The organism is Mycobacterium sp. NGS29 (genome assembly GCF_059812965.1).
Genome location: NZ_JCALDR010000025.1, coordinates 1 through 49,397 on the forward strand (window position 1 = coordinate 1; position 49,397 = coordinate 49,397).

Annotated in this window: 47 protein-coding genes and 1 pseudogene; 21 read left to right on the top strand and 27 right to left on the bottom strand. The window is 66.0% G+C overall.

Annotated features, from left to right (window positions below):
- Nucleotides 1-32 precede the first annotated feature (32 nt).
- The 5 genes from AC5Y5Z_RS23540 to prpD are packed head-to-tail and all read right to left on the bottom strand — an operon-like array spanning nt 33 to nt 7,873.
- Nucleotides 33-926 (bottom strand): mycobacterial-type methylenetetrahydrofolate reductase, encoded by an 894-nt coding sequence (locus AC5Y5Z_RS23540; protein WP_499927823.1) that lies wholly within the window; start codon nt 924-926, stop codon nt 33-35.
- 2 nt (nt 927-928) lie between these two features.
- Nucleotides 929-4,312, bottom strand: a complete 3,384-nt coding sequence (locus AC5Y5Z_RS23545; protein WP_499927825.1) for a pyruvate carboxylase — start codon at nt 4,310-4,312, stop codon at nt 929-931.
- Nucleotides 4,309-5,454 (bottom strand): bifunctional 2-methylcitrate synthase/citrate synthase, encoded by a 1,146-nt coding sequence (locus AC5Y5Z_RS23550; RefSeq protein WP_499927827.1) that lies wholly within the window; start codon nt 5,452-5,454, stop codon nt 4,309-4,311. Before AC5Y5Z_RS23550 ends, AC5Y5Z_RS23545 begins: the two co-directional genes overlap by 4 nt.
- Complete coding sequence (gene prpB, locus AC5Y5Z_RS23555) at nt 5,451-6,368, bottom strand: methylisocitrate lyase (protein ID WP_499927829.1); 918 nt, start codon at nt 6,366-6,368, stop codon at nt 5,451-5,453. The genes AC5Y5Z_RS23550 and prpB overlap by 4 nt, the downstream gene beginning before the upstream one ends.
- Nucleotides 6,368-7,873 (bottom strand): 2-methylcitrate dehydratase PrpD, encoded by a 1,506-nt coding sequence (gene prpD / locus AC5Y5Z_RS23560; RefSeq protein ID WP_499927831.1) that lies wholly within the window; start codon nt 7,871-7,873, stop codon nt 6,368-6,370. The genes prpB and prpD overlap by 1 nt, the downstream gene beginning before the upstream one ends.
- A 110-nt stretch (nt 7,874-7,983) precedes the next feature.
- On the opposite strand from prpD, the gene AC5Y5Z_RS23565 reads away from it, so the two are divergent.
- Nucleotides 7,984-9,429, top strand: coding sequence for a short-chain fatty acyl-CoA regulator family protein (locus AC5Y5Z_RS23565; protein ID WP_499927833.1), 1,446 nt, complete (start codon nt 7,984-7,986; stop codon nt 9,427-9,429).
- Nucleotides 9,430-9,495: 66 nt separating this feature from the next.
- Nucleotides 9,496-10,866: an HNH endonuclease signature motif containing protein gene (locus tag AC5Y5Z_RS23570; protein WP_499927835.1), complete on the top strand. Its 1,371-nt coding sequence runs from the start codon at nt 9,496-9,498 to the stop codon at nt 10,864-10,866.
- 12 nt (nt 10,867-10,878) lie between these two features.
- Here the strand turns inward: AC5Y5Z_RS23570 and AC5Y5Z_RS23575 are convergent, their stop codons facing one another.
- Nucleotides 10,879-11,391, bottom strand: coding sequence for a DoxX family protein (locus tag AC5Y5Z_RS23575; RefSeq protein WP_499927837.1), 513 nt, complete (start codon nt 11,389-11,391; stop codon nt 10,879-10,881).
- A gap of 122 nt (nt 11,392-11,513) precedes the next feature.
- On the opposite strand from AC5Y5Z_RS23575, the gene AC5Y5Z_RS23580 reads away from it, so the two are divergent.
- Both AC5Y5Z_RS23580 and AC5Y5Z_RS23585 read left to right on the top strand, forming a co-directional pair.
- Nucleotides 11,514-12,983, top strand: a complete 1,470-nt coding sequence (locus AC5Y5Z_RS23580; RefSeq protein WP_499927839.1) for a pyruvate, phosphate dikinase — start codon at nt 11,514-11,516, stop codon at nt 12,981-12,983.
- Nucleotides 12,980-13,585 carry a winged helix DNA-binding protein gene (locus tag AC5Y5Z_RS23585; RefSeq protein WP_499927841.1) on the top strand — a complete coding sequence of 202 codons (606 nt, stop codon included), beginning with the start codon at nt 12,980-12,982 and terminating at the stop codon, nt 13,583-13,585. The genes AC5Y5Z_RS23580 and AC5Y5Z_RS23585 overlap by 4 nt, the downstream gene beginning before the upstream one ends.
- A 3-nt stretch (nt 13,586-13,588) precedes the next feature.
- On the opposite strand, the gene AC5Y5Z_RS23590 is transcribed toward AC5Y5Z_RS23585, so the two are convergent.
- The 3 genes from AC5Y5Z_RS23590 to AC5Y5Z_RS23600 form a co-directional block, all read right to left on the bottom strand.
- Complete coding sequence (locus AC5Y5Z_RS23590; RefSeq protein WP_499927880.1) at nt 13,589-14,815, bottom strand: WS/DGAT domain-containing protein; 1,227 nt, start codon at nt 14,813-14,815, stop codon at nt 13,589-13,591.
- Between the two features lie 8 nt (nt 14,816-14,823).
- On the bottom strand, nt 14,824-15,726 hold the full coding sequence (locus AC5Y5Z_RS23595) for an alpha/beta fold hydrolase (RefSeq protein WP_499927843.1): 903 nt from the start codon (nt 15,724-15,726) through the stop codon (nt 14,824-14,826).
- 64 nt (nt 15,727-15,790) lie between these two features.
- The gene (locus tag AC5Y5Z_RS23600) at nt 15,791-16,264 is read right to left on the bottom strand and encodes a VOC family protein (protein ID WP_463828851.1); all 474 of its coding nucleotides are present in this window, start codon (nt 16,262-16,264) and stop codon (nt 15,791-15,793) included.
- Between the two features lie 128 nt (nt 16,265-16,392).
- On the opposite strand from AC5Y5Z_RS23600, the gene AC5Y5Z_RS23605 reads away from it, so the two are divergent.
- Nucleotides 16,393-17,463, top strand: coding sequence for an NAD(P)H-dependent amine dehydrogenase family protein (locus AC5Y5Z_RS23605; RefSeq protein WP_499927882.1), 1,071 nt, complete (start codon nt 16,393-16,395; stop codon nt 17,461-17,463).
- Between the two features lie 634 nt (nt 17,464-18,097).
- The gene (locus tag AC5Y5Z_RS23610; protein WP_463828862.1) at nt 18,098-18,949 is read left to right on the top strand and encodes an alpha/beta fold hydrolase; all 852 of its coding nucleotides are present in this window, start codon (nt 18,098-18,100) and stop codon (nt 18,947-18,949) included.
- On the opposite strand, the gene gnd is transcribed toward AC5Y5Z_RS23610, so the two are convergent.
- Nucleotides 18,946-19,968: a phosphogluconate dehydrogenase (NAD(+)-dependent, decarboxylating) gene (gene gnd / locus AC5Y5Z_RS23615; RefSeq protein WP_463828861.1), complete on the bottom strand. Its 1,023-nt coding sequence runs from the start codon at nt 19,966-19,968 to the stop codon at nt 18,946-18,948. The two genes, AC5Y5Z_RS23610 and gnd, sit on opposite strands and share 4 nt — an antisense overlap.
- Before the next feature lie 153 nt (nt 19,969-20,121).
- Here gnd and AC5Y5Z_RS23620 point away from each other — a divergent pair, with 153 nt between their 5' ends.
- Complete coding sequence (locus AC5Y5Z_RS23620) at nt 20,122-20,949, top strand: adenylate/guanylate cyclase domain-containing protein (protein ID WP_499927846.1); 828 nt, start codon at nt 20,122-20,124, stop codon at nt 20,947-20,949.
- On the opposite strand, the gene AC5Y5Z_RS23625 is transcribed toward AC5Y5Z_RS23620, so the two are convergent.
- Nucleotides 20,907-21,110 (bottom strand): hypothetical protein, encoded by a 204-nt coding sequence (locus tag AC5Y5Z_RS23625; protein ID WP_499927848.1) that lies wholly within the window; start codon nt 21,108-21,110, stop codon nt 20,907-20,909. The genes AC5Y5Z_RS23620 and AC5Y5Z_RS23625 overlap by 43 nt on opposite strands.
- A 42-nt stretch (nt 21,111-21,152) precedes the next feature.
- Between AC5Y5Z_RS23625 and AC5Y5Z_RS23630 the strand changes: the two genes are divergently transcribed.
- Nucleotides 21,153-21,842 carry a guanylate cyclase gene (locus AC5Y5Z_RS23630; protein ID WP_463828848.1) on the top strand — a complete coding sequence of 230 codons (690 nt, stop codon included), beginning with the start codon at nt 21,153-21,155 and terminating at the stop codon, nt 21,840-21,842.
- 202 nt (nt 21,843-22,044) lie between these two features.
- Here AC5Y5Z_RS23630 and AC5Y5Z_RS23635 read toward each other — a convergent pair whose 3' ends face one another.
- Both AC5Y5Z_RS23635 and AC5Y5Z_RS23640 read right to left on the bottom strand, forming a co-directional pair.
- Nucleotides 22,045-22,377, bottom strand: coding sequence for a hypothetical protein (locus tag AC5Y5Z_RS23635; protein WP_499927850.1), 333 nt, complete (start codon nt 22,375-22,377; stop codon nt 22,045-22,047).
- A gap of 578 nt (nt 22,378-22,955) precedes the next feature.
- A complete protein-coding gene (locus AC5Y5Z_RS23640; protein ID WP_463828846.1) occupies nt 22,956-23,246 on the bottom strand; it encodes a hypothetical protein in 291 nt (96 codons plus the stop codon).
- 269 nt (nt 23,247-23,515) lie between these two features.
- On the opposite strand from AC5Y5Z_RS23640, the gene AC5Y5Z_RS23645 reads away from it, so the two are divergent.
- On the top strand, nt 23,516-23,911 hold the full coding sequence (locus AC5Y5Z_RS23645; RefSeq protein ID WP_499927852.1) for a DUF732 domain-containing protein: 396 nt from the start codon (nt 23,516-23,518) through the stop codon (nt 23,909-23,911).
- A 283-nt stretch (nt 23,912-24,194) separates the two neighbouring features.
- Here AC5Y5Z_RS23645 and AC5Y5Z_RS23650 read toward each other — a convergent pair whose 3' ends face one another.
- Nucleotides 24,195-24,650: a DUF2834 domain-containing protein gene (locus AC5Y5Z_RS23650; RefSeq protein WP_499927854.1), complete on the bottom strand. Its 456-nt coding sequence runs from the start codon at nt 24,648-24,650 to the stop codon at nt 24,195-24,197.
- Between the two features lie 55 nt (nt 24,651-24,705).
- Complete coding sequence (ychF, locus tag AC5Y5Z_RS23655) at nt 24,706-25,776, bottom strand: redox-regulated ATPase YchF (protein WP_463828843.1); 1,071 nt, start codon at nt 25,774-25,776, stop codon at nt 24,706-24,708.
- Nucleotides 25,777-25,860: 84 nt separating this feature from the next.
- Here ychF and AC5Y5Z_RS23660 point away from each other — a divergent pair, with 84 nt between their 5' ends.
- Nucleotides 25,861-27,084, top strand: a complete 1,224-nt coding sequence (locus AC5Y5Z_RS23660; protein ID WP_499927856.1) for a DUF6542 domain-containing protein — start codon at nt 25,861-25,863, stop codon at nt 27,082-27,084.
- Here AC5Y5Z_RS23660 and AC5Y5Z_RS23665 read toward each other — a convergent pair.
- Nucleotides 27,081-28,088 (bottom strand): 4-hydroxy-3-methylbut-2-enyl diphosphate reductase, encoded by a 1,008-nt coding sequence (locus tag AC5Y5Z_RS23665; RefSeq protein ID WP_499927858.1) that lies wholly within the window; start codon nt 28,086-28,088, stop codon nt 27,081-27,083. The genes AC5Y5Z_RS23660 and AC5Y5Z_RS23665 overlap by 4 nt on opposite strands.
- A 99-nt stretch (nt 28,089-28,187) precedes the next feature.
- Here AC5Y5Z_RS23665 and AC5Y5Z_RS23670 point away from each other — a divergent pair, with 99 nt between their 5' ends.
- The 4 genes from AC5Y5Z_RS23670 to AC5Y5Z_RS23685 are packed head-to-tail and all read left to right on the top strand — an operon-like array spanning nt 28,188 to nt 31,441.
- A complete protein-coding gene (locus tag AC5Y5Z_RS23670) occupies nt 28,188-28,793 on the top strand; it encodes a lipid droplet-associated protein (protein WP_499927860.1) in 606 nt (201 codons plus the stop codon).
- On the top strand, nt 28,790-30,043 hold the full coding sequence (xseA, locus tag AC5Y5Z_RS23675) for an exodeoxyribonuclease VII large subunit (protein ID WP_463828839.1): 1,254 nt from the start codon (nt 28,790-28,792) through the stop codon (nt 30,041-30,043). Before AC5Y5Z_RS23670 ends, xseA begins: the two co-directional genes overlap by 4 nt.
- Nucleotides 30,033-30,266 (top strand): exodeoxyribonuclease VII small subunit, encoded by a 234-nt coding sequence (locus AC5Y5Z_RS23680; protein ID WP_463828838.1) that lies wholly within the window; start codon nt 30,033-30,035, stop codon nt 30,264-30,266. Before xseA ends, AC5Y5Z_RS23680 begins: the two co-directional genes overlap by 11 nt.
- Nucleotides 30,267-30,325: 59 nt before the next feature.
- Nucleotides 30,326-31,441, top strand: a complete 1,116-nt coding sequence (locus AC5Y5Z_RS23685; protein WP_463828837.1) for a 3-beta-hydroxysteroid dehydrogenase — start codon at nt 30,326-30,328, stop codon at nt 31,439-31,441.
- Here the strand turns inward: AC5Y5Z_RS23685 and AC5Y5Z_RS23690 are convergent.
- Complete coding sequence (locus AC5Y5Z_RS23690) at nt 31,428-32,969, bottom strand: carboxylesterase/lipase family protein (RefSeq protein ID WP_499927863.1); 1,542 nt, start codon at nt 32,967-32,969, stop codon at nt 31,428-31,430. The two genes, AC5Y5Z_RS23685 and AC5Y5Z_RS23690, sit on opposite strands and share 14 nt — an antisense overlap.
- Nucleotides 32,970-33,041: 72 nt before the next feature.
- On the opposite strand from AC5Y5Z_RS23690, the gene AC5Y5Z_RS23695 reads away from it, so the two are divergent.
- Both AC5Y5Z_RS23695 and AC5Y5Z_RS23700 read left to right on the top strand, forming a co-directional pair.
- Nucleotides 33,042-34,181: an AI-2E family transporter gene (locus AC5Y5Z_RS23695; RefSeq protein ID WP_499927865.1), complete on the top strand. Its 1,140-nt coding sequence runs from the start codon at nt 33,042-33,044 to the stop codon at nt 34,179-34,181.
- Nucleotides 34,181-34,618 carry an NUDIX hydrolase gene (locus AC5Y5Z_RS23700; RefSeq protein WP_499927867.1) on the top strand — a complete coding sequence of 146 codons (438 nt, stop codon included), beginning with the start codon at nt 34,181-34,183 and terminating at the stop codon, nt 34,616-34,618. Before AC5Y5Z_RS23695 ends, AC5Y5Z_RS23700 begins: the two co-directional genes overlap by 1 nt.
- Nucleotides 34,619-34,777: 159 nt before the next feature.
- On the opposite strand, the gene AC5Y5Z_RS23705 is transcribed toward AC5Y5Z_RS23700, so the two are convergent.
- Together AC5Y5Z_RS23705 and AC5Y5Z_RS23710 are read right to left on the bottom strand one after the other, a co-directional pair.
- Nucleotides 34,778-35,575, bottom strand: coding sequence for a dienelactone hydrolase family protein (locus AC5Y5Z_RS23705; protein WP_499927869.1), 798 nt, complete (start codon nt 35,573-35,575; stop codon nt 34,778-34,780).
- A 13-nt stretch (nt 35,576-35,588) separates the two neighbouring features.
- Complete coding sequence (locus AC5Y5Z_RS23710; RefSeq protein WP_499927871.1) at nt 35,589-36,230, bottom strand: DUF4245 domain-containing protein; 642 nt, start codon at nt 36,228-36,230, stop codon at nt 35,589-35,591.
- Between the two features lie 53 nt (nt 36,231-36,283).
- Here AC5Y5Z_RS23710 and glpX point away from each other — a divergent pair, with 53 nt between their 5' ends.
- The 3 genes from glpX to AC5Y5Z_RS23725 all read left to right on the top strand — a co-directional run bounded on the left by glpX (nt 36,284) and on the right by AC5Y5Z_RS23725 (nt 39,866).
- Nucleotides 36,284-37,366, top strand: coding sequence for a class II fructose-bisphosphatase (gene glpX / locus AC5Y5Z_RS23715; protein ID WP_463828831.1), 1,083 nt, complete (start codon nt 36,284-36,286; stop codon nt 37,364-37,366).
- 24 nt (nt 37,367-37,390) lie between these two features.
- A complete protein-coding gene (locus AC5Y5Z_RS23720; RefSeq protein WP_463828830.1) occupies nt 37,391-38,806 on the top strand; it encodes a class II fumarate hydratase in 1,416 nt (471 codons plus the stop codon).
- A 94-nt stretch (nt 38,807-38,900) separates the two neighbouring features.
- The gene (locus AC5Y5Z_RS23725) at nt 38,901-39,866 is read left to right on the top strand and encodes a hypothetical protein (protein ID WP_499927873.1); all 966 of its coding nucleotides are present in this window, start codon (nt 38,901-38,903) and stop codon (nt 39,864-39,866) included.
- Nucleotides 39,867-39,873: 7 nt separating this feature from the next.
- On the opposite strand, the gene AC5Y5Z_RS23730 is transcribed toward AC5Y5Z_RS23725, so the two are convergent.
- Genes AC5Y5Z_RS23730 through phoH2 form a run of 3 tightly spaced genes read right to left on the bottom strand, consistent with a single transcriptional unit; the run spans nt 39,874 to nt 43,585 of the window.
- On the bottom strand, nt 39,874-41,313 hold the full coding sequence (locus tag AC5Y5Z_RS23730) for an adenylate/guanylate cyclase domain-containing protein (RefSeq protein WP_463828860.1): 1,440 nt from the start codon (nt 41,311-41,313) through the stop codon (nt 39,874-39,876).
- 55 nt (nt 41,314-41,368) lie between these two features.
- Nucleotides 41,369-42,244, bottom strand: a complete 876-nt coding sequence (locus AC5Y5Z_RS23735) for a polysaccharide deacetylase family protein (RefSeq protein ID WP_463828828.1) — start codon at nt 42,242-42,244, stop codon at nt 41,369-41,371.
- A 39-nt stretch (nt 42,245-42,283) separates the two neighbouring features.
- Entirely contained in the window at nt 42,284-43,585 is a 1,302-nt protein-coding gene (phoH2, locus tag AC5Y5Z_RS23740; RefSeq protein ID WP_463828827.1) for an RNA 5'-3' helicase PhoH2, read from the bottom strand.
- A 107-nt stretch (nt 43,586-43,692) separates the two neighbouring features.
- Between phoH2 and AC5Y5Z_RS23745 the strand changes: the two genes are divergently transcribed.
- Entirely contained in the window at nt 43,693-43,848 is a 156-nt protein-coding gene (locus AC5Y5Z_RS23745; protein ID WP_463828826.1) for a hypothetical protein, read from the top strand.
- On the opposite strand, the gene AC5Y5Z_RS23750 is transcribed toward AC5Y5Z_RS23745, so the two are convergent.
- Nucleotides 43,838-44,665 carry an acyl-ACP desaturase gene (locus AC5Y5Z_RS23750; protein WP_499927876.1) on the bottom strand — a complete coding sequence of 276 codons (828 nt, stop codon included), beginning with the start codon at nt 44,663-44,665 and terminating at the stop codon, nt 43,838-43,840. The genes AC5Y5Z_RS23745 and AC5Y5Z_RS23750 overlap by 11 nt on opposite strands.
- A gap of 112 nt (nt 44,666-44,777) precedes the next feature.
- Complete coding sequence (gene glyA / locus AC5Y5Z_RS23755) at nt 44,778-46,067, bottom strand: serine hydroxymethyltransferase (RefSeq protein ID WP_499927884.1); 1,290 nt, start codon at nt 46,065-46,067, stop codon at nt 44,778-44,780.
- A 114-nt stretch (nt 46,068-46,181) separates the two neighbouring features.
- Between glyA and coaA the strand changes: the two genes are divergently transcribed.
- A complete protein-coding gene (gene coaA, locus AC5Y5Z_RS23760) occupies nt 46,182-47,120 on the top strand; it encodes a type I pantothenate kinase (protein ID WP_463828824.1) in 939 nt (312 codons plus the stop codon).
- Nucleotides 47,121-47,203: 83 nt separating this feature from the next.
- On the opposite strand, the gene AC5Y5Z_RS23765 is transcribed toward coaA, so the two are convergent.
- The 3 genes and pseudogenes from AC5Y5Z_RS23765 to AC5Y5Z_RS23775 all read right to left on the bottom strand — a co-directional run.
- Nucleotides 47,204-48,286 carry a methyltransferase gene (locus tag AC5Y5Z_RS23765; protein ID WP_499927878.1) on the bottom strand — a complete coding sequence of 361 codons (1,083 nt, stop codon included), beginning with the start codon at nt 48,284-48,286 and terminating at the stop codon, nt 47,204-47,206.
- Between the two features lie 53 nt (nt 48,287-48,339).
- Nucleotides 48,340-48,603, bottom strand: coding sequence for a hypothetical protein (locus AC5Y5Z_RS23770; protein ID WP_499927886.1), 264 nt, complete (start codon nt 48,601-48,603; stop codon nt 48,340-48,342).
- Between the two features lie 58 nt (nt 48,604-48,661).
- A pseudogene (locus AC5Y5Z_RS23775) lies at nt 48,662-49,397 on the bottom strand (hypothetical protein); the annotation flags it as partial.

A 49,397-nucleotide genomic window follows, 5' to 3' on the forward strand; every position in this document is an offset into this window, starting at 1 on the left:
CGCCGAAGCCGCGAAGTGGGGCGGCTAATCCGCTAAGCCTGGTCGGGCGACCAGTAGGCAAGCATCTCCGCGAACGTGTGGAACGCCGGGCCGGAGATACCGTAGGTGGCCTCCAAGTGGATGCTGAGCGGGAAGCCCAGGTCAACGACACCGTCGACCACCCGTTTGTACAGGTCGACGAGTAAACGGCGTTTGACCTCGGGCTCGCTGCCGGCCAACTTTCTGACAAACTCCTGTTCGTCAGCCACGGCGGCGTTGCCGTCGTCCTGAATCAGCCAATTGATCAAGCCCACATCGGATTCCATCTTCGGTACGAAGCCGAACGACAGGTGAATCTCGGGACGGTGATCAGTGCTTCGGGCGAAGTCGGTCAGGAATTTCACGATCGTGTCCGAGTACAGCAACTGGGTCATGCCGTAGGTCGCGCCCTGATTGCACTTGAAATTCAGCCGGCCCTGCTCCCCTTCGCGAGTGGGAATCACGATGACGCCACGGTTGGCGACCGCATCCCGATAAATGGACAGGGCATCGGTAGGCGCCACACCGGAGCCCTCGCCGTCGTTCATCGTGCGTGGCACGCCGACAAAGACGATGCCATCCATGCCGGCGGCAACCAGGTCGGATAGCCGCTCTCGCAGAGCCGACTCGCCGGTGAAGGCAGTGACCTGGGTACACAGCCCGTTGACCCCGGGCAACTGCGGCTTGATGATTGAAAAGAACTCCAGCACATCGAATTTGGGATGCATCGGAACGGGCCGATCATCGTCCTCCGCGATGAGGCCGGGAATCATGATGTGCCGGATGCGTCCCTGCAGCCCGTACTCGGTCGCATAGCGCAACACCTTGTGCGCCTCTTCCGCGGCCCGCTGCACGCCGTCGTTCAGGTTCGGCGGCACCAACTCCAAAGCGATGGTATTGAGTGTCATCGTCAGCTGATCACCGCCAGCAGGTCGCCGCCCTCGACCTGAGCGGTACCCGACACCGCTACCCGGTCCACCTTCCCTTCCCTGGGTGCCGTTACGGCAGCTTCCATCTTCATTGCCTCGATCGTCGCAATCGTCTGTCCCGCCGCTACGTCGTCGCCGTCGGTGACCGTGACGGTGACGACTCCGGCGAAAGGAGCCGGGATGTGGTCGGGGTTGGTGCGATCGGCTTTTTCGGCGGCGGGCATGTCTGCGGCGATGCTGCGGTCACGAACCAGGACAGGACGCAACTGTCCGTTGAGCAGGCACATGACCGTTCGCATGCCGCGTTCGTCGGCATCGGAGATGGCCTCCAGACCGATGAACAGTTCGACACCGCGCTCTAATTTCACTCGGTGTTCGTCGCCCTGCCGCAAGCCGTAAAAGAACTGATTGGCGCTGAGCTGAGAGGTGTCGCCGTACTTCTCGCGGTGCACCTCGAGTTCTTTTGTCGGGCCGGGGAACAGCAGCCGATTCAATGTCGCCTGCCGGACGGTCCCCGATTCGCCCAGCGCGCTTTCATCGGCTTCGGACAGTTCCGGTACGGGCCTTGCTGCACCACGACCACGTAATGCTCTGCTGCGCAACGGCTCTGGCCAGCCACCAGCTGGATCGCCGAGTTCACCACGGAAGAACCCGATGACGGAGTCCGGTATGTCGTAGCGCTGCGGGTCCGCGGCAAATTCTTGCGCAGTGATTCCAGCCCCAACCAGGGCCAGGGCCAAGTCTCCCACCACCTTGCTCGACGGCGTCACTTTCACCAGGCGCCCAAGAACGGCATCGCTTGCTGCGTAGGCATTTTCGATGTCTTCGAAGCGGTCGCCGAGTCCCAGCGCGACGGTCTGCTGCCGCAGATTCGACAACTGCCCGCCGGGGATCTCATGACGGTAGACCCGACCGGTCGGACTCGGAAGCCCAGATTCAAACGGCGCGTACACCTTACGCAGCGCTTCCCAGTAAGGCTCGAGTTCACACACCGAACGCAGTGACAATCCGGTGTCATACGGCGTGTGGGCGGCAGCGGCCACGATCGAGGGCAGCGCCGGCTGGCTCGTGGTGCCGGCCAACGGCGCCGCCGCCCCGTCGACGGCGTCCGCTCCAGCATGCCAGGCCGCCACATAGGTGGCCAGCTGCCCGCCCGGTGTGTCATGGGTGTGGACATGCACCGGCAAGTCGAACCTGGACTTGAGAGCCGAGACCAGCGTCGCGGCGGCGGGCGCCCGCAACAGGCCCGCCATGTCTTTGATCGCCAGCACATGCGCACCTGCCGCGGCGACCTCTTCGGCCAGCCTGAGGTAATAGTCCAGGGTGTAGAGGTTTTCGCGCGGATCGCTGAGATCTCCGGTGTAGGACATCGCCACCTCGGCGATCGCGGTACCCGTCGCCCGGACTGCGTCGATGGCCGGTCGCATCGAGTCGATGTTGTTGAGCGCGTCGAAGATTCGGAAGATATCGATTCCGGTGGCTGCAGCCTCGTCCACGAATGCCGCGGTGACGATCTCGGGATACGGCGTGTAGCCCACCGTGTTGCGTCCTCGTAGCAGCATTTGCAAGCAGATGTTCGGCATCGCCTCGCGCAGCCCGGCCAGCCGTTGCCAGGGGTCTTCTTTCAAAAAACGCAGCGCCACATCATAAGTGGCGCCGCCCCAGCACTCCACCGACAGCAGCTGCGGCATCATTCGCGCGACGTAGGGCGCCACCCGCAGCAACCCGGTACTACGGACCCGGGTGGCGAGCAAAGACTGATGCGCATCGCGGAAGGTGGTGTCGGTGACGAGTAGGGATTTCGATTCGCGCATCCACTCCGCGAAGCCTTCCGGTCCCAGCTCGGTCAGGCGCTGTCTGGAGCCCGGCTCCGGCGGCAACGACAAATCGAGTTCGGGCAGTTTGTCGTGAGGGTAAACCGCTGAGGGGCGTGGACCGTGGGGCTGGTTGACGGTGACATCGGCCAGGTAGTCGAGGATCTTGGTGCCTCGGTTTGCGCCGGAGTTCGCCGTCTGCAACTGGGGGCGTTCCTCGATGAACGACGTGGTCGCCCGGCCTGCGACGAAATCGGGGTCGTCCAGCACCGCTTGCAGAAACGCGGTGTTGGTCGTGACACCGCGAATGCGGAATTCAGCCACCGCCCGGCGCGCTCGACGCACTGCGGTACCGAAATCTCTTCCTCGACAAGTCAATTTGACCAACATCGAATCGAAATGTGCCGAGACTTCGGCGCCCAGGTGGGTGCCGTCATCCAACCGAATGCCCGCACCCCCCGGTGTCCGGTAAGCGGAAATGCGCCCTGTGTCGGGCCGGAAACCGTTGGATGGATCCTCGGTGGTGATCCGGCATTGCAGCGCAGCACCTTGTGGGGCGATCGCCTGCTGACTCAGACCCAGCTCGTCCAGGCTGCGCCCAGCCGCGATGCGTAGCTGACTGGACACCAGGTCGATGTCGGTGATCTCTTCGGTCACCGTGTGCTCCACCTGGATGCGCGGATTCATCTCGATGAACACGTAGTTGCCGCGTTCGTCGAGCAGGAACTCCACGGTGCCGGCGCAGGTGTAACCGATGTGCCGGGCGAACACCACCGCGTCGGCACACATCCGGTCACGGACTTGAGGATCCAGATTCGGTGCCGGGGCGATCTCGATGACCTTCTGATGCCGACGCTGGACGCTGCAATCCCGCTCGTAGAGGTGGATGACGTTGCCCTGGGTGTCGGCCAGGATCTGCACCTCGATGTGGCGTGGATTGATCACCGCCTGCTCGAGGAATACCGTGGGGTCGCCGAAGGCGGACTCCGCCTCCCGCGATGCCGCCTCTATCGCCTCTGTCAACTGGTCAGGATCGGCGACCCGGCGCATTCCTCTGCCACCACCGCCGGCCACTGCCTTGACGAACAGCGGAAAGGTCAGTGACTCCGCGGCTACCAGCAATTCCTCGGTGACCGACGATGGCGCCGAGGACTGCAGCACCGGCAGTCCTGCGGCACGCGCCTCGGCGACCGCACGCGACTTGTCGCCGGTCAGCTGCAGCACTTGCACCGACGGACCCACGAAGGTGATCCCCGCGCTGACGCATGCGGCCGCCAATTTCGGGTTCTCCGAAAGGAATCCGTAACCGGGGTAGATCGCATCAGCGCCGCAGGCCTGTGCTGTCGTGACAATCTCGTCGACGTTCAGGTATGAGCGGACCGGGTGCCCCTCGTCACCGATCTGGTACGACTCATCTGCCTTGGACCGATGTGCCGAGTTGCGGTCTTCCACCGGGTAGACCGCAACCGTGCCCAAGCCCAATTCGTAGGCGGCACGGAACGCCCGGATCGCGATCTCGCCCCGGTTCGCGACCAGAACCTTGGATATCACCGGATCGGATGAAGTGCACGTTGCGGCGGTCCGACGTACTCGCTGAGCGGACGGATCAGCGCATTCGACGACACCTGCTCCATGATGTGAGCAGTCCAGCCGGTGATTCTGCTCATCACGAAAAGTGGTGTGAAGAAACCGATGTCGAAGCCCATCATGTAGTACGCCGGGCCGGTCGGGAAGTCAAGGTTCGGCTTGATGCCGTTGGCCGCGGCCATTCCCTTCTCCAGCACGCCGTAGATATCGAGCCAGCGCTGTCCGTCACGAACTGCGGCCACCCGGGCAAGGGCCTTCTTCATGGTGGGCACCCGCGAATCGCCGTTCTTGTACACCCGGTGACCGAATCCCATGATTTTGTCTTTGCGATCCAGCTTTCCTTGCAGCCACTCGGAAGCTTTGTCGGCCGTACCGATTTCGAGCATGTCGTGCATGACGGCCTCGTTGGCACCACCGTGCAGTGGGCCTTTGAGTGCACCAATGGCCGCCGTTACGGCGCTGTAGATGTCGGACTGGGTGGAGGTGACCACCCGCGCGGCGAAAGTGGAAGCGTTGAAGCTGTGTTCAGCGTACAAAACCATCGACTGCTCGAATGCGTCGACGATCACCCGCTCCGGCACATTTCCGAAGCACATGTGCAGGAAGTTCTCCGCATAGCTCATGTGGCTATGCGGGGCAATGGGTTCCAAGCCGCGGCGCCGGCGCATGTCGGCGGCGACAATTGTGGGCAATAACGCGAACATACGCAGCGACTTGGCGTAATTCGCCTCGGCGCTGCTGTCGTCCTCCTCGGCGTCTTCAGCACCCAGGTAGCTGATCACCGTGCGTACCACGTCCATCGGGTGGCAGGTGTCGGGCTGCTTGGAGATGAGCGACAGCAGCGATCGGTTCAGTCGCCGAGAGGCACGCTCGCGTTGGGTAAACAGCGCCAGTTGCTGGTCATTCGGCAATTCGCCGTGCCACAGCAGGTACGCCACCTGCTCGAAACTGCAGTTCGCAGCGAGGTCTTGTACTGCGTATCCGCGATACGTCAAGGAGTTGGTCTCCGGCACCACCTTGGAAATCGAAGTGGTGTCGACGACGACACCGGCCAGGCCCTTATAGATACGCGGCTTGTCTTCGGTGGTGTCTGTCAAGGCGCTCATAACGTGACTCCTTCTAGGGCAAAGTTGTAGGTATCCGAATCGAACTGGTTGTAGTCCGCGTATCGCAGCAACTCGTACAGTCGGCCGCGGTGCTGCATCCGGTCCAAGAGCCCGGATTGCGTTCCGCTGTCGGCAATTTCGCGGAGACCAACCTCGACGGCGTACATGGCGAGGCGCAGCGTGGTCACCGGGTAGATGACCACGTTGTAACCGATGTCCGACAGCTGCTTCGCCGTCAGCAACTGCGACTTGCCGAACTCGGTCATGTTGGCCAGCAGCGGTGTGTCGACTGCAGCGCGGAACTGCTCGAATTCGGCCGGTGTGTGCAACGCCTCGGTGAAGATCAGGTCAGCGCCCGCGTCGGCGTAGGCCCTGGCGCGGTCGATAGCTGCCGATAACCCCTCGATGCCGGCGGCATCGGTACGCGCGCAGATGATGAAATTCGGGTCCCGCCGGGAAGATACCGCGGCCCGCAGTCGTCTGAGCATCTCGCCGGTGGGCACCACTTCCTTGCCGTCGAGGTGCCCACACCGCTTCGGGTTGACCTGGTCTTCGAGGTGGCACCCGGCCAGGCCCGCGTCCTCGAGAACGGTCACGGTGCGCGCCGCGCTCATCGGTTCGCCGAAGCCAGTGTCGGCATCGATCAGACTGGGCAGGTCAGTCACCGCCGCAATTTGGGCGCCCCGGGTGCTCACCTCGGTCAACGTGGTCAAACCGATGTCGGGCAGCCCCAGGTCGGCCGAGAGGACCGCGCCGGACACATATACGCCGTCGAACCCGAGCTCGGCGACGAGCTTGGCAACCAGCGGCGAAAAAGCGCCCGGAAAACGTTGCAGTCGACCACTTTCCAGCTCCGCGCGGAATCGCGCCCGCTTGTCGGCGGCAGACACCGTGCCACCGATGAGCCCGGTCATCAGAAGATCCCGGACGGAATAGTCGGCGCCTTCTCCAGCTCCGATGCTTCAAGGACGATGTTGAGCGCCCCCAGACCGCCCGCCTGCAGTCCGGACAACCCCTCCACTACCGACAGGAACCGTTGCTGCTCGGCTTCGGTGACCACACCCTCGGCCAGCTCGGTGAACTTCGCAGCATACTGTTTGCGTTCAAATGGCCTGGCGCCCAGAGGATGTGCGTCGGCAACGGCGATCTCGTCGACTATCACGTCACCGCTTTTCAGCGTGACCTCGGCGCGCCCGCCGAAGGCCTTCTCCGCAGGATCACTGGAGTGGTAGCGGCGGGTCCACTCGGGATCCTCGTGGGTAGAGATCTTGTGCCACAGCTCGACGGTGTCCGGCCGGTGTGCCCGTTCCGGTGCGTAGGACCGCTCGTGGTGCCAGGTGCCGTCCTGCAGCGCGACGGCGAAGATGTACATCACCGAGTGGTCCAGGGTCTCCCGGGAGGCATCCGGATCCATCTTTTGCGGATCATTCGATCCGGTGCCGATCACGTAGTGGGTGTGGTGGCTGGTGTGCAGCACGATCGTGGCGATCTGGTCCAGATCGCCGATTCGCTCGCGCAGCCGGCGGGCCAGGTCGATCAGGGCCTGACTCTGGTATTCCGCGGAGTGCTCCTTGGTATAGCTGTCCAGGATGGCGCGCTTGGGTTCGCCCGGTTCGGGCAGCAGAACCTGGTAGGTGTGCTCCGGGCCGGAAAGCAGCCAGGCGATAACGCCGTCCTCGCCTTCCCAGATCGGCGCCGGCGCCCCCTCCCCGCGCATGGCGCGGTCTACGGCTTCGATGCCGACCTTGCCGGCCCACGCGGGCGCAAAGGCCTTCCAACTCGAGATCAGTCCCTTGCGGGACTGGCGGGTCGAAGTGGTCAGGTGCAGTGCCTGCCCAACGGACTGGTAGATCGTCTCCTTGTCGAGTCGCAGCATGGTGCCCAAACCGGCCGCCACTGAAGGGCCCAGATGAGCGACGTGGTCGATCTTGTGCTCGTGCAGGCAGATTCCCTTGACCAAGTCGATCTGGACCTCGTAGGCGGTGGCCAGGCCGCGAATCAGATCGGCACCGGCGATGCCTAGATGTTGGGCGACCGCCACCAACGGTGGAATGTTGTCGCCCGGGTGCGAATACTCAGCGGCCAGAAACGTGTCATGGAAGTCCAATTCGCGAACGGCCACGCCGTTGGCCCACGCCGCCCATTCCGGCGAGTAGTCGCCGGTGACACCGAATACCTTCGCGCCACGGGTTGTGACGGGGTGCGCGAGGGCCTGTGCGCGTGCGGCCGTGACCGGACGTCGAAGGGCCGACGCCGCGGATACCGCGGCGTTGTCGATGATGCGGTTGATCACCATCGCCTCGGTGTCCGCAGGAACGTCAACCGGGTCAGCGGCAATTTCGGCAATTTTCCAGGCCAAGTGCTCAGTTCGAGGGAAGTCGTCGGCGCTACGCCGGGCCCGCACGTCGTGTATCCGCATAAACCGCACATTACGCAGCCACGGATAGGTCGTAAATGCCCTAAAAAAGCGTAATTTTGTGTCCTTCGCTGGGTATATTTGCAAATATTGTGAAACAGGTTACGGGTAGCGTGTCACGGGTGGCGAAGACATTCGCCGGCGCACGGCTGAGACGGTTACGCGAAGACCATGGGCTGACCCAGGTCGCGCTGGCACGTGCGTTGGGCCTGTCTACCAGCTACGTCAACCAAATGGAGAATGACCAGCGGCCCATCACAGTAGCGGTCCTGCTCACCCTCACCGAGCGTTTCGACCTGCCGAGCCAATATTTCGCGCCGGACTCCGATGCCCGCCTGATCTCCGACCTTTCCGAGGTGCTCGCCGAGGGGTCGGCGACGGCCGCGCAGATCGAAGAGCTCGTTGCCCGGATGCCGGCGGTCGGTCAAACGCTGGTCAATCTGCATCGCCGATTGCACGACGCCACAGCCGATCTCGAAGCCCTGCACAGCCGCGCCAACGTCGAACTCGCGGCGCCGGCGCAGCAGCCGATGCCGTTCGAAGAAGTTCGCGACTTCTTTTATGACCGCAAGAACTACATCGGCGAACTGGATGTCGCCGCCGAGGAGTTGTTCAACCGGAACCGGCTGCGCATCGGCGGCCTCGATGGGCAGCTCGCTGAATTCCTGGACACTCAGCTCGGTATAACCGTGGTGCTCGACGACGGCGAAGTACTCAACACCAACGCCAAGCGCATGTTTCACCCCGAATCCCGCACGCTGTACCTGGCGCGGTGGTTGCACCCCGGGCAGCGTGCGTTTCAGCTCGCAACGCAGATCGCGTTGCTCACGCAGGCTGAGTTGATCACCGGAATAATCGCCACCGATGACCAACTCAGCGACGACGCGCGAGGCGTCGCCCGCATCGGGCTAGCCAACTACTACGCCGGTGCCCTGCTCCTGCCGTACCAAATATTCCTCGATGCCGCCGAGAGCGTGCGTTATGACATCGACCAGCTGGCAAGACGTTTCGAGGTGGGATTCGAAACCATCTGCCACCGGCTGTCCACCATGCAGCGGCCGAACGCTCGGGGCGTCCCGTTCATCTTCGTCCGCACCGACAGCGCGGGAAATATTTCAAAACGCCAGTCCGCCACGGCGTTCCACTTCTCCCGGGTAGGCGGCAACTGTCCGCTGTGGGTGGTTCATCACGCTTTTTCCCGGCCCGGTCAATTTCTGACGCAGGTGGCCCAGATGCCCGACGAGCGGACTTACTTCTGGATTGCCAGGACCACCACGACCGAACCCAGTCGTTATCTGGGTCCGGACAAGAGTTTTGCCATCGGACTCGGTTGCGACCTGACCCACGCCGAAAAGCTGGTCTACTCAGCAGGTGTTGACTTGACCGATGCCGAGGCAGTGGTGCCGATCGGTGCCGGTTGCAAGATCTGCGATCGACCCGCCTGCCCGCAGCGCGCCTTTCCCTATCTCGGCCACCCGGTGCGCGTCGATCCCCACACGAGTACCGATCTGCCCTATCCGCCAGCCATATCGGGAATTGCCGGCCGCGTTTCGCTGTGAGCGAAATCGCTTCTGCTGCTTGAAGTCCGGCCGGTCTTGTCGGTGGCTGTCCATAGAATTCGGGGTATGTCGGGCAGTTCGGGTGCGGAGATCGTCGAGGCGCTCGACGGGCTGGAAGCGTGCACGGATCGGCTGTGTGAGTTGACCTTTGAGGTGCCCGGCACCCCAGAGCTGTTGGCAACCCGGGAGCGCCTGGAGCGGGTGGTGCGCAAGTTGCGGGTGCCCGGGCATGCGGTGGTCAATCAGTTGAAGGTGGTGGCCACCAACGCCGAGCTCGGCGGCACGCTGGCGCAGGCGTTGTCTGACCGGTTGCGGGTCTCCAAGTCCGAGGCCGACCAGATGATCCGCCAGGCCGCCGACCTGGGGCCGCGCCGGGCCCTGACCGGCGAACCGCTGGGCCCGCTGCTGGCCGAGACTGCGGCCGCCGAACGCCAAGGGCTGATCGGGTCCGAGCAGGTGGAGATCATTCAGAAGTTCTTCGCCAAACTCCCCAGCCACGTCGATGCCGCCGACCGCGCCGAAGCCGAATACAAACTGGTGTTGATCGCCACCGGGCACCGCCCCGAACAACTCACCGAGTACGCCCAAGTCTACAAAGACTGCCTCAAACCCGACGGCGACTACATCCCCGATGAACCCGAACGGGCCCGCAAACGCGGCCTCACCCTCGGGCGCCAGCAAGACGACGGGATGTCGAAGATCAGCGGCCTGATCACCCCGGAATTGCGGGCCACCCTGGAACCGGTGCTGGCGAAGTTGGCCGCCCCCGGCATGTGCAACCCCGAGGACAACGCCCCGATCATCGACGGCCGGGCCTCCGAACAAGCGGTGGGCCGCGATACCCGCACCCGCGACCAACGCAACCACGACGCCGTCCAAACCGTGTTACGAGAGATCTTGAAATCCAAAACGCTGGGTCAGCACCACGGCTTGCCGACCAGCATCGTGATCACCACCACCCTGACCGAACTGGAGGCCGGTGCTGGGCGCGCGCTGACCGCCGGCGGCACCCTGCTGCCCATGGCCGATGTCATCCGCTTGGCGTCGGAAGCCCACCACTATCTGGCGGTGTTCGACAAAGACAAAACCCTGGCCCTCTACCACGGCAAACGCCTAGCCTCCCCCGAACAACGCCTGGTGCTGCTGGCCAAAGACCGCGGCTGCACCGCCCCGGGCTGCACCGTGCCCGGCTACTGGACCCAGGTCCACCACGTCCTGTCCTGGCTAAACACCCGGCGCACCGAAATCGACCAACTCACCCTGGCCTGCGGACCGCACAACCGCATGGTCGAACTCCGCAACTACTACACCTGCAAAAACAAACTCGGCGACACCGAATGGGTACCACCACCGCATCTCGACTACCACCAACCCCGCACCAACTGCATGCACCACCCCGAACGAAAACCCGAAACCGACCAGGCCGACGATCCGTAGCGGACCGCTCCCCTACCCCGCTTGCGGCGCCGGCGGCCGGTAGAAGATCAACAACTGCCCGATGGCACCGGCCAGGCCGAGTCCGACCGAGATCGCCAGGCCGGGCCATCCGGTCATCCACAGCTTCTCGTCGAACAGCAGGTAGTCCAGGCTGAGCCTGCCCGGGCCGACGGTGGCCACTGCGACGGCACTCAGCGCCAGCACCAGGTTGTACTCCCAGCCCTCTTTGACGATGAAAAAGCCGTTGTGGCGGTGCACCGTCCACGCCGCGACGATCATCAGCGACACGAAACCCGCCGCCGGGATCGGCGTCAGCAAACCGGCTGCCAGGCCCAGTCCGGCGGCGGTCTCGGTGCTGGCGGCCACGGTGGCATGAAACTTCCCGGGCTTCATTCCGATGCTCTCGAACCAGCGCGCGGTCCCCGGTATCCGGCCGCCGCCGAAGAATTTGTTGAGGCCATGCGCGGCCAATGTCAGACCCAGTACCAACCGCAGAATCAATAACCCGACATCGATGGCAGTCATACAGTTCAAACTAGATCATCGCTTGTGACGGACGCGGCCAACCACCGGTGTGGGACCATTGCGGGCGTTCCGGCGTTTGCCCGCAGCACCGATCGGGCAGCTCAAAGACTAGGGGGTGCACCATGGCTCGGGTCGCACCACGCCATGATTCCCCCGTCGGCACCCTGCACGACAGCGTCGTATTGCTCGACGGCCGGGCTGATCGGCCCCGGGAGATCCTGGGCAACAAGGGCCACGGCATCGACACCATGCGCAGGCACCATTTGCCGGTGCCGCCCGCTTTCTGCATCAGCACCGAGGTCGGCACCCGGTATCTGGCCGATCCCGCGCCGACGATGGATGCAATCTGGGACGCCGTCCTGGACCGGTTGGGGTGGCTGGAAGAGCAAACCTCTCGCACCTTCGGGAAGGGGCCGCTGCCGCTGCTGGTCAGCGTGCGCTCGGGCGCCACCCAGTCGATGCCCGGCATGATGGACACGATCCTCGACCTCGGGATGAACGACGCTGTCGAGCAGGCGTTGGCCCTCGGAGATGCGGCATTCGCCCGCGACACCCGTCGGCGGTTCACCACCATGTACCGGCGCGTGGTCGGAGACGATCCGCCCGAGGACCCGTATGCACAGTTGCGCGCGGGCATCGAGGCAGTGTTCGCGTCGTGGAACTCCCCGCGCGCCAAGGCATATCGCGGACACTACGGCCGCAGCGGAACCGGCGGCACGGCCGCGGTGGTGCAGGCGATGGTGTTCGGCAACCTGACCGCCGACTCCGGTGCCGGGGTGTTGTCGTCACGCAATCCGATCACCGGAGCCAATGAACCGTTCGGCGAGTGGTTGCCGGGCGGCCAGGGTGACGACGTGGTGTCGGGACTGGTCGATGTCGAGCCGATCCATGCCCTGCGCGATCAGCAACCGATCATCTTCGACGAGTTGATGTCCGCCGCCCGACGCCTGGAACGCTTCCACTCGGACGTGCAGGAGATCGAATTCACCGTGGAAGACGGGAAACTCTGGCTGCTGCAGACCCGGGCGGCCGAGCGGTCAGCACCTGCCGCGGTGCGCCTGGCTCTGCAGCTCCGGCACGAACAGCTCATCGACGATGCCGAAGTCCTGCGCCGGGTGACTTCCGCGCACATCGAGGCGGTGCTGCGACCCGCGCTACAACCGGAAAGCCGGTTATCCGCAGCGCTTTTGGCCAAGGGTCTACCGGCCTGCCCAGGTGTCGCAACCGGCACCGCATACACCGACGTCGACGAGGCACTGGACGCCGCCGACCGCGGCGAGCAGGTCATCCTGGTGCGCGACCACACCAGACCCGAGGACGTGCTCGGGATGCTGGCCGCGCAGGGCATTGTCACCGAAGTCGGTGGCGCCGCAAGCCATGCCGCCGTCGTCAGCCGCGAACTGGGCCGGGTGGCGGTGGTGGGCTGCGGTCACGGTGTCGCCGCGGCGCTGGCCGGCAAGCAGGTCACCGTCGACGGTTACGAAGGCGAAGTACGCCAGGGTATTCTGCCGCTCACCGCATGGTCCGAGGACGACACTCCGGAGTTGCGCGAACTCGCCGAGATTGCGCGACGGGCGGGAGTCGACCGGTGACCGAATTGGCTGTGCTGCAGGCTGTTCGCCTCAAAGGGCGGGTCAGCGTGCCCGACCTGGCCGCGACCCTGGGGATGGACCTCGACACCGTCGGCAAGACAGTAGATCGACTGGCCGACGCCGGGCTACTGGTCGAGGGACCCACGGTACGGATCTCCCCGACGGGTCGCGCCCGGCTCGCCGAATTGCTCGCCGCCGAACGCCAGCATGTCGCCCCGGCCACGATCACCGCGGTCTACGACGAATTCCGTTCGGTCAACGGCGAATTCAAATCTCTGGTCACCGACTGGCAGCTCAAGGACGGCCGGCCCAACGATCACGCCGATGCGGATTACGACGCCGCAGTGTTGGCCCGCCTCGACGATGTGCACCGGCGCCTGGTGCTGATCATCGGCCCGGTCACCGCGCAACTGCCGCGCCTCAGCGCCTACGTGACCAAGTTGGACGTCGCGCTGAACCGAGTGAAGTCAGGTGAGATCCCTTGGCTGACAAGGCCACTCATCGATTCCTATCACACCGTGTGGTTCGAACTGCACGAGGAACTGATCCTGGCCGCCGGTCTGACCCGGGAGGAAGCTGCCCGATCCGGCGACGCAGGCTAGTGACTACAGCGCCGTGTCCAGCAGCCGCATGTAGGCATCCACATCGGGAACAGCCGATCCCGACGCGTTGATGCTGACCGCAACGGTGTCGCCGATGCCGTGCACTCCGTGGGTCAGGCCCATCAGCGGGGACAGCGACGGGTACCCGGCGGTCAGCACCACCGGGGCGTCCCCGAAGCGCAGATCGGCGGGGCCGCGATGCACGCTGGAGACCACCGTGTTGCCGGCCACGTGCGCGGGCCGGGCGTCGACGTCGAACTTCGATACTCCCCAACGCAATAACGCCGCGGGGACGGTGGCGAATGCACGGTCACCGGCCCGGACGGCGGGGTGCTCGAGGCGACGACGCGCGTTGGCCAGGTCGACGCCGATCCGCTGCAGCCGTTCGGCGTGCGCGAGTTGCGGATACAGCCCCACCACGGCGTTGGCGAAATGGTTGCAGCCCAGGCGGGCACCCGATTTGGCTATTGGCACCTCGGCACCCAATGAATCGATGTCACCGCCCAGCATTTCCGACATCGCGTCCGAGACCGCGGCCAGTACGCCAACGGTGACGGTGGCACCCGGTAGTTGGGAACGGTGGCGTACCAACGTGCGAATGGACCGCGCACCCCGTGGCCGGGCATTGGTGGCCAGCGGCGGCCGGGTGCCCAGGGCCGGCGCCACCAGCCCGGCTTCGGTATCGGCAACCAACTGCCGGTGGGTACGCACCGCGTCGAGCGCCCGCAGCGGCACCAGCCCGGACCGCGGCCTGGGGACCTCTGGCGCCGGGCCCGCCCTGCCGAACAGGAACGCGGCCAGCGCGGCGCCCCGGCGGCCGTCGGCGAACGCGTGCGTGGCCTGCACAACGACAACGGCGCCCGGTCCGGATACTCCCGGAATGCCCTGCACCGGGGTGAATAGATGGATGCGCCAGGGGATTCCAACCCTGCTCATTTGGTTGTCGGCCAAGCCGGCCACTGCCGCGAGACAACCGTCCCAGCTGTCGTCGGCCAGATCGTGCCGGGCGGTACAGGCGGGCCCGACGTCGGCGGGCACCCACCGTGGATAGCGGACGGCACAGTCGTCCTCGGCGCGAATCGCCAATGCGGGGCTGGCCTGCGCCCGTCGGCGTACCTGCTCCAGAGCATGCTCGACGTCGTCGGGTGCACCGTCGAACGCGTAGAGCAGGAACTCGTCGTTGGGGACTTTCGCCGACATCCAATAGAACTGGGCGTCGACGGCCGCCATCCGCGGCATCAGGGGGAGCCGATGAACGCCAACACCAAGTCAGCCACTTTGTCCGGCTGTTCGAGCTGCAGGAAGTGTCCGGCGCCGGAGACGATGGCCACCTCGCTACCGGTGGGCAGCACCGGCTGCACCCAGCGCGCGAAAGCCGGTGTCATGCAGCCGTCGTCGTTGCCGTGCAGGTACAGGCTCGGCAACTTGGGCGCCTGCACCCAGTGCCGGTGCAACTCGGCGTACTGCTGCGGCGGGCGGGTATTGCGGATCGTGGCACGGTACGGTCCCAGCGCCGCCCGCCAACTCTCCGGCGTGCCGATCGCGGCGTCGACGTGGCGCAGGTCCTCGTCGGCGCGGTAGCCGGGCGACCACCGTCGCCACAGCAGCGGCAGCACCCAGGACGCCGACCGTTCCGGCAACCACGGCAACTGGAAGTAGCTGATGTACCAGCTGCGCACCAGCTGGGGTGGTATCTGACGGAGCAGCCGCCCACGCTCGGGCACTTGCCCGAACGGGCGGAAGGCACCGACCGGCGGCACCGACATGATCACCGCCTTGGCGAATGGGGTGTCGGGCAGCGCAGCGAGCCCGGCGGCGGCCATCGCACCCCAGTCGTGACCGATCACCACGTCGCGCTCAGTGCCGCCCGCGGCCGCACGTACCCGCAGCGCGTCGTCCATCAACGCCCCGATGTGGTAGCTGCCGTCGGTCGGGATCGACGACGGTGCGTAACCACGCATGAAGGGGGCCACCACCCGCCAGCCGGACGAGACCAACCGGGGCGCCACCTTGCGCCAGCCGTAGGCGGTATCGGGAAAGCCGTGCAGGCACAACGCAATCGGGGCATCCGCAGGACCCCACATCAGGGCTTTGAGGTCGGCGTTGGGGCTCCTCACGTCGACCCAGCGTGGTTGTGGCAACACGACTCCTGTTCACCGGCTCAGTCCAACGTAACCGGCAGCCAGGGCGAGCAGAAGCCCGAGCTCACACTTGCACGACAGCTTCCTCCAGATCGGCCACCACGATCCTGCTCATCCCGTGCATCGCCCTGGTGGCCGCGGCGGCGCGTGCCGGGTCGGGGTCGCCGACCAATTCCATCAGCCGGTCCGGGACGACCTGCCAGCTCAGGCCGAACCTGTCTTTGCACCAACCGCACTGCGATTCCTGGCCGCCCTCGGTCAGCCGCTGCCAGTAGTAGTCGACCTCGTCCTGGTCTGCGCAGTGGATCGTGAAGGACACCGCCTCGTCGAAGGTGAAGTGCGGTCCGCCGTTGATGCCCAGGAATCGGGTGCCGTCCAGCACAAACGTCCCGAACGCCACGGATCCCGGTTCACCCGGCCCGGCGTCGCTGTACCGCGTGAACCCCTCGACGTACGAGTGGGGGAACACCGACGTGTAGAACTCGGCCGCCTCTTCGAGGTTGTCGTCGAACCACAATGAGGGCGTGATCGCTGGCATGTCGCCTCCCGGTTGTTGGAAATACCTGCACCGAGATAGACCCGGGCCGCGCCTGAAACTCATCGGCGCTTGCCCCGAAAGATTACGAGTGTAATCATCTGACGGGTGGACTTAGCTGGGTGGTTGACGTGCGACGGGTGATCCAGTATTCGACGGGCAACGTCGGCCGTCACGCGCTGCGCATGCTGATCGAACGGCCCGATCTCGAGCTGGTGGGTGTGCACGCGTCCAGCCCGGGCAAAGTGGGCCGTGACGCCGCCGAACTGTGCGGACTCGCCGCGCCGACAGGCATCACAGCGACCGACGACGTCGATGCCTTGGTCGCCTTGAACGCCGACTGCGTCGTCTACACCTCGCAGGCCGAAACCCGGCCGCAGGAGGCGATGTCGGAAATCAGCCGTTTCCTGCGGGCCGGCACCAACGTCGTGGGGTCCTCCTTCGTGTGGCTGGTGGCACCGGGACACGCCGGTCGGTGGTTGCGCGAGCCACTGCAGCGGGCCTGTGCTGACGGCGACACCACGCTCTACATCAACGGCGTCGACCCCGGCTTCTCCGGCGACACCCTGGCCTACACCGCGCTGAGCCTGGCCGAGCGCGCCACCAGCATCACCGTGCAGGAGATCTGCGACTACGCCAGTTACGATGACGCCGAATTCACCGGTGTGAGTTTCGGTTTCGGCACCACACCGGATCACACGCCGATCATGTTCAGCCCCGGTGTACTCACCTCGATGTGGGGTGTGCAGGTACGCAGCCTGGCGCAGGACCTGGGCGTCGAGCTCGACGAGATACGCGAGCGGTGCGAGAAGTGGGTGACACCGCAGCCCATCGACTGCGTGATGATGCACGTCGAACCGGGACAGGTCGCGGCCGTGCGCTTCGGTGTCGAAGGGGTGCGGGCCGGCGCAGTCGTCATCACCATGGAGCACGTCAATCGTCTTGGCGCGCAAGCTGCTCCCGACTGGGCCTATCCGCCGGACGGTCGTCCCGGCGTGCACCGGGTGGTCGTCGAAGGCAGCCCGGGCGTGGAAATCAACACCCACCTGGGTAGTGCCCGCGTCGATCACAACGACGGTGGCGTGATCGCGACGGCGGCAAGGGTTGTCAATCTGATCGAGGCGGTGTGCCGCGCACCCGGCGGGATCCTGGCCGCCCACGACCTGCGGCCGCTGGATCACCTGCGCGGCGTGATGTGGTGACCCCGTGACAGCACCGCGCCGACCGCCGTCCGGTGGCCAGGCGCGTGCCGAACGCAGCCGCCAGGCCGTCATCGACGAGACCGTCCGCTACGTGCTGCAGGAGGGATTCGCCCCGCCCAGCATGCGGCAGATCACCGAGCGTGCCGGATTGACCTGGGGCGCAGTGCAATACCACTTCGGAGACCTGAACGGCATCTTGATGGCGGTGGTGGACAAGGGATTTGCCGACCTGCTGCAGACCCTCGACGACCTGCCCGCGCAGGTGGCACAGATCCGGTCGCAGGACCGACCGGCTTTTGTCGTCGAGGCGGTCTGGCGCGCGTTCTCCAGCCCGACATCGATGGCCGCCCTGGAGATCCTGATCGCTACCCGCGCAGCCCGCGCCGCGTCAACCAACGCCCACCTGACCGCGATGACGGCCCGCATGACAGAGATCGGTGAGCACCTCGCCACCGGCATCACCCCGGGGCAGGCAAGCCGGCTGGGCAACCTGATCTGGAGCACCATCCGCGGCCTGGTCGCCCTTCAGCTCACCTGGCCCACACCGCTGGACAGCACCCACAACCGCGAGATGCTCGTCGAGGTCATTCGCGCCTACCTGGCTTCTGCACCCCAACCGAAGGAGACTCATCACATGCCCAGCCCCCAGACGGTCGAGTTCTCCGGGGTCGACGGGATCACCCTGGTCGCCGACGAATGGAACCGCGGCGTGCCCGATCCGGCAGACCGGCCGACGATCCTGATGCTGCACGGCGGTGGCCAGAACCGGTTCTCCTGGAAGAACACCGGCCAGGTCCTGGCCGACGACGGCTATCACGTCATCGCGATCGATACCCGCGGACACGGAGACAGCGACCGCGCACCCGATGCCGACTATGACGTCGAGACGCTGACCGCCGACGTCATGCACGTCCTGGACGTGATCGGCCGCCCCGTGGTGATCATCGGGGCCAGCATGGGCGGGTTGACCGGCATCCTGGTCGCCGACCGGGCCGGGCCGCAGAAGGTGACCAAACTGGTCCTCGTCGACGTGGTGCCGCGGTTCGAAAAGAACGGCAGCGCCCGGATCCGGGACTTCATGATGACCAACATCGACGGCTTCGAAACTCTCGAACAGGCGGCCGATGCCGTCGCCGCCTACCTGCCCCACCGGACCAGGCCACGCAGCCCGGAAGGTCTGAAGAAGAACCTGCGGCTGCGCGACGGCCGCTGGTACTGGCACTGGGATCCGGCGTTCATGACCAAGCCCGGCGACGACCCGGAACTGCGCACCGAGGGCTTCGAGCAGGCGGCCGCCGACCTGACCATCCCGGTCCTGCTGATTCGGGGCAAGTTGTCCGATGTAGTCAGTCCCGAAGGCGTGCAACACTTTTTGTCTCAGGTGCCCGGCGCGGAATTCGTCGAGTTGTCCGATGCGGGGCACACCGCGGCGGGCGACGACAACGACGCCTTCAGCGAGGCGGTGGTGCGGTTCGTCGAGGGTTAGTTCGCCGGCTTCTCCGCGTGCCCGCCGAACTGTTTGCGCATCGCCGACAGCGCCTTGTTGGCGAAGTCGTCGAGGTCGCGTGAGGCGAACCGGGACTGCAACGCGGTGGTGAGCACCGGCGCTGGAACGCCTTCGTCGATTGCCGCGATCGAGGTCCACCGGCCCTCACCCGAGTCGGAGACCCGACCGGAAAAGCCGTCCAGATCGGGCGATTCATGCAAGGCGATCGCGGTCAGGTCCAGCAGCCAGGAACCGATCACGCTGCCGCGGCGCCATACCTCGGCGACATCGGGGATGTCGAAGTTGTACTGGTAATACTCGGGGTTGGATAACGGCGCGGTTTCAGCGTCGCCCTCTTCGATGCGGGTGCCGATGTCGGCGTTGCGCAAGATGTTCAGGCCTTCGGCGAGCGAAGCCATCATGCCGTACTCGATGCCGTTGTGCACCATCTTCACGAAGTGGCCGGCTCCGGCCGGGCCGCAGTGCAGGTAACCGTTCTCGGGTTGGGCGACCCTGCCTTCGCGGCCCGGGGTCCGCTCGGCTGCGTTCACCCCGGGCGCGATGGTGGCAAAAATCGGTTCGGCATGGTCGAAGGCGTCCTGGTCGCCGCCGATCATCAGACAGTAACCCCGCTCGCGGCCCCACACGCCGCCGCTGGTGCCGCAGTCGAGTAACCGAATACCGTTGTCGGCCAACGTCTTCGCATGCTTCATGTCGTCGCGGTAGTACGAGTTGCCGCCGTCGATCACGATGTCGCCGGCCTCGAGGATACCGGCCAGTTCGTCGATCACCCCCGTGGTGATGGTTCCGGCGGGCACCATCACCCACACCAGCCGCGGGGCGGCCAGTTTATCCCGCAACTCGCGCAACGAGGAGACACCGGTGACGTTCTCCTCGCCGGCCATGGCCTTGACCGCATCGGAGCTGTGGTCGTACACCACGCACTGGTGTCCGCCCGTCACGACGCGACGGACGATGTTGGCGCCCATCCGGCCGAGGCCGACCATGCCCAGCTGCATCTCGTCTCCTTCGTGCCGGGTCACCGGCAGTTCCACGAATCACCAACAGATCTGAGGTGCCGACTACACCGTCAGCATGTATTTCCCGGGGCCGCCCTCGTCAACCCTAGACATCATCGGCCCGGCGAGATAGCCGTACAGCGGCCTGTCAGGATGTTCGGCATGGGCGATGCGCTGCGGATCGCGGTCTACATCCTGGGCGGCATCGCCGTAGCCGAAGCCGTCGGATTGGTAGTGCTGTGGCGACTGCTGCACCGTAGCCGCGCCGAGTTGGCCGAACTGCAGCACCGCGCCGACGTGCGCACCCGGTTGTGGTCCGGCGGCCGCGAAGCGGTCAAAACGGTGTGGAACACCGCCAACTTGGTGCGCAAAGAAGGTTTCGGAGCGGCGGTGCGCGGCTCCATCGAAGACTTGGCCGACTGGGCCGAGGTCGAGCGGCCCGACCTGGCCAAGGTCACCAAGGATGGGCGTGTGGTGATCTTGTTCTCCGACATCGAGGAATCCACCGCGCTCAACGAGCGCATCGGCGACCGCGCCTGGGTCAAGCTGATCGGCGCGCACGACAAGCTGGTGCAGGAGCGGGTGCGAAAGCGCGAAGGTCACGTGGTCAAGAGCCAGGGCGACGGATACATGGTCGCGTTCGCCCGAGCCGATCAGGCGGTCCGGTGTGGAATCGACGTGCAGAACGCGATCTTCAAAGACGGACAACGCAAGCGCCACCAGGAGATTCGGGTCCGGATCGGCATCCACATGGGACGCTCGGTACGCCGCGGCGAGGATCTGTTCGGTCGCAACGTCGCGATGGCCGCCCGGGTTGCCGCGCAGGCCGAAGGCGGCGAGATCCTGGTGAGCGAACCGGTGCGCGACGCCGTTCGGGAGTGCGACGACATCACTTTCGACGACGGTCGGGAGGTGGAGCTGAAAGGCTTCTCCGGCAGTTACCGGTTGTTCGCGGTGGGGGTCGGATCCGATTCGGACTGATCGCGGTCCGCAGCGGACTCGGCCAGCCGCTGATGCAGACGGGCCCGGACCTCGTCCGGCGCGTACGCACGGCGTTTGCGTTGATCGCGCACCACCACAGCGCCACCGGCAACGACGCCCGCGGCACCGGCCAACCCGATCCACTTCCAGATGTTGCGCATCAGCACAGGCTATAACGGCCTGATCCTGCCTAAAGTGCTCTGGTGGACTCGAGCACCCTCACCCTGGAGCAAGCGCTGACCGAAACCCGCACCGGTGACCTGTGGTTGTTCCGGGGCGGCTCAGGACCGGACCGCGCCATCCAGACCTTGACCAATGCCCCGGTGAATCACGTCGGCATGACCGTGGCCATCGACGATCTGCCACCGCTGATCTGGCACGCCGAACTGGGCGACAAGTTGGTGGACGTGTGGACCGGCACCAACCATCGTGGTGTCCAACTCAACGACGCGCGCGAGGTGTTCCAGCGGTGGACGCAGAACTACCACCAGCGCTGCTGGTTACGTCAACTGACGCCGTATGCCAGCCGCGAGCAGGAGAACGCGCTGCTGCAGGTGATCGCCCGGATGAACGGCACGGCCTTCCCGACGACCGCTCGGCTGACCGGCCGCTGGTTACGCGGGCGGTTACCGACCATCAACGACTGGTTCCGCGGAATCCCGTTGGTGGACAAGAAGGTTCGCGCACACAGCGAGCGGAGAAAAGCGGCGCAGCGCAACATGGGCATGGCCACGGCGTACTGCGCGGAGACGGTCGCTATCACCTACGAGGAGATGGGCCTGCTTCTCACCGACAAGGACACGAACTGGTTCGACCCCGGCAAGTTCTGGAGTGGCGACACGCTGCCGTTGGCGCCCGGCTACCGACTCGGCAAAGAGATCGCGGTCAGTTGAACTGAATTCCCGCATTCGGAATTCGACATTCCGACAATGCGACCAGGAATACGCAGGGAGCTTCGCGGGTATATTCCACAAAGTCTGATAAGCAGGTTGGGGAATTTGACGCAAACCACACCCTGGGCACATTGTGATTCAACCCACAAATGCGCCGCAGGGTGTGGCTGCGGTTATGGTTTGCTGCGACAGGAAACGTTGGTCAGGCGACTGGCGCGTCGGGTTCGCCGACGGGACCCGGGGTAGGCTCGCCGGCCTCAGCAGCGGGTGGAGCCATCTCCGGCGCCGCCGCGTCCACCAGCACAGGCGGACCGTCCGGCACCGGCAATTCCCCTTCAGGCAGGTCGCCTGCGGGCAAGAACATGTGGTGGGTGAAGCCGGCCTGGTAGGCACCGGCGCCACCGATACGCACGCCACCACCTTCTCCGCTGGACACGGCCGTGCCGTCGGGCAACGTCACCGCAGTGTGCCCGCCATTCCAGCCGATCACCAACGCGTTGGGAGCGGTACCGGGCTGAAAGCCTCGAGCCGCCAATGCGGCCGCTTCGTTTCCGGTATTAAACCTGTTGCCGAATACGGGTTGGTCGCTGGCAGCATTTGCGACCCACGAAGCCAATCCTGAACAGTCGGTCCCGGCCGGCGAATCTCCACCCGGAATGTACGGCGTCCCGGACACCTGATTAACGAGTGCTAAAAGCGTGGCTAGTGCAATCATGAATCGGCACGCTACCGACGAGTTCGATAGGTAATCAAAATTTGTGGTGCCGGTCACGCCGTTTCCAATAGCGGATTGAACTGCGCTTACAGCAGCGATGTCACGTATCAATCAATAAAGTGAAACAGATGTGATCAGTGTGATTATTGTAATTGGTCAGCAAATTACGCTACGCAAACGTGTGAGCGTTTGACGTGCTAGGACAGCTATCCTCGGTTGAGCGGAGCAATGCTGCAACGTGGACGCCGAGAGGTGACTTAGACTCGAAAATCAATGGTCGCGGCTGGTGCAGAGCCGCTCAATGAACACCGAATCGTGTCTCCACTGCGTGGCGTGGGTCATATCGATGTCTACACGAGGGATACGTCACTTTCGCCGTCCCAGCGACCATGCGGCGCCTACTCCGGGATCACCCAGTCCGACCACCGGTTGGCCGGGTTGACCCGATACGCACCGGGGAAGACCCGGGCCATCAGCGCCGGCATGGCCTCGGTTCCGGGCAAGGTTCCCACCCGTTTCCACGTTTCGGGGTCCTGGCAGGACAGCTCGAAGGTGAGTTGTACTGGAATGGACCCCGGCATCGCCTCCGCGCAGGCCTGCGTCGCCGTCACCGTCCGTTCCGCTGCCGCGGTGGGCGCGAGAGTCAGGACTGCGCCCGCGATAACCAGGACTGCCAACGATCTGATCATCTGCGTCTCCCGTCGTCCTTGCCGGTGCTTACACCGGAGTCCAGTGGTTGCTCGGCATCGGGGCCGGGGCCGGGCGATGCCACCCGTCAGGCCGGCAACCGAGCTCGCCGGCGCGGCGCGGGTCAAGAGCCCCTTCGACCGCTGTGCCATCCGCATCTCTCAAGAATTTCCTCGACCGCGTGTGAAGGCAAGTGCTGATGTCAAGCGCAGGCGGCACCAACCCGTTGCTGGCTAAACTGCGATGGACTCAAGACTCGAGGGGACAGATCATGGTGCCGAAAGCCTTCGCGTTGCTGGTCGTGGCCGTGGGGTTGGCCGCACCGGCCTTCGCCGACACCAAAGACGACGCGTTCCTAGCCAACCTCAACACCTCCGGCATGAGTTTCGGTCCGCCGGATAGAGCGATCGCGGTCGCGAAGACCATCGTCTGCGGGTCCCTGCACGACAATCCCGGCAATACCAATGCGGAGCTGATCGCCAAGGTCATCGATGCGACCAACTGGCCGTCGTTAACCGCCGCCTACTTCACCGGCGCCGCCATCCAGGCGTACTGCCCCCAATACGGCGGTGCCCTGACTCCGCCGAGCGTTCCCAGCAAGGTTCCCACCTCGCCCCCCAGCACCGCCCCGGCGGGACCGACGACACCGAGCGTCCAGTCAGCGTGACGGCGGGTCGGCGCGTGCCCTCCTCGCGGCGCCGGTGAGTTCGACGCGATAGGTCACCGCGGCAGCCGCCCGACGGCGCGCACCTCCTCTGGCACCTCATCGAGGGTGCAGGTCTCTCTCAGGCCACTTGAGGAAGTCCGCGCTGGCAGCCCTCAGCGCACGCCACCGAGGAACTCGACGAGCAAGTTCTCTACCGCGGCGCCACACATCACCTGCCTACTACGCGGTCCTGCTCGATTGCAGATGGATTTACAAACCGAAACTCGATCGCCACCGCTCCCGGTCACGCCAGCCCAACCCACCCAATCTGGCCTGCGACCAGGACGGCGACCACCACCAACAGGACCACGTCGACCGGGCGGACGCGCACGTTGTCGGCCGGGCTCATCCTCATCTCGCGGGCAATCAGGAATAGCGGGAACGTAACGCTGATCGCGGTAACGAACCCGCCGAAGACATAGAGCCACACGAACTTCACGCCGTGCTTTCGAGCCTCGACCACCATCAGGACCACAGCGGCAAGCGCCAACACGACAAGATCACCGGTGTACGACCGGCTTGCCGGAGTGACTTTCAGGTCGTTCATGAAGTCGTGCATGAACCCCCCGAAGGTGTAACTGAGATTGGGCACCCAGGTCGCAAAGAGTCCGACGAAGGCGATGCATCCGTAGACCGCGCACCGCACAGTCCGGGAAGTGAAGCCGCGGGACGGGGCCTCGGCGGGGTCAGTTGAAGTCATTCACCAACGCTAAAAGGCCACGACCTGTTTTCACAGCAGAATCCCGGCCCGACGGCTATCCGTGTCGGAACTCCACCACGTCCCCATCGGCCATCACGTAGTCCTTGCCCTCCATCCGGACCTTGCCGGCGGCTTTGGCCGCTGCCATCGAACCGGCGGCGACGAGGTCGTCGAACGACACGACCTCGGCCTTGATGAATTTCTTCTCGAAGTCGGTGTGGATCACGCCGGCCGCCTTCGGCGCGGTGTCACCCTGGTGGATCACCCACGCGCGCGCTTCCTTGGGCCCGGCGGTCAGATAGGTCTGCAGGTTCAATGTGTGAAATCCGGCCCGCGCCAACGCATCCAGGCCCCGCTCGGTCTGCCCGATCGACTCCAGCAGCTCGGCGGCGGATTCGTCGTCGAGTTCGATGAGTTCGGATTCGATTGCAGCGTCGAGGAATACGGCATCGGCCGGCGCGACGAGCGCACGCAACGCGGCGATCCGCTCGGGATCGGTCAGCACCGCCTCATCGGCGTTGAACACGTACAGGAACGGCTTGGTGGTCAGCAGGTTCAACTCCCGCAACAGCGTGGCATCCATCCCGGCACCGAACAGCGTCTTGCCGCCGTCGAGGATCTGCTGGGCGGCCACCGCTGCGTCGTACAGCGGCTTGCGCTCTTTGTTGGTGCGGGCTTCCTTCTCCAGCCTGGGCAGCGCACGCTCGAGTGTCTGCATGTCGGCCAGGATCAACTCGGTCTCGACGATCTCGATGTCGGATCCCGGGTCGACCTTGCCTGAGACATGCGTCACATCGTCGTCGGCGAACACCCGCACCACCTGGCAAATGGCATCGCACTCGCGGATGTGGGCCAGGAACTTGTTGCCCAGGCCGGCTCCCTCCGACGCCCCCTGGACCAGACCGGCGATGTCGACGAAGGTCACCGGCGCCGGCACGGTCCGCTCGGATTTGAACAGTTCGGCCAGTTTGTCCAGCCGCGGATCGGGCAGCGACACCACACCCTCGTTCGGTTCGATCGTCGCGAACGGGTAGTTGGCCGCCACCACGTTGTTGCGCGTCAACGCGTTGAAAAGGGTCGACTTGCCGACGTTGGGCAAACCCACGATTCCGAGGCTCAGGCTCACGGGAAGGCAAGTCTACGGGGAACGCTATCGGCGAGTGCCTGGCGATATACGGGCTCTCGCCCGAATTGCCGGTACGGTCAACGTGTGTCAGCGCAGCGGGACAGGTCGACGGTGCAGCCCAGCCACCGCTCGATCGTCCCTACCATCCCGGGTGTGCCCTGGTGGGCGGCGGTCCTCATCGCGGTCGCAACCACCGCGGTGGGGTATCTGATCGACTCCGGACATAAGGAGCTGACCCATGTCTTCGCCGGGTGTTACATCGCCGGATGTGTGGCGGCGGTCCTGGCGGTACGGCAGGCCGCGGTGTTCACCGCGGTCATCCAGCCGCCGCTCATCCTGTTCTGCAGCGTGCCCGGGGCCTATTGGCTGTTCCATGGCGGCAAGGTCGACAAGTTCAAAGACCTGCTGATCAATTGCGGATATCCGCTCATCGAGCGTTTCCCACTGATGTTGGGCACCGCGGGCGGGGTGTTGCTGATCGGCATGATCCGCTGGTACTTCGGCAAGAACGCCGCAGCTGTTCCCGATGCCGCCAATGACGATGAGACCGCGCCCGAGCGGCCCTCGCTGTTCAGCGGCATCGCCGCCAGAGTGAGCTCGCTGTTGGCCGGTCTCTCGGGTGACGACGTCGATGCAACTGAGGCCCCCCAGCCGGCCCATGCGAGGTCTCGGACCGCGAAGACCAGCCGGACCGCGCGAACCAGCCGTTCGGCGCAGCGCCCGGCCCGGACCCGCTCCCGGCATGCTCGGCCGGACGATCCGTACGAGACCGACGAGGAGCGCCCCCGCCGCAGCGCCCGTCGCAGTTCGGTGGCCGACAAACCCGACTTCGACCCCGCCGACCCGCCCCGCCGCCCCCGTCGTCGCCGACCGGACGAGGGTGACACCGATCGGGGCGCCCCGCCGCCGCGGGACGTGCGTCGAGAACCGCGCCCGCGTCGCGGCTCCTACGAACGGTCCTACGAACGGCCAGAGCCCCGTAGCAGCCGCTTCGATCCGTACGACAGTTACGACCGTCCCGAGTCACCTGCCCGTGGTGAACGCCGCAGCCGACACGAGCGGCGCAGCGGTGGCTACGAACCATATCCGCCGTACGAACCGTCCTACGAGCCCCGCAGCCGTCGCGCCGCACCCGCGGGATCGAACGGGTCCAACCCGACGCATCATCCGATCTCCCAGGTGCGGTACCGCGGTCAAGCCGGTCAAGCCGCGCGAGGTGAATCCCAGGACGAGGCGCGTCCGGAGCGTCGCAATGGCTCCCGGGCACCGCGCAGGCGCACCCCTGATCCCTGGGACTACGAGGCTTAAGACTTGGACCGCGCCGGGCGGATCTCCCGGGGCAACGCGAACACCAGCGTCTCGTTGGCCGTGGTCACCGGTTGCACCATGTCGTAGCCATGCTCGGCGAGCCGCTCGAGCACACCCCGCACCAGCACCTCGGGGACCGATGCACCGGAGGTCACCCCGACGGTGTGGACACCGTCCAGCCACGCCGGGTCGATGTCGTCGGCCCAGTCCACCAGGTACGCGGCCCGGGAGCCGGCACCCAGCGCCACTTCGACCAGCCGTACCGAGTTCGACGAGTTGCGGGAGCCGACGACGATCACCAGCTCGCATTCCGGCGCCATCGCCTTGACCGCGACCTGACGGTTCTGGGTGGCATAGCAGATGTCGTCGCTGGGCGGATCTTGCAGTTTCGGGAAACGCTCGCGCAACCGCTCGACGATCTCCATGGTCTCGTCGACCGAGAGCGTGGTCTGCGACAGCCAGATCACCTTGTCCTCGTCCCGGACGGTGACGTGGTCGACGGCTTCGACACCGTCAACCAGCTGCACGTGATCTGGGGCTTCGCCGGCGGTGCCGATGACTTCCTCATGGCCCTCGTGGCCTATCAGCAGGATGTCGTAGTCGGCGCGGGCGAACCGTCTGGCCTCGTTGTGCACCTTGGTGACCAGCGGGCAGGTCGCGTCGATGGTCTGCAGGTTGCGCGCGGCGGCGGCCGCATGCACCGTCGGGGCGACGCCGTGCGCGGAGAACACGACGATGGCCCCCTCGGGCACCTGGTCGGTTTCCTGCACAAACACCGCACCGGCGCTGGCCAGCGTGTCCACCACGTGCCGGTTGTGCACGATCTCGTGCCGCACGTAGACCGGGGCGCCGTGCTTCTCCAGCGCACGCTCGACGGTCTCCACGGCGCGATCCACCCCGGCGCAGTAACCACGCGGCTCGGCCAGCAGCACCCGCTTACGGGTCGGGGAGTCGACCACCGAGCTCGAAGCACCGGGAATCCCCATGTCAACAGTGGGCACCATGTCCTTCAGGGTACGTTCCGCCGATACCCCGTCGCCATTTCGCGAGCAGGGCGCGCGCTCAGCTTGGACTTAGCCGCTGCTTGAGGCAGTCTTGGACCCATGACTACTGCACCGTATGGGTTTCGGCTGCTGGTCGGCGCGGCGACAGTCGCCGTCGAGGAGACAATCAAGCTCCCGCGAACGATCCTCATGTACCCGATGACGTTGGCGTCCCAGGCGGCTCATATCGTGATGCGCTTTCAACAGAACCTCGCTGAACTGGCCATCAAGGGCGATACCACGCTGGAGTCGCTGTTTCCGCCGAAGGACGAGCAACCCGAGTGGGCGACGTTCGACGAGGACCTCGAGGTGCTGGACGGCGGCGGTCAGGGCGGCTTCTCCGCCATCCCGGTCGACGGCGTGGACGGCGAGCGCCGCACCGAGGGCCGCTTTGCGCTGTACTCGGTGTCCGACACCGCCGAAGCCGCCGACTCCGCGAAGCCGCCGACCGACCAGCCCAGCACCCCTGCGGCCGGCGTACCGGTCCCGGCGGTGGCGACCGAACTCGACTACCCGCAGTTGACCCTGGCGCAGTTGCGGGCCCGGCTGCAATCTCTGGACGTTGCCGAACTCGAAGCCCTGCTGGCCTACGAGCAGGCCACCACGGCCCGCGCGCCGTTCCAGACGCTGCTCGCCAACAGGATCACCCGCGCGTCCGCGAAGTGACACCAGCTCCGCAGCAGAAACCCACGGCGAACTCTGTCGACAACCCCTTCCCGGTCCGCGCGGTCGCCATCCGCGTCGCCGGCTGGATCGACCGGCTGGGCACCGTCTGGGTGGAGGGTCAGCTGGCCCAGATCAACCTGCGACCCAACACCAACACGGTCTTCATGGTGCTGCGTGATCCGGCGGCCGACATGTCGCTGACCGTCACCTGTTCGCGTGAGCTGGTACTCAACGCTCCGGTGAAACTTACCGAGGGCACCCAGGTGGTGGTGTGCGGCAAGCCCTCCTTCTACACCGTGCGGGGCACATTCTCGTTGCGCCTCAACGAGATTCGCGCGGTCGGTGTCGGAGAACTGCTGGCCCGTATCGACCGGCTGCGCCGGTTGCTGGATGCCGAAGGACTGTTCGATCCGCGACTCAAGCGCCCGATTCCGTTCCTGCCCACCATGATCGGCCTGATCACCAGCAGAGCCAGCCACGCCGAGCGGGATGTCACCACGGTGGCCACCACCCGCTGGCCGGCGGTGCGCTTCACCATCCGGCACGCCGCGACCCAAGGCGTCAACGCCGTCGCACAGATTGTCGCTGCGCTGGCAGAACTCGACCGGCACCCTGATGTCGACGTGATTGTGATCGCCCGCGGCGGTGGCAGCGTCGAGGATCTGTTGCCGTTCTCCGACGAGACCCTGTGCCGAGCAATCTCGGCCTGCCGCACTCCGGTGATCAGCGCCGTCGGACACGAACCGGACAATCCGCTCTGCGACCTGGTCGCCGACGTGCGGGCGGCCACCCCCACCGACGCCGCCAAGATGGTGGTGCCCGACACCGCCGCCGAGCAACGCCGGATCGACGAGCTGCGCAAGCGCACTGCTCAGGCACTGCGCAACTGGGTGTCACGCGAGCAGCGGGCACTCGCACAGTTGCGCAGCCGTCCGGTGCTGGCCGACCCGCTGCGCATGGTGATCACGCGCGAGGAGGAAGTGCAACGAGCCCGCTCGGCGCTGCGGCGTGACATCAAGCGGTTGCTCGCCGGGGAGACCGAGCGCGTAGGCCACCTCTCTGCCCGGTTGTCGACACTGGGCCCGGCGGCAACCCTGGCCCGCGGCTACGCCGTGGTCCAGGTCGTGACCCCCTCCGGCGCCGAGGTGCTGCGACGCACCGACGACGCACCGGCCGGCACCGGGCTGCGGGTGCGGGTCGCCGACGGAGCCATCGCAGCGGTGAGCGAGGGACGCACTGATGGATCCTGATCCCCGGCACGAGACGACTACACCTATTAGTCAGCTCGGCTATGAAGATTGCCGCGACGAGTTGATCGACGTTGTGCGACTGCTGGAGCAGGGCGGCCTGGACCTCGATGCGTCGCTGAAACTCTGGGAAAGAGGCGAGCAACTCGCGAAAAGGTGTGAGGAGCACTTAGCTGGTGCCCGCCAACGGGTGACCGATGCACTCGCCGCGGGCGACCCTGAATAGGGCCGGCTGCGGTCAAACTCGGACACCTGTTCTATTCCAAACTGGAACACGTTTCAGTTATGCTCCCCGGTATGGGTGATGCAGCACTGACAACCGAACTCGGCAGCGTCCTAGTCACCGGCGGATCCGGCTTCGTCGGCGCCAACCTGGTCCGGACCCTGCTGGAGCGCGGACATCAGGTCCGCTCCTTCGACCGCGCCCCCTCGCCCCTGCCCCAGCATCCGAAGTTGGAGGTGCTGCAGGGTGACATCACCGATGCCGCCGTCTGCGCGGCGGCGGTGGACGGCATCGACACGATCATCCACACGGCCGCGATCATCGACCTGATGGGTGGCGCGTCGGCGACCAAGGAATACCGGCAGCGCAGCTTCTCGGTCAATGTCGGTGGCACCGAGAACCTCGTCACGGCCGGCCGCAAAGCGGGTGTGCAGCGGTTCGTCTACACCGCCTCCAACAGCGTGGTGATGGGTGGGCAGGACATCACCAACGGCGACGAGACGATGCCCTACACCGACCGGTTCAACGACCTCTACACCGAAACCAAGGTCGCCGCTGAGAAATACGTGCTCGGCCAGAACGGTGTCGACGGCATGCTCACCTGCTCGGTGCGACCCAGCGGCATCTGGGGCACCGGTGACCAGACGATGTTCCGCAAACTGTTCGAGAGCGTGATCAAGGGCCACACCAAAGTGCTCGTCGGACCCAAGTCGGCAAAGTTGGACAACTCCTACGTGCACAACCTGATTCACGGCTTCATCCTGGCCGGCGAACACCTGGTGGACGGCGGCACCGCGCCGGGGCAGGCTTACTTCATCAACGACGGCGAACCGATCAACATGTTCGAATTCGCCCGTCCGGTGGTCGAGGCATGCGGCGAAAAGTGGCCCAAGGTAAGGGTTCCCGCCCCCCCGGTACGCCTCGCGATGACGGCATGGCAGCGGCTGCACTTCCAATTCGGCGCTCCCGCACCGCTACTCGAGCCGCTGGCCATCGAGCGCATTGCCATCAACAATTACTTCTCGATCGCGAAGGCCCGCCGCGACCTGGGCTATGAGCCGCTGTTCACCACCGAGCAGGCCCTCAAGGAATGCCTGCCCTATTACGTCGACCTCTTCCACAAGATGAAGAGCGAAATGAAGGCCGGCAAGAAAGCCGGCGCGGCTACCGGAAGCTGACCATCTGGGCGCCCCAGGCTTCCCTGATGCGCGCATCCACGTCGTCGACGATGGTGTCGCGCTTGTCGATCACCAGACACGGGCGATTCGGCTCGGAATAGCGCGGCCAGGCCGGCTCACCGGCCGGGCCATCGGGCTCACCGTGCGCCGCGAAATTCAGCCACCGCGTCCGCATCCGGTGGGAGACGGCGGTGGCGGTCTTGGCACCCCCCAGCTTCAGCGACATGTCCTGCGGCGCGCCGAGAGTGCCCCACACATAAGGCAATTCGGTGGCATGAGCGGCTCGTACCGTCAACAGCTTGAACACCGGTGTCGCATAGTCGAACCGGTACAGGTACACCGGCGCCACCCTGCTGTGGCCGTCGGCCAGCCACACCGACGGCATCCGGAAGCCGATGTCGGTGGCCATCCCGACGCTGCGCGACTTCTGCCGGCGCGAGTAGGCCGACCCGAACTCCTCGAAGGTGGGCAGTTGCAGGTCGGGCTGCTCGACGGCGATCTGACTGAACATCGTGGTGATCGCGTGCGGCGTGATCGGCATCAGCGGTGAGCGCAGCAACCGGAACAACGCCGCCTCGTGCTTATTGGTCCCGATGATCAACGGAATCGGCAGCAGGCGGCCCTCCTGCGCCAGTTTGACCGGCTGATCCTCCAACAGGTCACCGTCGACGATGGGGACGAACGCCAGCGTGCCCGGATTGCTGACGGGGATCTCGTTGAACACTTCACTGGTCGCCGCGATCAGCGCCTCGGTGGACGCGGAGGCCACCTTGTGCCCCTCGGACTCGGCGATACCCAGTTTGTTGAGCACAGCCACCGAAACCCGGCGGCCCCTGTCCTGGTCGTACACCGATGTGGCGGGCGAACTCTGCGCAATAGCCCGAACGAACAACCCCGCGGCGGCAGGGACGCCCAACAGCGTCGTCACGATTCCGGCACCGGCGGACTCGCCGAACAGGGTCACGTTGTCGGGGTCGCCGCCGAACGCCGCAATGTTGTCGCGTACCCAGGCCAGCGCGGCCAGCACGTCGCGCAGCCCGATGTTGGAGTCGAACTGCCGCTGCGCACTGCTGAACGACGACAGGTCCATGAATCCCAGCGCCCCGACCCGGTAGTTGACCGTGACCACCACGACGTCGCCGTCGGCGGCCAGGACATGACCGTCGTACAACGGCTGGCTGCCCGAACCCAGCACGTAGGCGCCACCGTGCAGCCACACCAGCACCGGTTTCCCGGCGCCCGGGTCGGTGCCGGCCGGCGCCCAGATGTTCAGCCGCAGACAGTCCTCGCCCTGCGGTGCACCCAGGTCCAGCTTCATGTTGGGCAGCGTCGACTGCGGACAGGCTGGCCCGTAGGCGGTGGCGTCGGCGACCTCGGTCCACGGCTCGGGCGGCGCCGGCGCCCGGAACCGCAGATCATCGATGGGCGCCTTGGCGAACCGGATGCCTTTCCACGCGGTGACGCGGCCCGGCGGGCCGGCCAAGTCGGCGCCACGCACCGGACCGTAGCTGGTCTCGACCACAGTCATGCTGTTCCTTCCCAACCGTTAAGGTTACGGAGCGCGCTCAACATACCCGCGGAGGGCGGTCTCGGTCAGGGCATGAACACCGAATTCACGCTTACCCAGAAGCGCGCGCTTGCTATCGTCACGATCCTCGCGGTGTTGTTCGGTTTGTACTTCCTGCGCAGCTATTTCGTCCTCGTGGTGGTGGCCGCCGTCGGGGCTTACCTGTTCGCCCCGCTCTTCGAGTGGTTCAACAAGCGCCTCAACACCGGGCTGTCCGCCACCTGTACCCTGCTGTCCGCGCTGGCGATTGTGATCGTGCCGCTGAGTCTGCTGGTGAGCCTGGCCGTTGTGCAGATCGCCCGGATGGTCGACTCGGTTGCCGAGTGGGTCAAATCGACCGACCTGAGCACGCTGGGCGACAAGACGTTGCACCTGGTCAACGAGTTGCTCGGCCGGGTGCCGTTCGTGCACGTCACGCTCACGGCGGAGAACCTGCGCAAGTCGATGGTCTCGGTCGCACAGAACGCGGGCCACTGGCTACTGAACGTGCTGCAGAACACGGCAGGCAGTCTGGCCGGCACCATCACGTCGGCGATCATTTTTCTGTACGTGTTCGTCGCGCTGCTGGTGCACCGGGAGAAGATCCGGAACCTGATCGCCCAGCTCAACCCGCTCGGCGAAGAAGTCACCGACCTGTATCTGCAGAAGATGGGGTCGATGGTGCGCGGCACCGTCAACGGGCAGTTCGTGATCGCCCTCTGCCAGGGTGTCGCCGGCGCCGCGTCGATCTACCTGGCCGGATTCCACCAGGGCTTCTTCATCTTCGCGATCTTGCTGACGGCGTTGTCGATCATTCCGCTCGGCGGCGGGATCGTGACCATACCGTTCGGCATCGGGATGTGCTTCTTCGGACACATCGGCGGCGGGCTGTTCGTGGTCCTGTTCCACCTGATCGTGGTCACCAACATCGACAACTTCCTGCGGCCGGTGCTGGTGCCGCGTGATGCCCGGCTGAACTCGGCGCTGATGCTGCTCTCGGTGTTCGCCGGGATCAGGATGTTCGGCCCGTGGGGCATCATCATTGGCCCGGTTCTGATGATCGTCATCGTCACCACCATCGATGTCTACCTTGCGGTCTACAAGGGTGTCGAACTCAAACCGGTGGACGATAAACCGGTGCAGCGCAAGTGGTTTGGGCGCCAGAAGAATACACACCAGAGGGACGGGGCTTGATGGCGCGCGAACCCATCCCGACGTGGAACTTCTCCTTGGTGCTGGTTCGGCTGGGCCGACGGTTCCTGTTGGTGCATGAACGCAAACACGGCCAACTCTGGTATTTGCCAGCCGGACGGGTCGAGCCGGGCGAGACATTCGCGGTCGCCGCGCACCGCGAGACGCGGGAGGAGGCCGGCATCGACATCGTGCCGGACGGGGTGCTGCGGATTCAGCACACGCCATTGTCAGGCAATGCACGGATGCGGGTCATTTTCGTGGCCCACCCAGCTGATGACACTCCGCCGAAGTCGGTGCCCGATGACGAGTCCCTGGGCGCGGCGTGGTTCACCGTTGAGGAGATGGCCCGCCTGCCGCTGCGCGGGGCCGAAGTCGCCAACCTCGCCCGCGAGGTGCTCGAGGGGGCGTTCATCCATCCGATGTCGCTGTTCGGGTAAGCCCACATCAGCGTGACCGGGGCGCCGCAGCGTCCTTGAGTTGCACCACTCGGCCGCCGACTCCCCGGACATCGGCCACCCAACAACGGGCGCCAAAAAGCTGTCGTGAGCGGCAATTCAATTCGGGGTGCTCAACACCCGCGGCATGAGTTCAGCAGGCTAAGTGAGCCGCTCGGTGAGGAACTCGACCACCCGCTTGCGCGCCTCGTAGGCGGGTTGACCGTCGATCTCACGGACCTGGTCGGTGAGCACCGAGTGCGCCATCCGGCTGAACCCGTGCTCGTTGCCGGGGCCGGAATCGATTTCGATCACCTCGAAGGCGTCACCCAGACGTGCCTTGAGCGTCTTGAACCGCTCACCCGGTGCCATCGCGTCCGCGCTGAACCGCAGTCCCATTGCGCACAAGCCATCGTTGGCGCAGCGATCGGCGACGACACTGAGTTCGGACTCGCTGAGCCCGGGGTCGCGGCGATGCTTGCCGGTCAGCGGAAACGGCACCGACGGCTGGCTGAGCACCGGGGCCAGCACACTGTCGTCGACGGCGGCGGCCAGCGCGAAACCGCCGGTGAAGCACTGCCCGATCACCCCGACTCCCTTGCCGGGCGTCGCGGCGTTCAGATCGCGGGCCAGCGCCCGCAGGAACAGCGATACCGGCCGCTCCTTGTTGGTGGCCATCGCGGCGAATTCCTTTGCCACACAACCCCGGCTGATCTCGGCCAGGACATAGGGGATCGATATCTTTCGGCCGGGACGGCCGAAGAGCGACGGGATGGCGACGGTGAACCCGTTGTCCACCAGATGATTTCCCAACCCGAGCACGCCGGGATGGATGCCCGGCATCTCCGGGATCAGCACCACCCCGGGACCCGACCCCTTGCGGTACACGTCGTGGGTGTAGCCGGCGGCGGTGAACGGCGCCGCCGACCAGCCGGACAGATCTGCTTCGGGTGCGGTCATCCGGGGTGCCCTTCTATCGGGTAGCGGCCAGCGGCTGCTGCGCTTGCGTCGCGGCAGCCAGCGTACGGAACTCGTCGGGGCTGCCGGCGCCGGTGATCGCGATCTGCGTGGGGCCGGCCGGGCTGGCCAGGCGAGTGGTCCACACCGGCTCGACGGCACCGTCGCGGTCCGCGCCCTGGTAGACCACCCAGCTGGTCCCGGCGATGTTCTCGACGCCCCGCGGGTACATGCCCGAATGGATGGAACCGACCAGCTTGTCTTCGTCGGCGTTGCTCTGGGTCAGGCTCAGATACATCCCGGTCGGGCTGAGGTAGCCCACGGTCGACGTCGCCGCGTGCAGGTGCTCGTCGTGATCGGTGCGACCGCCGTCGATACCGCCCCGGCCGCCCGAATTGGGTCGCCAGCCGCCCGGCAGTTGCGGCAGGCGGATCGGGAAGCCCAGCGTGGCCGCGTCGGCCCGCAACGCGGTGGCCGCGTCATAGGACGGGACCGTGCCCCGGTTGGGGCCGCCGGGGGAGATCGAACACATCCCCACCATGCCCGCCAGCAAAATGCAGCCCACCACCAGCGGGGCCAGCGACCAGAACATGTCACGACCGTCCTGCAGCAACCGCGGCTTGGCCGGCTTGGGGGTCGGTTGCGGCTCAGTGGTCACTCCCCGAGTATCCCAGCTCCAGCCCGGCGTTCCGCTTCTGGGACAATCGCGCCATGACTGCACAGGGATCCGGCGCGCCGCACAGCGCCGTTGCAAGCCCGTCGGCCGCCCGACCGCCCCGTGGTGAAGCTCCCGACCGCAACTTGGCCATGGAGCTGGTCCGGGTCACCGAGGCGGGCGCGATGGCCGCAGGCCGGTGGGTGGGGCGCGGCGACAAGGAGGGTGGCGACGGCGCCGCGGTCGACGCCATCCGCGAGCTGGTGAATTCGGTGTCGATGCGCGGCGTCGTGGTGATCGGCGAGGGCGAGAAAGACGAAGCGCCGATGCTCTACAACGGCGAAGAAGTCGGCAACGGCGACGGACCGGAGTGCGACTTCGCCGTCGACCCGATCGACGGCACCACCCTGATGAGCAAAGGCATGCCGAACGCCATTTCGGTGCTGGCGGTGGCCGACCGCTACGCCATGTTCGACCCGTCGGCGGTGTTCTACATGAACAAGATCGCCGTGGGGCCCGAGGCCGCACACGTGCTGGACATCACCGCACCGATCGGTGAGAACGTCCGCGCAGTCGCGAAGGTCAAGGGACTGCTGGCGGCCGACATGACCGTGTGCATCCTGGACCGCCCCCGGCACGCACAGTTGATCGCCGATGTCCGCGACACCGGCGCCCGCATCCGGCTGATCACCGACGGCGACGTCGCCGGCGCGATCTCGGCGTGCCGGCCCGGCTCCGGCACCGACATGCTGGCCGGCATCGGCGGCACGCCCGAAGGGATCATCACCGCCGCCGCGATCCGCTGCATGGGCGGGGCGATCCAGGCACAGCTGGCGCCCAGGGACGACGCCGAACGTCGCAAGGCGCTGGACGCCGGCCACGACGTGGAGCGGGTGCTGACCACCGAGGACCTGGTGTCCGGCGAGAACGTCTTCTTCTGCGCCACCGGGGTCACCGACGGCGACCTCCTCAAGGGCGTGCGGTATCAGCCGGGCGGCTGCACCACCCAGTCGATCGTGATGCGGTCCAAGTCCGGCACCGTGCGCATGATCGAGGCCTACCACCGGTTGTCCAAGCTCAACGAATATTCCGCAATCGACTTCACCGGCGACACCAACGCCGCCTATCCCCTGCCGTAACCACTCTCAGTGAGGATCTGATTTATGGCCGACTCCGCCAGTAACGACGGCGACTACCGCATCGAGCACGACACCATGGGTGAAGTCCGGGTGCCGGCAAAGGCGTTGTGGCGCGCCCAGACTCAGCGGGCGGTAGAAAACTTCCCGATCTCCGGGCGCGGACTCGAGCGCGCCCAGATCCGCGCGCTCGGGTTGCTCAAGGGAGCGTGCGCCCAGGTGAACAAGGACCTGGACTTGCTGGCACCGGAGAAGGCCGACGCGATCATCGCCGCCGCCAACGAGATCGCCGACGGCCAGCACGACGACCAGTTCCCGATCGACGTCTTCCAGACCGGTTCGGGCACCAGCTCGAACATGAACACCAACGAAGTGATCGCCAGCATCGCAGCCGGCAACGGCGTGACGGTGCATCCCAACGACGACGTCAACATGTCACAGTCGTCCAACGACACTTTCCCGACCGCCACCCACATCGCGGCCACCGAAGCCGCGGTGAGTCATCTCATCCCGGCGCTGCAGGTGCTGCAGGATGCGTTGGCGGCCAAGGCTTTGGAGTGGCAGACAGTGGTCAAGTCGGGTCGGACGCACCTGATGGACGCCGTTCCGGTGACGCTGGGCCAGGAGTTCAGCGGATACGCCCGCCAGATCGAGGCCGGTATCGAAAGAGTGCGCGGGTGCCTCCCCCGGCTGGGCGAACTGGCCATCGGCGGCACCGCGGTCGGAACCGGGCTCAACGCCCCCGAAGGATTCGGCGTGAAGGTGGTCGCGGTGCTGGTGGAAAAGACCGGCATATCCGAGTTGCGCACGGCGTCAAACTCTTTCGAGGCGCAGGCAGCGCGCGACGGGTTGGTGGAGGCTTCCGGCGCGTTGCGCACCATCGCGGTGTCGTTGACCAAGATCGCCAACGACATCCGCTGGATGGGGTCCGGCCCGCTGACCGGGTTGGGCGAGATCCAGCTGCCCGACCTGCAGCCGGGTAGCTCGATCATGCCGGGCAAGGTGAATCCGGTGCTGCCGGAGGCGGTTACGCAGGTCGCGGCGCAGGTGATCGGCAACGACGCCGCCGTGGCGGTCGGCGGGTTGTCGGGCGCGTTCGAACTCAACGTCTATATCCCGATGATGGCCCGCAACATCCTGGAGTCGTTCAAGCTGTTGACCAACGTCTCCAGGTTGTTCGCCGAGCGCTGCATCACCGGACTGGTCGCCAACGAAGAACGGCTGCGCGAACTGGCCGAATCGTCCCCGTCGATCGTGACGCCGCTGAACTCGGCCATCGGCTACGAGGAGGCCGCCGCGGTGGCCAAGCAGGCGCTCAAAGAACGCAAGACCATCCGCCAGACTGTCATTGATCGCGGCCTGATCGGCGACAAGCTGTCCGAAGAGGAACTGGATCGCCGACTCGACGTGTTGGCGATGGCCAAAGTCGAACCGATCGACTGAACGAGCAGAGCTGCCGCGTCCCCCGGATAATCGGTGACGCTGGTCCGTGGTCGCCGCGGGGAAGGCGGATAACGAGAATGAGAGTGGTTGACCTATGACGGTGCCTCCCGGCGGCCCTTACGGCCAGGATCCTTACGCACCGAATCCTTATGGGCAGCAACCCTATTGGGGTGGACCGCCGCAGGGCCAACCCCCGACACAGGGTGAGCCCTACGGTTACCCACCCCCTGCGCAGCACGGCACCGACGGTTGGGGCGCCCCGGGTTACCCACCGCAGCAGTATGCGCAGCCCGGCCAGCAGGTGCCGCCGGGCTGGGGTCCGGGCGGTTACCCGCCGGGGCCGCCGCCGCGTAACTCGAAGCTGCCATGGCTGATCGTCGCCGGCATCGCACTGGTGGGCGTCATCATCCTGGTGGTGATCTTCGTGGCATCGCTCAACAGCGGCAATGACCCCGCCTCGACCGCGTCGTCGACCAGCACCAGCACCGAGGCCCCCTCGGGCCCGGGCAGCGGCCAGCAGACCGCAACGGACTGCGCCTCCAACGTGTCCGGCGGCGCCAAGCCCACCGGTGACACGGTGAGTGCAGGCAAATTGTCGTTCCCCGCCAGCGCGGCACCAGGGTGGGCGCCGTTCATCGACGATCAGAATCCGAATCTGATCGACGCGGTGGGCCTGGGCCGCGAAGTGCCCGGCGGCAGCCAGTGGATGATGCAGGTCGAAGTGGCCGTGACGAACTTCGTGACCAGCATGGACGTCAGCGCGCAGGCCGGTAAGCTGTTGGACTGCCTGGCCAATGGTCCCGGCTACAACCAGGTTTCGCCGACGCTGGGACCCAAGACGACGTCGTCGACGACGGTCGACGGGGTGAAGGCGGCCCGCGTGCAGGCCGACATCTCGATCGCCGACACCACGCGCGGCGTCAAGGGCGACACGGTCACGGTCATCGCGGTCGACACCAAACCGGTCACCGTCTTCTTCGCCGCCGTCCCGATCGGTGACTCGGCGTCGCAAGCCGTTGTCGACAGTGTCATTGCGGCATTGAAGGTTTCGCGCAAGTAGCCGGGCGCTAGTCGATGCTGGTCGGCGCCGAGACACGGGTGGGTTCGGAGCGGCCCCGCAACACCGTGGAGTAGCACTCGGCCCAGCAGTTGCGCTCTGCGCCGGCGCGCTCGATCGCGGCACCCGAGCACAGGATTCGCCGTTCGGAGGTCTTGGCGAGGTCGGCCAGCCGGGCGGCTTCGTTGACGGCGTCGCCGATCACGGTGTATTCGTACCGGTTCTCCGCACCGATGTTGCCGGCGAACATCCGGCCCGCCGACACCCCGATGCCGAAGTCCACCAAGGGAAGTCGGCGCAGCTTGCGGGCCAGCGCGCGCGCCGTGGCCAGCGCGTCCGACGCCGGCTCGTCGGTGCGCAACGGAGCACCGAAGATCACCAGGGCCGCGTCACCTTCGAATTTGTTGATCAGTCCCCGATATTCGTCCACGGTGTCCACCACGATGCGGAAGAAATCGTTGAGTAACTCGGCAACCTCTTGCGGCGGCAGGTTTTCCGCGAGCCGGGTGGAGCCGACCAGGTCGATGTAGAGGACCGCCGCCTCCACCACGTCACCGGACAGGGAGGTACCTTCCTCCAGCGCCCGGCGGGCCACGTCGGCTCCCACGTGGCGGCCGAACAGGTCGCGGATCCGCTCGCGTTCCTCCAGGCCGGCGACCATCCGGTTGAAGCCGCTCTGCAGCCGCCCGATCTGGGAGCGCTCGTAGACCCCGACGTAGGTGGCCATGTGACCGTGCTCGATCTCGCCCATCGCGTCGGCAACCTCGCCGAGCGGATCCGAGATCGAGCGGGACGTCAGGATCATCGTCGGCAGTCCGAGGACCAGCGCTGCCATCGCCACCACCAGCACCGGCACGTCCAGGGCGGCCGATGAGTCGATGAGCCACCCCGCCGAGCGCAGGGCGACGACCGTTGCGATCACGCCGATGGGCAGCGCGCTGACCAGAAACCACAGCAGGACCATCCGGGCGAACACGCCCGGTACGGCCAGGCGCGGCTCGCAACCCCGGGTGGCGACACCCATGATCGGCCGCAGGGTGCGCTGCGCCAGCAGCAGGCCGGTGCCTGCGGCGGCGGCGGCGCCGATCACCACTCCGATCGCGATGGGCACGATCAGCGCTGCTCCGCCACTGAGGTTCAGCAGGATCAGGATCACGCCGCACGCCGTGTAGGCCGCGGCCATCAGCAGCGATTGGCGGCCCGCGATCTTCATCGCGGCCTCGCGCTGCTCGGGGGTGGGTTCGTGGCCCGGGGCATACCAGCGCAGCGTCGGGGCGATGATCGCGGCACCGCCGATCGCGACCCCGCAGGTTGCCAGCAACACCAGCAGCACCACCAGACCGGTATTCTTCTCGGCGAAGTCGGCGCTGGCGATGCCCGGCGTGTGACCGCGCAGCGGGATCAGGATCGCTGCGGCGTCGGCGACGGCCAGCAGATAGGCCAACGCCAGGTCGGTTGCGTACCGAAACGAGAGCCGCACCGCCGACTTCGGCGCCTGGTTACCCTCAACCACCGTTGTTCGGCCCGCCCGAGTTCTGCCCCGGAATATCGGTGATCGGCAGATTGGGCATCGGCTTGGGCGAGGGGGTGTTGGGCAGCGGCGGCACCTGGACTGCCGGGATATCGCGCAAGGTGTGCACCGGCGGCCCGTTCTCCCGGCTGCCGTAACTGCTGCCGGGGGCGCGGGGCCCGAGCATTTCGCTGACCGTCACCAAGTGGTAGCCATTGGCCTTGAGCACCGGGATGAACTGGTAGACGAGGTCGACGGTGCTCGAGTAGGTGTCGTGGAACAACACCACCGAGCCCGGTTTGATCTGGGCCATCAGCACCTGGCGGGTTGCCGCGGTGTTGGCGTCGTTGGCCCAGTCGAAGGGAATGACGTCCCAGAGGATCTCGGCCATGCCCAGTTGCGCGGCGGTCTGACGCACCTGCGCATTCGACAGGCCGCCTGCCGGCCGGTAGAGGGTGGGCCGACGGCCCGTCGCGGCGGCGATCGCGTCGTTGGCGCGGGTGAACTGGCTGGCGATCGCCTCGGGCGGGATGGACGTCATGTTGGGGTGTTCCCAGGTGTGGCTGCCGATCTCCATGCCCGCGTCGGCGATGCGTCTCGCGCCGCCAGGATTGGCTGCCACTTTGTTGCCGATCAGGAAGAACGTGGCCCGGGCGTCGTCGTTCCGCAGGATTTGCAGCAGCCGGTCGGTGTAGGGGGACGGCCCGTCGTCGAAGGTCAGGGCGATGCACTTGACGATCGAGCAGTTCAGGCTGTCGGCGCGCGTGACGTGGCCGGTCAAACCACCGATCACCAGGATGACCACCGCTGCAACGACGCCGAAGACCATGCGCCCGTAGCGCCAGGCCTGGTTGTCGGGTCGTTTCGGCACGCAGGCAGTTTACCGAACCGCCGCCCGGCGACAGCGCCGTCAGTGCGGCCCGGCGATCTCCTCGAGCATCTCGGTGACCAGCGCCGCGATCGGCGAACGCTCGCTGCGCAGCAGCGTGATGTGGGCGAACAGCGGGTGACCTTTGAGCTTTTCGATCACCGCGGCGACCCCATCGTGGCGGCCGACCCGCAGGTTGTCGCGTTGAGCGATGTCGTGGGTGAGCACCACGCGGGACCCGGTGCCCAACCGGGACAACACGGTCAGCAGCACGTTGCGTTCCAACGACTGGGCTTCGTCGACGATCACGAACGAGTCGTGCAGGGACCGGCCCCGGATATGGGTCAGCGGCAACACCTCGAGCATGCCGCGGGACAGCACCTCCTCCAGCACCGCCGGGCTGGCCAGCCCTTCGAGGGTGTCGAAGACGGCCTGCGCCCAGGGCCCCATCTTGTCGCTCTCGCTGCCCGGCAGATAACCGAGTTCCTGGCCGCCCACGGCGTAGAGCGGACGGAACACGACCACTTTGCGCTGGGTGCGGCGCTCCAGCACGGCTTCCAGCCCGGCACACAGCGCCAGCGCCGATTTGCCGGTCCCGGCCTTGCCGCCCAGGGACACGATGCCCACCGACTCGTCGAGCAGTAGGTCCAGGGCCACCCGCTGCTCAGCGGAACGGCCACGCAGCCCGAACACCTCCCGGTCGCCGCGGACCAACTGAACCCGCTTGGCCGGGGTGACCCGGCCCAGCGCGTGCGAGGTACCGCCGAGCAACCGAATTCCAGTGTGACACGGCAGGTCCCGGGCCTCAGCCAGGTCGATCTCACCGTCGGCGAACAACGCGTCGATGTCCTCGGTGGCCGTCTCGATCTCGCGCATCCCCGACCAACCGGAGACGACGACGTCCTGCGCGTGATACTCGTCGGCCGGCAGACCGACGGCGGCCGCCTTGACCCGAAGCGGAATGTCCTTGCTCACCAACGTGACTCGCTTGCCCTCGGCAGCGAGGTTGGCGGCGCAGCTCAAGATCCGGGAGTCGTTGCTGTCGGTCCGGAAACCGGCGGGCAACACCGCCGGGTCGGTGTGATTGAGCTCGACGTGTAGCGAACCGCCTTGTGCGCCAACCGGAATCGGCTGATCGAGCCGGCCGTGCTCCAACCGCAGATCGTCGAATAACCGCAATGCCTGACGGGCGAACCAACCCAGCTCATGGTGATGGCGCTTGGCTTCCAGTTCGCTGATCACAACCAGCGGAACCACCACCTCGTGCTCGGCGAACCGGCTGCATGCCCACGGGTCGGAGAGCAGCACGGAGGTGTCGAGCACGTACGTCCGGGTTTCGGTCACGGGGCGCTCCTCGAGCGAATGACGCCCGGGCGGACCCACTCGAGCGTGTCGGCGGGGGCCGCGGCACCAGGACCGGGGCCGGTCCTGCCTTTCCAACGACCGGTGCAATGACCGGTGCAGGAACCGGGAGTGCCGCCCTGGCAGCAGAGCAGATCGCTGGCCATCGAAAGCGACGCTACTCCGGTGGCCGCACCGCCGCAGTGCAGGCGCGCCGAGACACCGGAAACCGGTTGATCAGTGCCGAATTGCTCGTCAGTCCGTGACGAATTGGTGCAGCGCCGGCTCGTCGGCCAGACCCCAGGCGCTGATGCGCTCGGAGATCACCTGCTGCAGCTGCGCCTCGTCGTAGATGCCGGCGTCGGCCACGTTCTGCAGCTTGTCCCGGTAGGCGTCGATGTCGGCACCGGGCACCTGAAGCTCGGCCGCACACGTGGCGATCGCCGTAATCGTCTCGTCGTGGGTGTAACCCAACAGGTGGGTGACCAGGCTGGCCCAGAATTCCTCGTGCCGCGCTTCGTCTCGGGCGATCCGGTCGATCAGGCCGGCCAGGATGGGCTCCTCGATCCGGGCGGCCAGGTTGCGGCAGAACGTGGCGTAGGAACGTTCCACGAAGGCCATGTACACCAACGTCTCGACCTGCGAGTAGGTTTCGGCGCGGTAGCCCTTCGTCACGTACTGGACGCGGGCCTGCTCGTTGGCTGTCGGGTCCATCTCGCGCGTGACCACCAGGTACTGGCGCAAAGCGATTGCGTGGTGGTGTTCCTCGGCGGTCCAGCGACCCAACCACCGGCCCCAGTAGTCCTCGAGGATGAAGTGGTCGATGAGCTCGCGGTGATGGGCGGCCAGATTGTCCTTCGTGAGCAGCAGGATCTCGCAGGCGTCGATCAGCGGCCGGGGCAGCGTGGCCTGAGAGGGATCCCAGTCGCGCCCACCGAGGAACGCGAAGTTCTCACCGCGGTCGAACGGTACGTAGTCGTGGGCGAACCACAGGTCCTCTGTGCTGAGGTGGCGATCGTGGAGGGCTTCGACCACGGGTTCGAGTTCCAGCGTCAGCGCATTAGCGACAGGTTTCTGTGCCATGCGGTAACTGTAACTCGCATACACAGACGCTTTCAAATTTGACGCGCCGTGATCGCCACCACCCGCGACAGACGCATGAGCACCCGTTTTCGGGGCTGTTCCGGCTCCCGGCTCAGCGGCCGACCAGGCTCCAGTCTTCGAGGCCGTCGTACAACGGGAACTCGCGGGCCAGCCGCGTCACCCGCTCCCGCAGCCCGGCCACCTGCCCCTCGGAGGCCGAGGTGCCGGCCGCCAGCGCCGCCGCAATGATGTCGGCGACTTCGGCGAACTCGGCGTCACCGAAGCCGCGGGTCGCCAACGCGGGGGTTCCGATCCGCAGGCCCGACGTCACCATCGGCGGTCGCGGGTCGTTGGGGACGGCGTTGCGGTTGACGGTGATACCCACCTCGTGCAGCAGGTCCTCGGCGGCCTGGCCGTCCAGCGGCGAATTGCGCAGGTCGACCAGCACCAGATGGACATCGGTGCCGCCGCTGACCACCGAGACACCGGCACTGGCGACATCGTCGACCAGCAGCCGCTCAGCCAGGATCCGGGCGCCGGACAGCGTGCGCTGCTGACGTTCGGCGAACTCCGGGGTGCCGGCGATCTTCAGCGCGACCGCCTTGCCGGCGATGATGTGCATCAGCGGCCCACCCTGCTGGCCGGGGAACACCGCGGAGTTGATCGCCTTGGCGTACTCCTGCTTGCCCACGATCATCCCGGACCGGCCACCGCCGAGCGTCTTGTGAATCGTGGTGGACACCACGTCGGCGTGCGGCACCGGCGAGGGGTGCAGACCCGCGGCGACCAGACCGGCGAAGTGCGCCATGTCCACCCACAACTTGGCGCCGACCTCGTCGGCGATGGACCGGAACGCGGCGAAATCCAGCACCCGCGGGTAGGCGGACCAGCCGGCAATGATCACCTTCGGGCGGAACTCGAGCGCTTGGGCCCGCACCACGTCCATGTCGACCAGGTGGGTGGTCGGGTCTACACCGTAGAAGGCGTTCTCGTACAACTTGCCGGAGAAGTTCAGGCGCATGCCGTGGGTCAGGTGGCCGCCGTTGGCCAGGTCCAGGCCCAGCAGCCGCTCGCCGGGCGCCATCAGGGCGTGCAGCACCGCAGCGTTGGCCTGTGCGCCCGAGTGCGGTTGCACATTGGCGAAGTCGGCGCCGAACAGCGCCTTGGCCCGGTCGCGGGCGATGTTCTCCACGACGTCGACGTATTCACAGCCGCCGTAGTAGCGCCGCCCGGGCAGCCCCTCGGCGTACTTGTTGGTCAGCACGCTGCCCTGGGCCTGCAACACCGAACGCGGCACGAAGTTCTCCGAGGCGATCATCTCGAGGGTGTCGCGTTGGCGCCCGAGTTCCTTGCCCAGCAGCTCTGCGATGTCGGGGTCGACCTCGGCCAGCGGGGCGGACATCACATGGGAGGAAACGCGGGCGTCAGGTGCGGCAGTCACGGTGGTCAGTCTATCCAGCGCATATTTGACCGGCCCACCCGTGAGGCCCGCTGACGTTGCTGCAAAAATAGGCCAATGCCGCGGCCGAGCGAGCCGAGCCCGTATGTCGAGTTCGACCGACGGCAGTGGCGCGCGCTCCGGATGGCCACCCCGTTGGCCCTCACCGAAGAAGAGCTGATCGGGTTGCGCGGCCTCGGTGAGCAGATCGACCTGTTGGAGGTCGAAGAGGTCTACCTTCCGCTGGCCCGGCTGATCCACCTGCAGGTCGCGGCCCGTCAACGACTGTTCGCGGCTACCGCGGAGTTCCTGGGCGAACAGCAGCAGAACCCGAACCGTCCGGTGCCGTTCATCATCGGAGTGGCCGGCAGTGTGGCCGTCGGCAAATCGACCACCGCCCGGGTGCTGCAGGCACTACTGGCCCGCTGGGATCACCACCCCCGGGTGGACCTGGTGACCACCGACGGCTTCCTCTACCCCAACGCCGAACTCGATCGACGAAACCTGATGCACCGCAAAGGGTTTCCCGAAAGCTACAACCGTCGCGCGCTGATGCGGTTCGTCACTTCGGTGAAGTCCGGTTCGGAGGCCGCCTGCGCCCCGGTGTATTCGCACCTGCATTACGACATCATCCCGGGTGCCAAACACGTGGTCCGCCACCCCGACATCCTGATCCTCGAGGGTCTGAACGTGTTGCAGACCGGTCCGACGCTGATGGTGTCGGACCTGTTCGACTTCTCGCTGTATGTCGACGCCCGGATCGAGGACATCGAACAGTGGTACGTCTCGCGGTTCCTGGCGATGCGCAGCACGTCGTTCGCGAACCCGGAATCGCACTTCCATCACTACGCGGCGCTGTCGGACCCGCAGGCCGTGGTCGCCGCCAAGGAAATCTGGCGCTCGATCAACCGGCCCAACCTCATCGAGAACATCCTGCCGACCCGGCCCCGCGCCACGTTGGTGTTGCGCAAGGACGCCGATCACTCGATCAACCGGCTCCGGCTGCGCAAGCTCTGACGGCGGCCCCGCGTCGGCTCTGCGGTGCGGGCGGCGGGCAGCCGCACTTAGTCGCCCAGGGCGCAGCGTCAGCGCGATTCGTCCTAGACCGCCTGCGCTTCGAGCACGCTGAACGGCGAGGCGGTCGCCACCACCCGGCGCAACCGGTAGCCGGCACGGTCGAACAGCCGCTCGAATTCCGCTGCCGTTCGTTCCCGCGCGTCGAGGGCGAGCAGCATCTCGAGGTCCAACCAATTGCCTACGAATTCCCGGTGGTGTTCGGGGATCACAAACTCGATCAGCAGCAGGTGGCTGCCCACTTCCGCCGCCGCCCGCACGTTGCGCAGGATCCGCACCGCGTCGTCGTCGGGCCAGTCGTGGATCACGCTTTTGAGGACGTACGCGTCTCCCCCGGCCGGGACCGACTCGAAGAACGACCCCTCGACTACCTCGATGCGGTCGGCCACACCGCGTTCGGTCAGCACGGCCGGGGCCCCCGCCACCACCTGCGGTTGGTCGAACAACACCCCGCGCGCGGTCGGGGTAGCCGCCAGTATTTCCGCCAGCAGGCGGCCGTGCCCACCGCCGACGTCGACGATGGTGGCGAACGAGCTGAAGTCGTAGGCTGCGATCACCGGGCCGATCGACAACGCCGATCCGCCGGTCATCGCCTGGTTGAAGATCTCGCCGAGTTCCGGCTCAGCGGCGAGGTACTCGAACGCCGGCTTGCCGCGCAGCGCCGGTATGACGGATCGGCCGGTACGGATCGCGTCGGTCAGATGGCTCCAGTGCTCCCGGTGCTGAGGCGACCCCAGCCAGCGGGCCCAGCCGGTGAGCGGCACCTCGGCGTCCCGGCGCAGCGTGCCGGCCAGTGGAGTCAGGTCATACCGACCATCGCGGCGCTGCCGGAACACGCCCCTGCTGATCAGCGCCCTGAGCAGGCGGGCCACGGCATCGGGATCGGCGTCAACCGCGGTCGCCAATTCCTGGGCCGTCAGCGGCCCGTCGGCGAGCGCGTCGGCGATGCCGAGTTCGGCCGCCGCGACGATGGCCTGGGACACCCACGCGTTGGAGACCATCTCCATCATCGCGACCGGCGGCGGCACCATGCGGCGGTGCAGCGCGGCCAGATGATGGCGCGCGGTGTCGATCAGCTGAACAACTCTGGGCGGGGGAAGTTTGGGCATGGGATGTCCTTTCCTTGCGCGCGTAAGCGCAGTCGGGCTTCGGGCGACGACGGTCAGTCGTTGGAAACGGGGACCCGGCCGCGCAGATCGGCGGCGATCAGCTTCGCCGCCGCGTTCTGCCAGTTATGCAGCGAGCGCTGCGGTACCTCGGTGACCAGCCACTGCCCTGCCTGGCGTGCGGCCGGATCCAGACCTGCCGCGAAGCCGCACAGCCCGACTGAGGCCAGCACCGGCACGGGCTTACGCGGATCGCGGCCCAGCAAATACCGACCCAGCCACCCGCTCAGTGGGCACACCGCCACCGACAACGCAGCCATGCAACCTAGTTTGGCACGGCCAACTTGCCATCGCTGCGTCAGCCGCCGGCCTACGCCGCTACGTGGTGGTGGTGACGAGGCTCGCCCGGAACGGCGAAATGGCTGCCAGCGCCTGTTGCAGCGCACTCATCTGGCCGTGCAGGAAACCGGAGACCTGGCTGCCGATGTTGCCGACGCCAGACATCAACGCGGCCCCGGCCACATCGCTGGTGTTGGCGATGCCCGACATCGCCTCGCCCAGGTTCTGCCAACCCGACAGCAACGAACCGGAGTTGTACCAACCCGACGTCAACGCCCCGTTGGCATTGGCGAAACCCGAACTCAGATCGCTGGAGTTGAAGAACCCGGACGTACCACTGGAACTGCCGTTGAAGAAGCCCGACGACAGCGACCCGGAAGAGTTCCCGATACCGAGCAGGCCCGGTGCCGTGAGGTTGAGTTGGCCCAGCAGTGTCATGTCGATGGGGATCTGGATATTCGCCCCGACCATGAGGTCCTTCAGGACGATCGGGTTGATGACGATGGGGTCCACCACCGGGGACAGGAGGGTTCCCTCGAAAGTGAAAGTGAAGAGAACTTGAATCGAGACGTCGACCGGGATGCCGAACTGAGGGATCGGTTGAATGGTGATCGGGTAGAAGAATCCGGTGATGGGGATGGCCACGTTGGTAGCCGCCACCAGATCGATCGGAATCGCCGGGAAGTTGATCGGGATGGTAGCTCCTTCCACCCCTTGGCTGTCGGCGAGCATGAATGAGCCGAGGTTCATACTGCCGGTGTTGAAGGAACCGGTG

What these genes read in the sequence shown, in the direction of transcription:
- AC5Y5Z_RS23770 (WP_499927886.1), bottom strand. Translation starts at nt 48,603, where the DNA reads ATGGCTGCGTTGTCGGTGGCGGTGTGCCCACTGAGCGGGTGGCTGGGT.
- AC5Y5Z_RS23700 (WP_499927867.1), top strand. Translation starts at nt 34,181, where the DNA reads ATGGCGCGCGAACCCATCCCGACGTGGAACTTCTCCTTGGTGCTGGTT.
- AC5Y5Z_RS23725 (WP_499927873.1), top strand. Translation starts at nt 38,901, where the DNA reads ATGACGGTGCCTCCCGGCGGCCCTTACGGCCAGGATCCTTACGCACCG.
- AC5Y5Z_RS23750 (WP_499927876.1), bottom strand. Translation starts at nt 44,665, where the DNA reads ATGGCACAGAAACCTGTCGCTAATGCGCTGACGCTGGAACTCGAACCC.
- AC5Y5Z_RS23670 (WP_499927860.1), top strand. Translation starts at nt 28,188, where the DNA reads ATGACTACTGCACCGTATGGGTTTCGGCTGCTGGTCGGCGCGGCGACA.
- AC5Y5Z_RS23765 (WP_499927878.1), bottom strand. Translation starts at nt 48,286, where the DNA reads ATGCCCAAACTTCCCCCGCCCAGAGTTGTTCAGCTGATCGACACCGCG.
- glyA (WP_499927884.1), bottom strand. Translation starts at nt 46,067, where the DNA reads ATGTCCGCCCCGCTGGCCGAGGTCGACCCCGACATCGCAGAGCTGCTG.
- AC5Y5Z_RS23590 (WP_499927880.1), bottom strand. Translation starts at nt 14,815, where the DNA reads ATGGCGGCCGTCGACGCCCAGTTCTATTGGATGTCGGCGAAAGTCCCC.
- AC5Y5Z_RS23650 (WP_499927854.1), bottom strand. Translation starts at nt 24,650, where the DNA reads ATGACTTCAACTGACCCCGCCGAGGCCCCGTCCCGCGGCTTCACTTCC.
- AC5Y5Z_RS23645 (WP_499927852.1), top strand. Translation starts at nt 23,516, where the DNA reads ATGGTGCCGAAAGCCTTCGCGTTGCTGGTCGTGGCCGTGGGGTTGGCC.
- AC5Y5Z_RS23570 (WP_499927835.1), top strand. Translation starts at nt 9,496, where the DNA reads ATGTCGGGCAGTTCGGGTGCGGAGATCGTCGAGGCGCTCGACGGGCTG.
- AC5Y5Z_RS23610 (WP_463828862.1), top strand. Translation starts at nt 18,098, where the DNA reads ATGCCCAGCCCCCAGACGGTCGAGTTCTCCGGGGTCGACGGGATCACC.
- gnd (WP_463828861.1), bottom strand. Translation starts at nt 19,968, where the DNA reads ATGCAGCTGGGCATGGTCGGCCTCGGCCGGATGGGCGCCAACATCGTC.
- prpB (WP_499927829.1), bottom strand. Translation starts at nt 6,368, where the DNA reads ATGACCGGGCTCATCGGTGGCACGGTGTCTGCCGCCGACAAGCGGGCG.
- prpD (WP_499927831.1), bottom strand. Translation starts at nt 7,873, where the DNA reads ATGCGGATACACGACGTGCGGGCCCGGCGTAGCGCCGACGACTTCCCT.
- AC5Y5Z_RS23720 (WP_463828830.1), top strand. Translation starts at nt 37,391, where the DNA reads ATGGCCGACTCCGCCAGTAACGACGGCGACTACCGCATCGAGCACGAC.
- AC5Y5Z_RS23620 (WP_499927846.1), top strand. Translation starts at nt 20,122, where the DNA reads ATGTTCGGCATGGGCGATGCGCTGCGGATCGCGGTCTACATCCTGGGC.
- AC5Y5Z_RS23745 (WP_463828826.1), top strand. Translation starts at nt 43,693, where the DNA reads ATGACCGGTGCAGGAACCGGGAGTGCCGCCCTGGCAGCAGAGCAGATC.
- coaA (WP_463828824.1), top strand. Translation starts at nt 46,182, where the DNA reads ATGCCGCGGCCGAGCGAGCCGAGCCCGTATGTCGAGTTCGACCGACGG.
- AC5Y5Z_RS23600 (WP_463828851.1), bottom strand. Translation starts at nt 16,264, where the DNA reads ATGCCAGCGATCACGCCCTCATTGTGGTTCGACGACAACCTCGAAGAG.
- AC5Y5Z_RS23680 (WP_463828838.1), top strand. Translation starts at nt 30,033, where the DNA reads ATGGATCCTGATCCCCGGCACGAGACGACTACACCTATTAGTCAGCTC.
- AC5Y5Z_RS23640 (WP_463828846.1), bottom strand. Translation starts at nt 23,246, where the DNA reads ATGATCAGATCGTTGGCAGTCCTGGTTATCGCGGGCGCAGTCCTGACT.
- AC5Y5Z_RS23685 (WP_463828837.1), top strand. Translation starts at nt 30,326, where the DNA reads ATGCTCCCCGGTATGGGTGATGCAGCACTGACAACCGAACTCGGCAGC.
- AC5Y5Z_RS23705 (WP_499927869.1), bottom strand. Translation starts at nt 35,575, where the DNA reads ATGACCGCACCCGAAGCAGATCTGTCCGGCTGGTCGGCGGCGCCGTTC.
- AC5Y5Z_RS23550 (WP_499927827.1), bottom strand. Translation starts at nt 5,454, where the DNA reads ATGAGCGCCTTGACAGACACCACCGAAGACAAGCCGCGTATCTATAAG.
- AC5Y5Z_RS23540 (WP_499927823.1), bottom strand. Translation starts at nt 926, where the DNA reads ATGACACTCAATACCATCGCTTTGGAGTTGGTGCCGCCGAACCTGAAC.
- AC5Y5Z_RS23580 (WP_499927839.1), top strand. Translation starts at nt 11,514, where the DNA reads ATGGCTCGGGTCGCACCACGCCATGATTCCCCCGTCGGCACCCTGCAC.
- AC5Y5Z_RS23575 (WP_499927837.1), bottom strand. Translation starts at nt 11,391, where the DNA reads ATGACTGCCATCGATGTCGGGTTATTGATTCTGCGGTTGGTACTGGGT.
- glpX (WP_463828831.1), top strand. Translation starts at nt 36,284, where the DNA reads ATGACTGCACAGGGATCCGGCGCGCCGCACAGCGCCGTTGCAAGCCCG.
- AC5Y5Z_RS23665 (WP_499927858.1), bottom strand. Translation starts at nt 28,088, where the DNA reads ATGGTGCCCACTGTTGACATGGGGATTCCCGGTGCTTCGAGCTCGGTG.
- AC5Y5Z_RS23690 (WP_499927863.1), bottom strand. Translation starts at nt 32,969, where the DNA reads ATGACTGTGGTCGAGACCAGCTACGGTCCGGTGCGTGGCGCCGACTTG.
- AC5Y5Z_RS23695 (WP_499927865.1), top strand. Translation starts at nt 33,042, where the DNA reads ATGAACACCGAATTCACGCTTACCCAGAAGCGCGCGCTTGCTATCGTC.
- AC5Y5Z_RS23625 (WP_499927848.1), bottom strand. Translation starts at nt 21,110, where the DNA reads ATGCGCAACATCTGGAAGTGGATCGGGTTGGCCGGTGCCGCGGGCGTC.